Origin of the sequence: Rhizobacter sp. OV335 (assembly GCF_900142965.1) — a bacterium.
Taxonomy (GTDB): Bacteria; Pseudomonadota; Gammaproteobacteria; order Burkholderiales; family Burkholderiaceae_C; genus Rhizobacter.
Map to the genome: position 1 here is coordinate 1 of NZ_FRCQ01000026.1, position 56,726 is coordinate 56,726.

General features: G+C 70.3%; 48 protein-coding genes (1 of these 48 running past the window's edge). 14 read left to right on the plus strand and 34 right to left on the minus strand.

Annotated features, from left to right (window positions below; translation table 11 throughout):
• Positions 1–231 precede the first annotated feature (231 nt).
• From yjfF to araD1, 9 genes are all read right to left on the minus strand, one after another.
• Positions 232–1,251 (minus strand): galactofuranose ABC transporter, permease protein YjfF, encoded by a 1,020-nt coding sequence (gene yjfF, locus BUE42_RS23380; protein WP_073467700.1) that lies wholly within the window; start codon positions 1,249–1,251, stop codon positions 232–234.
• Complete coding sequence (locus tag BUE42_RS23385) at positions 1,248–2,288, minus strand: ABC transporter permease (RefSeq protein ID WP_073467701.1); 1,041 nt, start codon at positions 2,286–2,288, stop codon at positions 1,248–1,250. Before BUE42_RS23385 ends, yjfF begins: the two co-directional genes overlap by 4 nt.
• Positions 2,285–3,796, minus strand: coding sequence for a sugar ABC transporter ATP-binding protein (locus BUE42_RS23390; protein WP_073467702.1), 1,512 nt, complete (start codon positions 3,794–3,796; stop codon positions 2,285–2,287). Before BUE42_RS23390 ends, BUE42_RS23385 begins: the two co-directional genes overlap by 4 nt.
• Before the next feature lies 1 nt (position 3,797).
• Positions 3,798–4,994: a multiple monosaccharide ABC transporter permease gene (gene mmsB / locus BUE42_RS23395; RefSeq protein WP_073467703.1), complete on the minus strand. Its 1,197-nt coding sequence runs from the start codon at positions 4,992–4,994 to the stop codon at positions 3,798–3,800.
• The gene (gene mmsA / locus BUE42_RS23400; RefSeq protein ID WP_083614455.1) at positions 4,984–6,585 is read right to left on the minus strand and encodes a multiple monosaccharide ABC transporter ATP-binding protein; all 1,602 of its coding nucleotides are present in this window, start codon (positions 6,583–6,585) and stop codon (positions 4,984–4,986) included. The genes mmsB and mmsA overlap by 11 nt, the downstream gene beginning before the upstream one ends.
• Positions 6,586–6,665: 80 nt before the next feature.
• The gene (gene chvE, locus BUE42_RS23405; RefSeq protein ID WP_369822996.1) at positions 6,666–7,727 is read right to left on the minus strand and encodes a multiple monosaccharide ABC transporter substrate-binding protein; all 1,062 of its coding nucleotides are present in this window, start codon (positions 7,725–7,727) and stop codon (positions 6,666–6,668) included.
• A 126-nt stretch (positions 7,728–7,853) separates the two neighbouring features.
• Entirely contained in the window at positions 7,854–8,819 is a 966-nt protein-coding gene (locus BUE42_RS23410; RefSeq protein ID WP_143171708.1) for an ABC transporter substrate-binding protein, read from the minus strand.
• A gap of 105 nt (positions 8,820–8,924) precedes the next feature.
• On the minus strand, positions 8,925–10,361 hold the full coding sequence (locus tag BUE42_RS23415; RefSeq protein ID WP_073467706.1) for an aldehyde dehydrogenase family protein: 1,437 nt from the start codon (positions 10,359–10,361) through the stop codon (positions 8,925–8,927).
• A 13-nt stretch (positions 10,362–10,374) separates the two neighbouring features.
• Positions 10,375–11,376: an AraD1 family protein gene (araD1, locus tag BUE42_RS23420; RefSeq protein WP_073467707.1), complete on the minus strand. Its 1,002-nt coding sequence runs from the start codon at positions 11,374–11,376 to the stop codon at positions 10,375–10,377.
• A gap of 170 nt (positions 11,377–11,546) precedes the next feature.
• Here araD1 and BUE42_RS23425 point away from each other — a divergent pair, with 170 nt between their 5' ends.
• On the plus strand, positions 11,547–12,515 hold the full coding sequence (locus BUE42_RS23425) for a LysR family transcriptional regulator (RefSeq protein ID WP_073467708.1): 969 nt from the start codon (positions 11,547–11,549) through the stop codon (positions 12,513–12,515).
• Here the strand turns inward: BUE42_RS23425 and BUE42_RS23430 are convergent, their stop codons facing one another.
• Complete coding sequence (locus BUE42_RS23430) at positions 12,516–13,298, minus strand: SDR family NAD(P)-dependent oxidoreductase (RefSeq protein WP_073467709.1); 783 nt, start codon at positions 13,296–13,298, stop codon at positions 12,516–12,518. It abuts the gene before it with no gap.
• Positions 13,299–13,447: 149 nt separating this feature from the next.
• On the opposite strand from BUE42_RS23430, the gene BUE42_RS23435 reads away from it, so the two are divergent.
• Together BUE42_RS23435 and BUE42_RS23440 are read left to right on the plus strand one after the other, a co-directional pair.
• Positions 13,448–15,181: an IlvD/Edd family dehydratase gene (locus BUE42_RS23435; RefSeq protein ID WP_073467710.1), complete on the plus strand. Its 1,734-nt coding sequence runs from the start codon at positions 13,448–13,450 to the stop codon at positions 15,179–15,181.
• Between the two features lie 9 nt (positions 15,182–15,190).
• Positions 15,191–16,102, plus strand: a complete 912-nt coding sequence (locus tag BUE42_RS23440; RefSeq protein ID WP_369822994.1) for an SMP-30/gluconolactonase/LRE family protein — start codon at positions 15,191–15,193, stop codon at positions 16,100–16,102.
• 6 nt (positions 16,103–16,108) lie between these two features.
• On the opposite strand, the gene BUE42_RS23445 is transcribed toward BUE42_RS23440, so the two are convergent.
• Positions 16,109–16,375 (minus strand): hypothetical protein, encoded by a 267-nt coding sequence (locus BUE42_RS23445; RefSeq protein WP_073467712.1) that lies wholly within the window; start codon positions 16,373–16,375, stop codon positions 16,109–16,111.
• A gap of 150 nt (positions 16,376–16,525) precedes the next feature.
• Between BUE42_RS23445 and BUE42_RS23450 the strand changes: the two genes are divergently transcribed.
• The 3 genes from BUE42_RS23450 to BUE42_RS23460 all read left to right on the plus strand — a co-directional run bounded on the left by BUE42_RS23450 (position 16,526) and on the right by BUE42_RS23460 (position 18,345).
• On the plus strand, positions 16,526–17,080 hold the full coding sequence (locus BUE42_RS23450) for a GNAT family N-acetyltransferase (RefSeq protein ID WP_073467713.1): 555 nt from the start codon (positions 16,526–16,528) through the stop codon (positions 17,078–17,080).
• A gap of 107 nt (positions 17,081–17,187) precedes the next feature.
• Complete coding sequence (locus BUE42_RS23455) at positions 17,188–17,664, plus strand: SET domain-containing protein (RefSeq protein ID WP_083614458.1); 477 nt, start codon at positions 17,188–17,190, stop codon at positions 17,662–17,664.
• An 18-nt stretch (positions 17,665–17,682) separates the two neighbouring features.
• Positions 17,683–18,345: a DNA-3-methyladenine glycosylase I gene (locus BUE42_RS23460; RefSeq protein WP_073467714.1), complete on the plus strand. Its 663-nt coding sequence runs from the start codon at positions 17,683–17,685 to the stop codon at positions 18,343–18,345.
• Between the two features lie 3 nt (positions 18,346–18,348).
• Here the strand turns inward: BUE42_RS23460 and malZ are convergent, their stop codons facing one another.
• The 3 genes from malZ to BUE42_RS23475 all read right to left on the minus strand — a co-directional run bounded on the left by malZ (position 18,349) and on the right by BUE42_RS23475 (position 21,806).
• Positions 18,349–20,172, minus strand: coding sequence for a maltodextrin glucosidase (gene malZ, locus BUE42_RS23465; RefSeq protein WP_073467715.1), 1,824 nt, complete (start codon positions 20,170–20,172; stop codon positions 18,349–18,351).
• 88 nt (positions 20,173–20,260) lie between these two features.
• The gene (locus tag BUE42_RS23470; RefSeq protein ID WP_073467716.1) at positions 20,261–21,151 is read right to left on the minus strand and encodes a pirin family protein; all 891 of its coding nucleotides are present in this window, start codon (positions 21,149–21,151) and stop codon (positions 20,261–20,263) included.
• A 52-nt stretch (positions 21,152–21,203) separates the two neighbouring features.
• Entirely contained in the window at positions 21,204–21,806 is a 603-nt protein-coding gene (locus BUE42_RS23475; protein ID WP_073467717.1) for an FMN-dependent NADH-azoreductase, read from the minus strand.
• Positions 21,807–21,933: 127 nt separating this feature from the next.
• On the opposite strand from BUE42_RS23475, the gene BUE42_RS23480 reads away from it, so the two are divergent.
• Entirely contained in the window at positions 21,934–22,899 is a 966-nt protein-coding gene (locus BUE42_RS23480; RefSeq protein WP_073467718.1) for a LysR family transcriptional regulator, read from the plus strand.
• Between the two features lie 121 nt (positions 22,900–23,020).
• Positions 23,021–23,539 carry a LapA family protein gene (locus tag BUE42_RS23485; RefSeq protein WP_073467719.1) on the plus strand — a complete coding sequence of 173 codons (519 nt, stop codon included), beginning with the start codon at positions 23,021–23,023 and terminating at the stop codon, positions 23,537–23,539.
• Positions 23,540–23,555: 16 nt separating this feature from the next.
• Here BUE42_RS23485 and BUE42_RS23490 read toward each other — a convergent pair whose 3' ends face one another.
• From BUE42_RS23490 to BUE42_RS23535, 10 genes are all read right to left on the minus strand, one after another.
• A complete protein-coding gene (locus BUE42_RS23490; protein ID WP_073467720.1) occupies positions 23,556–24,257 on the minus strand; it encodes a Bax inhibitor-1/YccA family protein in 702 nt (233 codons plus the stop codon).
• Between the two features lie 11 nt (positions 24,258–24,268).
• Positions 24,269–25,030, minus strand: a complete 762-nt coding sequence (locus tag BUE42_RS23495) for a TerC family protein (protein ID WP_073467721.1) — start codon at positions 25,028–25,030, stop codon at positions 24,269–24,271.
• 122 nt (positions 25,031–25,152) lie between these two features.
• Positions 25,153–25,425: a hypothetical protein gene (locus tag BUE42_RS23500; protein ID WP_159445481.1), complete on the minus strand. Its 273-nt coding sequence runs from the start codon at positions 25,423–25,425 to the stop codon at positions 25,153–25,155.
• Between the two features lie 103 nt (positions 25,426–25,528).
• Complete coding sequence (locus tag BUE42_RS23505) at positions 25,529–28,624, minus strand: efflux RND transporter permease subunit (protein ID WP_235002557.1); 3,096 nt, start codon at positions 28,622–28,624, stop codon at positions 25,529–25,531.
• A 34-nt stretch (positions 28,625–28,658) separates the two neighbouring features.
• Entirely contained in the window at positions 28,659–29,846 is a 1,188-nt protein-coding gene (locus BUE42_RS23510; protein WP_235002559.1) for an efflux RND transporter periplasmic adaptor subunit, read from the minus strand.
• Complete coding sequence (locus tag BUE42_RS23515; protein ID WP_083614460.1) at positions 29,843–31,315, minus strand: efflux transporter outer membrane subunit; 1,473 nt, start codon at positions 31,313–31,315, stop codon at positions 29,843–29,845. Before BUE42_RS23515 ends, BUE42_RS23510 begins: the two co-directional genes overlap by 4 nt.
• Positions 31,312–32,019, minus strand: coding sequence for a CerR family C-terminal domain-containing protein (locus BUE42_RS23520; protein WP_073467723.1), 708 nt, complete (start codon positions 32,017–32,019; stop codon positions 31,312–31,314). The genes BUE42_RS23515 and BUE42_RS23520 overlap by 4 nt, the downstream gene beginning before the upstream one ends.
• A 58-nt stretch (positions 32,020–32,077) precedes the next feature.
• Positions 32,078–32,269 (minus strand): helix-turn-helix transcriptional regulator, encoded by a 192-nt coding sequence (locus BUE42_RS23525; RefSeq protein ID WP_073467724.1) that lies wholly within the window; start codon positions 32,267–32,269, stop codon positions 32,078–32,080.
• Positions 32,266–32,661, minus strand: coding sequence for a hypothetical protein (locus BUE42_RS23530; protein WP_200799017.1), 396 nt, complete (start codon positions 32,659–32,661; stop codon positions 32,266–32,268). The genes BUE42_RS23525 and BUE42_RS23530 overlap by 4 nt, the downstream gene beginning before the upstream one ends.
• A gap of 159 nt (positions 32,662–32,820) precedes the next feature.
• Positions 32,821–33,972, minus strand: a complete 1,152-nt coding sequence (locus tag BUE42_RS23535) for a hypothetical protein (RefSeq protein WP_143171709.1) — start codon at positions 33,970–33,972, stop codon at positions 32,821–32,823.
• Between the two features lie 174 nt (positions 33,973–34,146).
• On the opposite strand from BUE42_RS23535, the gene BUE42_RS23540 reads away from it, so the two are divergent.
• Positions 34,147–35,136, plus strand: a complete 990-nt coding sequence (locus tag BUE42_RS23540; RefSeq protein WP_073467726.1) for a helix-turn-helix transcriptional regulator — start codon at positions 34,147–34,149, stop codon at positions 35,134–35,136.
• 3 nt (positions 35,137–35,139) lie between these two features.
• On the opposite strand, the gene BUE42_RS23545 is transcribed toward BUE42_RS23540, so the two are convergent.
• A complete protein-coding gene (locus BUE42_RS23545) occupies positions 35,140–36,981 on the minus strand; it encodes a sensor domain-containing diguanylate cyclase (RefSeq protein ID WP_073467727.1) in 1,842 nt (613 codons plus the stop codon).
• Between the two features lie 176 nt (positions 36,982–37,157).
• Here BUE42_RS23545 and BUE42_RS23550 point away from each other — a divergent pair, with 176 nt between their 5' ends.
• From BUE42_RS23550 to BUE42_RS23565, 4 genes are all read left to right on the plus strand, one after another.
• Positions 37,158–37,439, plus strand: a complete 282-nt coding sequence (locus tag BUE42_RS23550; protein ID WP_073467728.1) for a DUF427 domain-containing protein — start codon at positions 37,158–37,160, stop codon at positions 37,437–37,439.
• Between the two features lie 105 nt (positions 37,440–37,544).
• Positions 37,545–38,432 carry an amino acid ABC transporter substrate-binding protein gene (locus BUE42_RS23555; RefSeq protein ID WP_073467729.1) on the plus strand — a complete coding sequence of 296 codons (888 nt, stop codon included), beginning with the start codon at positions 37,545–37,547 and terminating at the stop codon, positions 38,430–38,432.
• Positions 38,433–38,470: 38 nt separating this feature from the next.
• The gene (locus BUE42_RS23560) at positions 38,471–39,268 is read left to right on the plus strand and encodes a cysteate racemase (RefSeq protein ID WP_083614463.1); all 798 of its coding nucleotides are present in this window, start codon (positions 38,471–38,473) and stop codon (positions 39,266–39,268) included.
• Positions 39,265–40,533, plus strand: a complete 1,269-nt coding sequence (locus BUE42_RS23565) for a D-amino acid dehydrogenase (protein ID WP_083614482.1) — start codon at positions 39,265–39,267, stop codon at positions 40,531–40,533. The genes BUE42_RS23560 and BUE42_RS23565 overlap by 4 nt, the downstream gene beginning before the upstream one ends.
• On the opposite strand, the gene BUE42_RS23570 is transcribed toward BUE42_RS23565, so the two are convergent.
• The 9 genes from BUE42_RS23570 to BUE42_RS23610 all read right to left on the minus strand — a co-directional run bounded on the left by BUE42_RS23570 (position 40,517) and on the right by BUE42_RS23610 (position 55,324).
• On the minus strand, positions 40,517–41,407 hold the full coding sequence (locus BUE42_RS23570; RefSeq protein WP_073467731.1) for a LysR family transcriptional regulator: 891 nt from the start codon (positions 41,405–41,407) through the stop codon (positions 40,517–40,519). The two genes, BUE42_RS23565 and BUE42_RS23570, sit on opposite strands and share 17 nt — an antisense overlap.
• Positions 41,408–41,438: 31 nt before the next feature.
• Entirely contained in the window at positions 41,439–42,233 is a 795-nt protein-coding gene (locus BUE42_RS23575) for a YfaP family protein (RefSeq protein WP_073467732.1), read from the minus strand.
• Positions 42,230–43,012 (minus strand): YfaP family protein, encoded by a 783-nt coding sequence (locus BUE42_RS23580; protein WP_073467733.1) that lies wholly within the window; start codon positions 43,010–43,012, stop codon positions 42,230–42,232. The genes BUE42_RS23575 and BUE42_RS23580 overlap by 4 nt, the downstream gene beginning before the upstream one ends.
• Positions 43,009–44,667: a DUF2300 domain-containing protein gene (locus BUE42_RS23585; protein ID WP_073467734.1), complete on the minus strand. Its 1,659-nt coding sequence runs from the start codon at positions 44,665–44,667 to the stop codon at positions 43,009–43,011. Before BUE42_RS23585 ends, BUE42_RS23580 begins: the two co-directional genes overlap by 4 nt.
• A 7-nt stretch (positions 44,668–44,674) precedes the next feature.
• Complete coding sequence (locus BUE42_RS23590) at positions 44,675–49,285, minus strand: alpha-2-macroglobulin family protein (protein WP_073467735.1); 4,611 nt, start codon at positions 49,283–49,285, stop codon at positions 44,675–44,677.
• A complete protein-coding gene (locus tag BUE42_RS23595; RefSeq protein WP_073467736.1) occupies positions 49,282–49,920 on the minus strand; it encodes a DUF1175 family protein in 639 nt (212 codons plus the stop codon). The genes BUE42_RS23590 and BUE42_RS23595 overlap by 4 nt, the downstream gene beginning before the upstream one ends.
• Entirely contained in the window at positions 49,920–51,527 is a 1,608-nt protein-coding gene (locus tag BUE42_RS23600; RefSeq protein WP_159445482.1) for a DUF2138 family protein, read from the minus strand. Before BUE42_RS23600 ends, BUE42_RS23595 begins: the two co-directional genes overlap by 1 nt.
• Before the next feature lie 141 nt (positions 51,528–51,668).
• Positions 51,669–53,264: a phospholipase D-like domain-containing protein gene (locus tag BUE42_RS23605; RefSeq protein WP_073467738.1), complete on the minus strand. Its 1,596-nt coding sequence runs from the start codon at positions 53,262–53,264 to the stop codon at positions 51,669–51,671.
• Complete coding sequence (locus tag BUE42_RS23610; RefSeq protein ID WP_073467739.1) at positions 53,261–55,324, minus strand: NADPH-dependent 2,4-dienoyl-CoA reductase; 2,064 nt, start codon at positions 55,322–55,324, stop codon at positions 53,261–53,263. Before BUE42_RS23610 ends, BUE42_RS23605 begins: the two co-directional genes overlap by 4 nt.
• A gap of 109 nt (positions 55,325–55,433) precedes the next feature.
• Here BUE42_RS23610 and BUE42_RS23615 point away from each other — a divergent pair, with 109 nt between their 5' ends.
• Positions 55,434–56,726, plus strand: the 5' portion of a protein-coding gene (locus BUE42_RS23615; protein WP_159445483.1) for a FecR family protein. 405 nt of this gene lie beyond the right edge of the window; the window shows 1,293 of its 1,698 coding nt (coding positions 1–1,293); the start codon lies at positions 55,434–55,436; the stop codon falls past the right edge of the window.

Genomic DNA, 56,726 nt, shown 5'->3' on the forward strand with positions numbered 1-56,726 from the left:
CCCGTAGCACGCCCGCGACGAGTCTTTCGACGTCGCGCCCGGGCCCGTTCGGAAATAACCGCCCCAATCGACGGCTTGTGCAGAGGTGGCGCCCAGCACGCTGGCTGCGGCGGCAGCCAGGGCGAGCACGGTCTGGCGGTGGGGGAATGTCTTCACGGAAGTCTCCTTGGTTTTTGGATGCACAGGTAGAACACAGGACCTGGGGGAGCCCTGCAGAGGGAACGGGGTGCGTCAGCCGCGCTTGCGGCCCGATTCGAAAACGCGTTGCAGCAGGCAGAACACGAACAGCAGCCCGCCGATCACGATGCGGGTCCACCACGAACTCAGGCTGCCGTCGAACATGATCAGCGTCTGGATGATCCCGAGCATCAGCACGCCGAACAGCGTGCCCAGCACATAGCCGACGCCGCCGGTGAGCAAGGTGCCGCCGATCACGACCGCCGCGATCGCGTCCAGCTCCAGCCCGACCGCGTGCAGGCCGTAGCCCGACAGCATGTAGAAGGTGAACACCACGCCGGCCAGCGCCGAGCAGAAACCGCTGACGGTGTAGACGCCGACCAGCGTGCTGCGCACCGGCAGGCCCATCAGCACCGCCGAATGCTCGTTGCCGCCGATCGCGTACACCGTGCGGCCGAACTGCGTGTAGTGCGCGACGAACACCGCCAGCACCACGACGGCGAGCGCGATGATCGCGCTGACCGACAGCTCGGCGCCCTCCCACAGCGGCACGCGCAGCTGCGAGACCTCGGTGTAGAACGGGTTCGTGATGCTGACCGAATCGATGCTGATCAGGTAGCACAGCCCGCGCGCGAGGAACATGCCGGCCAGCGTCACGATGAAGGGCTGCAGCCGGAAGCGCTGGATCAGCACGCCCTGCAGCGCGCCGAAGCCGGTGCCCATCAGCAGCACCAGCGGGAGCACCACGGCCGGGCTCCAGCCGTGCTTCTCGACCAGCGAGGCCGACACCATCGTCGTCAGCGCGATCACCGAGCCCACCGACAGGTCGATGCCGCCCGACAGGATCACGAAGGTCATGCCGACCGCGACGATGCACAGGAAGGCGTTGTCGATCAGCAGGTTCAGGAACACCTGGGCCGAGAAGAAGCCGGTGTAGAGCACCGAGCCGAGGATCGCCATCACGAGGAACAGCGACACCGTCGCCGCCAGCGGGATGAACTTCGGGTCGAGGCGCAGGCGCTTCGCCAGTGCGGGGGCTGTGCTGGAGCCCATCGGTTGCACGTGCGTGTTCATGCCTTCGCTCCCGGCACGGGCCGCTGCACCAGCGCCCGCAGGCTCTGCCGGAATTCCGGCGACTGCAGCAGCATCACCGCGAACACCACGCCGGCCTTGACGACCAGGTTCACCTCGGGCGGCACGCCCAGCGAGTAGATCGCGTAGGTCAGCGTCTGGATGATCAGTGCGCCGATCACGCTGCCGGCCAGGCTGAAGCGGCCGCCGGTCAGCGCGGTGCCGCCCAGCGTCACCGCGAGGATCGCGTCCAGCTCCATCAGCTGGCCGGCGTTGTTGCCGTCGGCGCTCTTGACGTTCGAGCTGACGATCAACCCGGCCGCGCCGGCACACAGCCCGCAGAAGGCGTACACCCACACCGTGATGCGGCGCGCCCGCACGCCGGCCACGCGCGCGGCCGACGGGTTCACGCCGACCGCCTGGATGAACAGGCCGAGCGCGGTGCGCGTCGTCACCCACCACAGCAGCACGAACACCGCCGCCGCGATGAACAGCGAGAACGGCAACCCGAGCAGGTAGCCGCTGCCGAGGAAGAAGTACGGCCCGTAGTAGATCGTGATGATCTGCCCGCCGGTGATCAGCTGCGCGATGCCGCGGCCGGCCACCATCAGGATCAGCGTCGCGATGATCGGCTGCATGCCGACGCGCGCGACCAGCACGCCGTTCCACAGCCCGCACACCAGCGCGACGCCGAGCGCGCCGGCGATCGCCGCCCACATCGGGAAGCGGCTCGCATGCGTGGCCACGCCGTCGACGATGACCAGCGAGCCGCCGATCATCCAGGCCGCGATGGCCGCGGCGATGGCCACCACCGCGCCGACCGAGATGTCGATGCCGCGCGTCGCGATCACCAGCGTCATGCCGAGCGACACCAGCATCAGCGGCGCCGCGCGGTTCAGGATGTCGACCAGGCTGCCATACAGGTGGCCGTCGCGCCATTCGAGGTGCAGGAAGCTGCTGTTGAACGCGGCGTTCAGCGTCAGCAGCAGCAGCAGCGTGACCAGCGGCCACGCGAGGCGGTGTTTGAAGAGTGCGCTCATGCCTGCGCCGCGATCACGTGGTAGACCGCCTGCTCGCTGCTGCCGGCCGGCAGCTCGGCAACCTTGCGGCGATCGCGCAGCACCGCGATGCGGTGCGAGACGCGCACGACCTCGCTCATCTCCGACGAGATGAACAGCACCGACATGCCTTGCTGCGCGAGTCGCAGGATCTCGTCCATGATCTCCTGCTTGGCCGCGACGTCGATACCGCGCGTCGGTTCGTCGAGGATCAGCAGCCGCGGCTCGGTCGCGAGCCAGCGCGCGAGCATCGCCTTCTGCTGGTTGCCGCCCGACAACAGGCCGATCGGCGTCTCGATGCTCGCGGTCTTGATGCCCAGCGCCTTCACGAAGCGCTCGGCCATCTCGGCCTGCTGCTCGCGCGACAGCGTCTTCGCGAGGCCGTGGCGGGCCTGCAGCGCGAGCGCGATGTTCTCGCGCACCGACAGCTCGGCGACGATGCCGTCGGTCTTGCGGTCTTCGGGGCACAGGCCGATGCCGTGGCGCACCGCGTCGGCCGGGCTGTGCAGCTGCACCGGCTGGCCGTCGACCTGCAACGTGCCCTGGTCGTTCGCGGCCAGGCCGAACAGCAGCCGCGCGAGTTCGGTGCGGCCGGAGCCGAGCAGCCCGCCCAGGCCCAGCACCTCGCCGGGGTACAGGTCGAGGTCGACCGGCTGCAGTTGGCCCTGCTGGCCGAGGCCCTGGGCGCGCAGCAGCGGTTGGCCGTCGTGCGGGCGCGCGCTCGGCGCGGCACCCGACTGGCTGGCCAGCTCGCGGCCGATCATCGCGGTGATCAAGGCCGGCGCGTTCAGCTCGGCGGCCGGCTTCTCGCAGACGAACTCGCCGTTGCGCAGCACCGTGATGCGGTCGGAGATCGCGTAGACCTGCTCGAGGAAGTGGGTCACGAACAGGATCGCGAGGCCCTCGCCACGCAGCTGGCGCAGCACGCCGAACAAGCGCTTGACCTCGTCTTCATCCAGGCTGGAGGTCGGCTCGTCGAGGATCAGCACCTTCGCCTCGACGCTCAGCGCGCGGGCGATCGACACCATCTGCTGCACTGCCACCGAGTAGGTGGCCAGGCCGCGCGTCACGTCGATGTCGAGGTTCAGCCGCGTCAGCAGCTCGCGCGCCTGCACGTTCATGCGCGCCCAGTCGATGCGCCAGCCGCCGCGCGCGCCCTTGCGCGGGTAGCGGCCGGCGAAGATGTTCTCGGCCACCGACAGGTTGGTGCAGAGGTTCACCTCCTGGTAGACGGTGCTGATGCCCAGCTGCTGCGCCTGCTGCGGCGTGGTCGGGCGGATCGGCGCGCCGGCCAGCGTGAACTCGCCGGCATCGGCCGCATGCACGCCGGTCAGCACCTTGATCAGCGTCGACTTGCCGGCGCCGTTCTGGCCCATCAGCGCATGCACCTCGCCGGGGAACAGGCGCAGGCCGACGTTCGTCAGCGCGCGCACGCCGAGGAACTGCTTGCTGACGCCGCGAAGCTCCAGCACCGGCGACGTGGCGCTCATGTCAGGCCTTGTTCTTGTTGTAGACGTCGAGGAACACGGCGGCCAGCAACACGAGGCCCTTGATGACCTGCTGGTAGTCGATGCCGATGCCCATGATCGACATGCCGTTGTTCATCACGCCCATCACGAACGCGCCGATCACCGCGCCCATCACCTTGCCGACGCCGCCCGAGGCCGAGGCCCCGCCGATGAAGCAGGCCGCGATCACGTCCAGCTCGAAGCCGACGCCGGCCTTCGGCGTCGCGGTGTTCAGCCGCGCCGCGAACACCAGCCCGGCCAGCGCCGCCAGCACGCCCATGTTGACGAAGGTGTAGAACGACAGCCGCTCGGTCTTGATGCCCGACAGCTTGGCCGCCTTCTCGTTGCCGCCGAGCGCATAGATGCGCCGCCCGATCGTGCTGCGCCGCGTGACGAAGTCGTAGGCCACCATCAGCAGCACCATGATGATCAGCACGTTCGGCAGACCGCGGTACGACGCCAGCAGGTAGCTGAAGAACAGGATCACCGCGGCGAACGCCGCCGTTTTCGCGAGGAAGAACGGGTACGGCTCTTCTTCCATGCCGTGGCGGGTCTGCGCGATGCGCCCGCGCACCTTCAGCACCACCATCACCAGCACCGTGATCACGCCCAGCAGCAGCGAGGTCAGCCGCAACTCCGCACCGGCGAACAGGTCGGGGATGAAGCCCGAGCTCAGGCGCTGGAACTCGACCGGGAACGGCCCGACCGACTGGCCCTGCAGCAGCGCGAGCGCGAGGCCCTTGAACACCAGCATGCCGGCCAGCGTGACGATGAACGACGGGATCCGGAAGTACGCGACGAACCAGCCCTGCGCGGCGCCGATCATGCCGCCCACCAGCATGCAGCCGAGGATGGTCCAGACCCAGTGGATCTCGTGGTTCACCATCATCACCGCGGCCAGCGCGCCGATGAAGCCGGCCACCGAGCCGACCGACAGGTCGATGTGCCCGGCCACGATCACCAGCAGCATGCCCAGCGCCATGATGACGATGTAGCTGTTCTGCAGCACCAGGTTCGTCAGGTTCAGCGGCTTCAGCAGCGTGCCGTCGGTCAGGTACTGGAACAGCCCCATGATCGCGACCAGCGACAGCAGCATGCCGTACTCGCGCACGTTGTTCTTCAGGAAGCCGCGGTACTCCTTGGGCGGCACGGGGGCCGCCGCGGCGATGTCAGTTGCCATGTTTCGTCTCTCCGGCCAGGGGGCCGTGTTCAGTGTCCAGCTTCGGTGGCGCGTCCATGCCGTCGTGCGAGCCGGCCCGCATGATGGCGCGCATGATCCGTTCCTGCGACGCCTCGGCCGCCGGGAATTCGCCGACGAAGCGGCCTTCGTTCATCACGTAGATGCGGTCGCACATGCCCAGCAGCTCGGGCATCTCCGACGAGATCATCAGGATGCATTTGCCCTCGGCCGCCAGCGCGTCGATGATGGTGTAGATCTCGTACTTGGCGCCGACGTCGATGCCGCGCGTCGGCTCGTCGAGGATCAGCAGCTCCGGCTGCGAGAACAGCCACTTGCTCAGCACCACCTTCTGCTGGTTGCCACCCGACAGGTTGACCACCGGCTGGTACACGCTCGATGAGCGCGTGTTCAGCCGGCGCCGGAAATCGCTCGCCACGTTGAACTCGCGCCCGTCGTCGATCACGCCGAGGCGCGACACCGCCGGCAGGTTCGCGAGCGTGGTGTTCTTCTTGATGTCCTCGGCCAGCACCAGGCCGAGGCCCTTGCGGTCCTCGGTGACGTAGGCGATGCGGTGGGCAATCGCCTTCTGCACCGTCGACACGTCGATCACCTCGCCGTGCATGCGCACTTCGCCGCTGATGCGCTGGCCGTAGGAGCGGCCGAACACGCTCATCGCGAGCTCGGTGCGCCCGGCGCCCATCAGGCCGGCGATGCCGACGATCTCGCCGCGCTTGACATTCAGGTTCACGCCCTTCACGACCAGCCGGTCGGCATGCACCTGGTGGTGCACCTTCCAGTCGCGCACCTCGAACACGGTGTCGCCGATCTGCGGCGTGCGCTTCGGGTAGCGGTCGGCCATCTCGCGGCCGACCATGTTGCGGATGATCCGGTCTTCGCTGATCGCCTCGGCCCGGCAGTCCATCGTCTCGACAGTGCCGCCGTCGCGCAGCACGGTGATCGAATCGGCGACCTTCGAGACCTCGTTCAGCTTGTGCGAGATCAGGATCGCCGAGATGCCCTGTGCCTTCAGTTCGAGCAGCAGCTCGAGCAGCGCATTGCTGTCGCTCTCGTTCAGGCTCGCGGTCGGCTCGTCGAGGATCAAGAGCTTGACCTCTTTCGACAAGGCCTTCGCGATCTCGATCAGCTGCTGCTTGCCGACCCCCAGGTTGGTGATCAGCGTCGACGGCGATTCCTTCAGCCCGACCTTCTCCAGCAGCTCGTGCGTGCGCCGGTGCGACTCGAACCAGTCGATCACACCCAGCTTCGCGCGCTCGTTGCCGAGGAAGATGTTCTCGGCGATCGACAGCAGCGGCACCAGCGCGAGCTCCTGGTGGATGATGATGATGCCGAGCTTCTCGCTGTCGGAGATGCCGGCGAACTTGCGCAGCTTGCCCTGGTAGTGGATCTCGCCGGTGTAGGAGTCGTGCGGGTACACCCCGCTGAGCACCTTCATCAGCGTCGACTTGCCGGCGCCGTTCTCGCCGACCACCGCATGGATCTCGCCCTGGCGCACGACGAGGTTGACGTCGTTCAGGGCGGTCACGCCGTGGAATTTCTTGGTGATGCCGCGCATCTCCAGGATGGCTTCCATCCTTGGTCCTCTGGATCGTTCCGACTGCAAAAAAGGGTTCTGCGCATCAAGCGCAGAACCCACGCCGCGCCAAGTGACGGTTACTTCAGTTGCGCTTCGGTGTAGTAGCCGCTGCCGACCAGCACCTGTTTCCAGTTGCTCGCGTCGACGCTGACCGGCTTCAGCAGGTACGACGGCACCACCTTCACGCCGTTGTTGTAGGTCTTGGTGTCGTTGATCTCGGGCTTCTTGCCCGACAGCGCCGCGTCGACCATGCCGACCGTGACCTTGGCCAGTTCACGCGTGTCCTTGAAGATGGTCGAGGTCTGCTCGCCCTTCTGGATCGACTTGACCGACTGCACTTCGGCGTCCTGGCCGGTGATGACCGGCATCGGCGACTTCGGCGTGCCGTAGCCGACGCCCTTCAGCGACGAGATGATGCCGATCGACAGGCCGTCGTACGGCGACAGCACGGCGTCGACGTGGGCGCCCGAGTAGTAGGCGCTCAGCAGGTTGTCCATGCGGGCCTGGGCGACGGCGCCGTCCCAGCGCAGCGTGGCGACCTTGTCCATGCCGACCTGCTTGCTGCGCACCACGAGCTTGCCGCTCTTGATGTACGGATCGAGCACCGACATCGCGCCGTTGTAGAAGAAGAACGCGTTGTTGTCGTCGGCCGAGCCGCCGAACAGCTCGATGTTGAACGGACCCTTGCCGCTCTTCAGGCCCAGCTTCTGCTCGATGTAGCTGGCTTGCAGCACGCCGACCTGGAAGTTGTCGAAGGTGGCGTAGTAGTCGACGTTCTTCGAGCCGCGGATCAGGCGGTCGTAGGCGATGACCTTGACGCCCTTGTCGGCGGCCTTCTGCAGCACGTCGGTGAGGGTCGTGCCGTCGATCGCGGCGATCACCAGCACCTTGGCGCCCTTGGTGATCATGTTCTCGATCTGCGCCAGCTGGTTCGGGATGTCGTCCTCGGCGTACTGCAGGTCGGTCTTGTAGCCCTTTTCCTGGAGGTACTTGACCATGTTGGCGCCGTCGGCGATCCAGCGTGCGGACGATTTCGTCGGCATCGAGATCGCGATCGGACCCTTGTCCTGCGCGTGGACGGCCAAAGGCGCAATGGCCACGGCTGCAAAAGTGGCCAGCGTGGCCAGGATCGTACGGATGGTTTTCACTTCTCTGTCTCCATTCATGGGGGGTTCGTCATCGCCGCTCCACTGGGCGGCGGCCGGAGCGCGGCCTGCTCCGGCAGGCTTCGCGGTTCACTGCGAAGCCCAGTCTCACCCCATCGCTCAATACTTGCGATTGGGGAATTCCTTGGCAGCGACTTCCATCGGGAAGACGCCTTCCTGCGTCACGATGCGCTTCGGGATGGTCTTGCCGGCCACCAGGTCCTTGGCGGCCTGCATCAGCTGCGGGCCGAGCAGCGGGCTGCATTCGACCGTCACGTTCAGCTTGCCGGCGATCATGGCCTCGAAGGCGCCCTTCACGGCGTCGATCGAGATGATCACGATGTCCTTCGCGGGCTTCAGGCCGGCTTCCTCGATCGCCTGGATCGCGCCGATGGCCATGTCGTCGTTGTGCGCGTAAAGCACATTGATCTTCTTGCCCTCGGCCTTCAGGAAGGCTTCCATCACTTCCTTGCCCTTGGCACGGGTGAAGTCGCCGGTCTGCGAGCGGATGATCTTGAACTTCGGATCGGCCTTGATGATTTCCTCGAAGCCCTTCTTGCGGTCGATCGCCGGGGCGGAGCCGACGGTGCCCTGCAGTTCGACGATGTTCACGTCGCTCTGCACGCCCTTCATCTTCTCGACCAGCCAGCGGCCGGCGCGGCGGCCTTCCTCGACGAAGTCGGAGCCCATGAAGGCGACCCACAGGCTGTCGTCCTTCTCGTCGACCGCGCGGTCCGACAGGATCACCGGGATCTTGGCGGCCTTGGCCTCGCGCAGCACCGTGCCCCAGCCCGATTCGACCACCGGCGAGAACGCGATCACGTCGACCTTCTGCGCGATGAAGCTGCGGATGGCCTTGATCTGGTTCTCCTGCTTCTGCTGCGCGTCGGAGAACTTCAGGTCGATGCCGGCTTCCTTCGCGGACGACTTGATCGATTCGCTGTTGGCGGTGCGCCATTCGCTCTCGGCGCCGATCTGGCTGAAGCCGAGCACGATCTTCTTCTGCGCGAAGGCCTTGAACGGCAGGGCCGCGGCCAGGGATGCCGCAGCCATCGCTGCGAACAGGGTACGTCTTTGGAATTTCACGGTTGTCTCCTCTTGGTGGGTGGCATGAAAAACGCGCGGCTTTGTAGGTGCCGCATCAAAGCGCTAGGGCGGTGAAGCTCAGGCGTGGGTGGAACTCCTCTGTCTTCAAGCCAGCGTGTACGCCGTCTTGACCGTGGTGTAGAACTCTGCGGCGTAGCGGCCCTGCTCGCGCGGGCCATGGCTCGACCCCTTGCGGCCGCCGAACGGCACGTGGTAGTCGACGCCGGCGGTCGGCAGGTTGACCATCACCATGCCGACCTTGGCCTGCCGCTTGAACTGGGTCGACAGCTTCAGCGATTGGGTGACGACGCCGGCGCACAGGCCGAACGGCGTGTCGTTGGCGAGCGCGACGGCATGCTCGAAGCCGTCGGCCTTCAGCACGCAGGCGACCGGCCCGAAGATTTCCTCGCGCGCCACGCGGTGCTGCGGCTGCGCGAGCAGCAGCGCCGGCGCCATGAAGTGCCCGCGCGTCGCGCGCTGCAGCAGCTCGCCGCCGGTGACGAGTTCGGCGCCTTCGTTGCGCGCGATCTCCAGATAGCTGAGGTTGGTGTCGAGCTGGCTGCGGTCGACCACCGGGCCGATGTCGATGCCGCGCTCCAGCGCATGGCCGACCTTCAGCGCGAGCGTGCGCTGGCGCATCTTCGTGACGAAGCGGTCGTGCACCGTCGCGTCGACGATGATCCGGCTGGACGCGGTGCAGCGCTGGCCGGTCGAGAAGAAGGCGCCCTGCACCGCGCATTCGACAGCCTGGTCGAGGTCGGCGTCGGCCAACACCACCAGCGGGTTTTTCCCGCCCATCTCGAGCTGCACCTTGGCGCGTCGTGCGGTGGCGGCCTTCAGGATCTGCTCGCCGGTGCCCACCGAGCCGGTGAAGCTGATCGCGTCGACGAGCGGGCTGTCGACCATCGCCTGGCCCACTTGGCGGCCGCTGCCCATCACCAGGTTGAACACGCCCGCCGGCAGCCCGGCGCGGCTGATGATCTCGGCCAGCGCGGCGGCGCAGGCCGGCACCAGCTCGGCCGGCTTGAAGACGACGCTGTTGCCGTAGGCCAGCGCCGGCGCGATCTTCCATGCGGGAATCGCGAGCGGGAAATTCCACGGCGCGATGATGCCGACCACGCCGACCGGTTCGCGCGTGATGTCGACCTCGACGCCCGGCCGCACCGACGGCAGGTGCTCGCCGGCCGCGCGCAGCGCCTCGCCGGCGAAGAACTTGAAGATGTTGCCGGCGCGCGCGGCCTCGCCGATCGCCTCGGGCAGGGTCTTGCCTTCCTCGCGCGCCAGCAGCTGGCCGAGTTCGTCCTTGCGGGCGAGGATCTCGCTGCCGATCTGGTCGAGCGCATCGGCACGGCGCTGCGGCGTGCTCAGGCCCCAGGCCGGCGCGGCATCGGCCGCGGCGCGGATCGCGACCTCGGCCTGGTTGCCGTCGGCGCGGGCGTACTCGGCCACCACCTCGTCCAGGTCGGACGGGTTGCTGCTCATGCCGGTCGTGACACCGGTCTCCCAGCGGCCGTTGATGTAGTTCTTGTAGCTTTGCGCCATGGCTCGCACCGGGTTAGAGGGCGCGCACGCCGCCGATCGCGAAGCCGCGGTCGACCAGTGCGAGCGGGTTCACGAGCGGCGCGCCGAGCGCCGGCAGGTCGATCTCGAAGCGGTCGCCCGGCTCGACGCGGAGGTTGTCGCTGAAGCTGAGCGTCGCGGTGCCGAAGAAGTGCAGGTGCACGTCGCCCGGCTGGCGGTGCGCCGCGTACTTGAAGTGGTGGTATTCGAGGTTGGCCAGCGAATGGCACATGTTGGCCTCGCCGGTCAGGAAGGGCTTCTCCCAGCGGATCTCGTTGCCGCGCCGGATGCGGCTCGTGCCTTCGAGGTGCGCCGGCAACGCGCCGCTGCGCAGCTCGGGACCGATCGCGCACACGCGCAGCTTCGAATGGGCCAGGTAGAGGTAGTTCTGGCGCTCGGTGACGTGGTCGGAGAATTCGTTGCCGATCGCGTAGCCCAGGCGGTACGGCTGGCCATCGGGGCCGATCACGTACAGGCCGACCAGCTCGGGCTCCTCGCCGCCGTCGAGGGCGAAATCGGGCATCGCGAGCGGCGCGCCGGGCGCCGCGACGATGCTGCCGTTGCCCTTGTAGAACCACTCGGGCTGCACGCCCGGCTGGCCGTCGGCCGGGCGGCCGCCGTCCATGCCCCACTTGAAGATGCGCATCGAATCCGACAGCGATTCCTCGCCGGCCGACAGCTTCTGGTGCATCGCGTCGCGCGCCGACGCGCTGCCGGTGTGCGTCAGGCCGGTGCCGGTGACGAGGCAGTGCGCGACATCGGGGTGCGCCAGCGGTGTCAGCACGCGCTGCTCGCGCAGCAGGGCGTCATAGGGCAGCGCCTCGCCGCTGAGGGCCGGCTGCGCCAGCACGTCGACCGACACCCGGCGCGCGATCGCCGCCAGCGCCAGTTCATAGCTGCTGACGAAACCGCCGACCGCGCGGACCGAACGGCCGTCGTCCGCGACGCAACCCACATGCTGCGTGCCGTTGTCGGCGAGGAACTGGATCAGTCTCATGGGGCAGTCGGTTCCCGGTCTGGCGAGCGAGGCTCGGGTGAAGGTGCCGCATCCTAATGAGGTGAGCTATAACTTTCTAATAGTTATTTGCCGAAAACACATATACGATCCGGCATCGATAAAAACCCTAGTGGCGTCCTCGAAGGCGCCCATTGAGACAGCGCCCTCGCATGACGAACTACACCCACTGGTTCATCCGCGCCCGCCTGAAGACGAGGCAGCTGTTGCTGCTGGTGGCGCTCGACGAAGAGGGCAACATCCACCGCGCGGCCCAGGTGCTCAACATGACGCAGCCGGCCGCGTCGAAGCTGCTGAAGGACCTGGAGGACGTGCTCGAGGTGCCGCTGTTCGAGCGGCTGCCGCGCGGCATGCGGCCCACCTGGTACGGCGAGACGATGATCCGCCACGCGCGGGTTGCGCTCAGCAGCCTGAACCAGGCGCACGACGAGCTGGAGGCGATCAAGGCCGGGCGTTTCGGGCAGGTCAGCGTCGGCGCGATCACCGCGCCCGGGCTGGTGCTGCTGCCGCCGGCGGTGGCGCTGGTGAAGCAGTCGCACCCCAGCCTGCGCATCGGCGTGCAGATCGAGACCAGCGACGTGCTGCTCGAGCGGCTGGCGCAGGGCAAGCTCGACATGCTGGTGGCGCGGCTGTTCGCACAGCACGACAAGACCGATTTGCGCTACGAGACGCTGACCGAGGAGCCGGTGTGCGCGATCACGCGGCCGGGGCACCCGCTGCTGTCGGTGGCGCACCTGGGGCTGCGCGACGTGGTGAGCGCCGGCTGGATCGTGTCGCCCAGCGGCAGCGTGCTGCGGCACCGCTTCGACCTGATGTTCCAGGAAGACGGGCTGGAGGCACCGATGAACGTGATCGAGACCTCGGCGCTGCTGTTCATGACGAAGATGCTGCAACAGAGCGACATGATCGCGGTGGTGGCGACCGACGTGGCGCGCTACTACGCGGCGCACGGCATCGTGTCGATGCTGCCGATCGCGCTGCCCTGCCAGATGGATGCGTTCGGCATCATCACCCGCACCGACCGGCTGCTGTCGCCGGCGGCGAAGGTGATGCTGAAGGCGTTGAAGACGACGGCGGTCACCGTCTACGGCGCCAAGTTCGACCTCGGCGCCGAGGCGTGATCAGGACCAGCCGGCGTCGACCTTGAACTCCTGCGCGGTGCACATCGCGCTGTCGTCCGCTGCCAGGAACAGCACCATCCGCGCCACGTCCCCGGGCTGCAGCTTGTCCGGCAGGCACTGGTTGCGCTTCAGCACCTGCTCGCTCTCGGCGGTGAACCACAGCTTCACCTGCCGCTCCGTCATCACCCAGCCCGGCGACACCGTGTTGACGCGGATCCGGTGCTCGCCCAGCGGCTTGGCCAGCCCGCGCGTCAGCCCGTTCACCGCCGACTTCGCGATCGCGTAGCAGGGGTAGGCGCCGTCCTTGGTCTGCCAGCCGGTCGAGCCGAAATTGATCACCGAGCCGAAGCCCAGCCGCTTCATCCCCGGCACCACCGCCTGGATCGCGAAGAACGCCGGCCGCTCGTTGATCGACATGCGCTGGTCGTAGTACTCCGGCGTCACCGACTCCAGCGTGTGGCGGTCGTCGCTGGCCACGTTGTTGACCAGCACCGCGAAGTCGCCGAGCGCCGCTTCGGCCTCGGCGATCGTCTTCTGCAGCGCCGGCACGTCGCGCACGTCGCAGGGCCGGAACCACGGCGCCGGATGCCCGGCCGCCTCGACCTGCTGCACCAGCTCGCGGCTGGCCGCCTCGGCGACATCGACGAACGCCACCTGCGCGCCCTGCTCAGCGAATGCGCTGACGATGGCCGCACCGATGCCGGTGCCTCCGCCGGTGATGAAAACGCGGCGTCCGCGCAGGCTGGGGAAGGTCGCCAGAGTGCTTGTCGTGGCACTTGCCATGGGGGTTTGTCCTTGATCTATTGCAATTCGGGTATGTGAGAAGCGAATTTAATTATTTTTCTATTATCAATGTGCCTTGATACGATCCGCCGCGTCAAGAGCCTCGTACGACAACCGACGAGACCCGCCCTCCGGAGACAACAGACCCCATGGATTCGAAGAAACCGCCCGCTCCGCCGAAGCGGCGCAGCCAAGCCTGGTTCGGCAAGCAGGACCGCGACGGCTTCGTGCACCGCAGCTGGCTGAAGAACCAGGGCTACCCGCACGACCTGCTCGACGGCCGCCCGATCATCGGCATCTGCAACACCTGGAGCGAGCTGACGCCCTGCAACGGGCACTTCCGCGAGCTGGCCGAATTCGTCAAGCGCGGCGTCTACGAGGCCGGCGGCTTCCCGCTCGAGTTCCCGGTGATGTCGCTCGGCGAAACGCAGCTGCGCCCGACCGCGATGCTGTTCCGCAACCTCGCGAGCATGGACGTCGAGGAATCGATCCGCGGCAACCCGATCGACGGCGTCGTGCTGCTGATGGGCTGCGACAAGACCACGCCGTCGCTGATGATGGGCGCGGCCAGCTGCGACCTGCCGACCATCGGCCTGTCGGGCGGGCCGATGCTGAACGGCAAGTTCCGCGGCAAGGACATCGGCTCGGGCACCGGCGTGTGGCAGATGAGCGAGATGGTGCGCGCCGGCGAGATGACGATGGACGAGTTCACCGCCGCCGAATCGTGCATGCACCGCTCCAAGGGCAGCTGCATGACGATGGGCACCGCGTCGACGATGGCCAGCATGGTCGAGGCGCTCGGCATGTCGCTGCCGGAGAACGCGGCGATCCCCGCGGCCGACACGCGGCGCAACCGGCTCGCGCAGCTGACCGGCCGGCGTATCGTCGAGATGGTCAAGGAAGACCTGCGCATGTCGAAGATCCTGACGCGCGAGGCCTTCGAGAACGCGGTGCGCACCAACGCCGCGATCGGCGGCTCGACCAACGCGGTGATCCACCTGATGGCGATCGCCGGGCGCATCGGCGTCAAGCTCGACCTGGACGACTGGGACAAGCTCGGTGCCGACGTGCCCTGCCTGGTGAACCTGCAGCCCTCGGGCAAGTTCCTGATGGAGGACTTCTACTATGCCGGCGGCCTGCCGGCGGTGCTGACGCAGATCACCGACAAGCTGCACACCGGCGCGCTGACCGCCAACGGCAAGACGCTGGGCGAGAACATCGCCAACATCCCCTGCTACAACCGCGAGGTCATCATGACGCCCGCCGAGCCGTTCATGGCGTCGGCCGGCATCGCGGTGGTGAAGGGCAACCTGGCGCCGAACGGCGCGGTGATCAAGCCGTCGGCCGCGTCGGCGCATCTGCTGAAGCACCGCGGCCGCGCGGTGGTGTTCGAGACCATCGAGGACTTCCACGCGCGCATCGACGATCCCGAGCTGGACATCGACGAGAACTGCGTGATGGTGCTGAAGAACTGCGGCCCGAAGGGCTACCCCGGCATGGCCGAGGTCGGCAACATGCCGCTGCCGCCGAAGGTGCTGCAGAAGGGCATCACCGACATGGTCCGCATCTCGGATGCGCGCATGAGCGGCACCGCGTACGGCACCGTTGTGCTGCACACCTCGCCGGAAGCGGCGGCCGGCGGCCCGCTGGCGCTGGTGCGCGACGGCGACATGATCGAACTCGACGTGCACGAGCGCCGGCTGCACCTGGAGGTGTCGGACGAAGAGCTGGCCGCGCGCCGCGCAAAATGGCAGCCGCCCGAACCGCCGAAGCGCGGCTGGTACAAGCTGTACGTCGAGCACGTGCAGCAGGCCCACCTGGGCGCCGACCTCGACTTCCTGGTCGGCGGCAGCGGTGCCGAAGTGCCCCGCGATTCCCACTAGTCGATGACCTTGCCCTCGCCTGCCCTCGTGCCGAAGCTGTTGTCCGAACCCCGCGTGCTATGGCCCGCGGGCGCCACGCTCGGCGAGGGCACGCTGTGGTCGGCGCGGCGCCAGGCGCTGTACTGGGTCGACATCCTCGGCAGGACGCTGTACCGCTACCACCCGGCCACCGAGTCCCGCGAGCAGTGGTCGTTCGACGAGGAGATCTCGGCGCTGGCCGAGCGCGCCGAAGCACCCGGCCTGCTGGTGACGCTGCGCAGCGGCTTCGCGCTGTTCGACACCGACACCGGGCGGGTCCAGAAGCTGCTCGATCCCGAGGCACACCTGCCGGGCAACCGCTTCAACGACGGCAAGTGCGACCTGCAGGGCCGCTTCTGGGGCGGCACGATGGACTTCGGCTGCAAGGAGCCGACCGGCTCGCTGTACCGCTTCGACGCGAAGCGGCACTGCGAGAAGGTGTTCGATGCGCACTTCGCGGTGACCAACGGGCCGACCTGGTCGCTCGACGGGCGCACGATGTATTTCAACGAGACGGCCGAGCAGCGCATCCATGCGTTCGACTTCGACACCGCCACCGGGACGATCTCGAACCAGCGGCTGTGGCTGCGCTTCGCGAAGGGCGACGGCCACCCCGACGGCATGACGACCGACGCCGACGGGCGCTTGTGGATCGCGCACTGGGGCGCGGCCTGCGTGACCTGCCACGATCCGGTCAGCGCGAAGGAACTGCTGCGCATCGCGCTGCCGACCAGCCACATCACCAACGTGGCGTTCGGCGGGCCGCAGCTGCGCACGCTGTTCATCACCAGCGCGCGCTTCGAGTTGAGTGACGAGCAGCTGGCGGCGCAGCCGTTGGCGGGCGCGCTGTTCTCGGTGGAGGTTGACGTTTCCGGACGCCCTGCGACAGCCTGGGAAGGCTGAGCCGTCCTACTTCCCGAAGAAGTGCTGGAAGATTTCCGGCTCGTCGACTTCGCGCATCGACAGGCCGTCGAGCGCTTCGCGGAACGGCTTCGGCGGCGCGATGGTGTCCATCAGGCTGGCCGGCATCGTGTTCTTCCACGCCGCGCCGCCCTCGTGATCTTCACCGGTGCGACGGACGGCCAGCTTCGGCATCTCTTCCCATTCGATGGCGTCGTTGGACGGCAGCGGACGGAACTGGATGGTCAGGGCTTGCGGGGCGGTCGAGCGGTTCATGGTGTCGGGGCGGTGTCGGACAAGTGGTGCAGCGATGGGATGAAGCGTAGCCGCCGCACCCCGTCCGCAAGCCCGCGATAAGCGGCAGCAACGCCCTTCACTTCCAGAGTCGAGAGGCTTTCGGCAGTCGGCTGGGACAGAATCGCGCGCATGCCACTGACCGCCCCTGCCCCGATCGAAACACCGCGCCTGGTGGTGCGGCAGATCACCGAAGCCGACCTGCCCGGCCTGATGGCCGTCAACGGCGACGACACGGTGACGCAGTTCCTGCCGTACGCGACCTGGCGCTCGATCGACGACGCCACCGCCTGGTACCAACGCATCGCCGGCATCCAGGCGACCGGCAACGCGGTGCAGTTCGTGATCCTGTCGCGCGACGACGCGACGGTGATCGGCGCCGGCCTGCTGTTCAACTTCAACGAGGGCAGCGCCCGCGCCGAACTCGGCTACGTGCTGGGCCGCGCGCACTGGGGCCGTGGCTTGGCGCGCGAGGCGGTCGGCGCGCTGGTCGGCGTCGCGTTCGGATCGATGGGCGTGCGCCGCCTGGAAGCCGAGGTCAATCCGCTGAACCGGGCGTCGGTGCGCTTGCTGCAATCGCTCGGCTTCACGCGCGAGGGGCTGCTGCGCCAGCGCTGGGTCGGCAAGGGCGCGACCTACGACGTCGAACTGCACGGGCTGCTGCGCGACGAGTTCCGTTCGCCCTGAGCCTGTCGAAGGGCCTGCTCGCATCGCACAAGGCTTCGACAGGCTCAGCCCGACCCTTCGACAAGCTCAGGGCGAACGGAGATTGGATTGCTTGCGACAATCCCACCATGCCCCAGCTGCGCACACTCGCCGCCCCTGAACCCGCAAACGTGCTGCCCCGCCCTCGCGGCATCCCGGCCGACCCCCAGAAGTTCGCGCTGACCGTGGGCCCGAGCGCCATCGACGGCCAGGGCGTGTTCGCGGCCGAGGCCATCCCCGCGCGCCGCAAGATCGGCGAGCTGCGCGGCGAGCCGATCAGCGTGGCCGAGGCCCGTCGGCGCGCGCGTGGCGTGGCCCGCATCATGATTGTCGAGGTGTCCGAGCGGCGCGCGATCGATGCCTCGGCGTCGACCGACGCGCTGCGCTTCGCGAACCACTCCTGCCGGCCGAACATGGTGCTGAAGCTGCAACAGGGCCGGGTCGCGTTCCATGCCTTGCGCGACATCGACCCCGGCGAGGAACTGACCGTCGGCTACGGCCGCTCGCACCACCTGGGCCGGCTCGCGTGCCGCTGCGGCGCGCCGGGCTGTGCCGGAACCCTCTGACCCCCAGCCCCGATTCCCATGACGACCCCAGCACACCACCAGGCGGCCGAACGCCGCGGCCTGTTCATCGCCGATGACGGCGTGCCCCGCTGCCACTGGTGCCGCGCGACGCCCGGCTACCAGCACTACCACGACCATGAATGGGGCTTCCCGGTCACCGACGATCGGCGACTGTTCGAGAAGATCTGCCTCGAGGGTTTCCAGGCCGGGCTGAGCTGGCTGACGATCCTGAACAAGCGCGAGTCTTTTCGCGCCGGTTTTGCGAACTTCGAGGCCGAGCAGGTGGCGCGTTTCACCGCGAAAGACGTCGAGCGGCTGCTGGGCGACGCCGGCATCGTGCGCCACCGCGGCAAGATCGAATCGACGATCAACAATGCGCAGCGGGTGCTGGAGATGCGCGCCGAGTTCGGCTCGCTTGCCGCGTATGCCTGGGGCCACGAGCCGGCGGCGCACTCGCGGCCGAAGAAGCTGACGCACGAGGCACTGATCGCGATGACGACCTCGGCGGAGGCGATCGCGATGTCGAAGGATCTGAAGAAGCGCGGCTGGAGCTTCGTCGGGCCGACCACCGTCTATGCGTTCATGCAGGCGATGGGGCTGGTCAATGACCACCGCGAAGGCTGCGCGTCGCGCGATGCGGCGTTGAAGGCGCGGGCAGAGATGACGCCGCCGGCGCGCTGAGCATCAGGCGGCGACGCTCCACAGCCAGGCCGCATCGCGCGCCGACAGCGTCAGGCGGATCGCACGGCCGTCGGACGTCCAGGTGTGGCCGCTCGGCGAGACCCAGCGGGCGATGTCGAACGGCAGCGCGTCGATCGGCACCAGCACCTCGGCCGCATCGCCACGATTCGCCACCAGCAGCGTGACGGCCGTGGCGTTGACCCGCGCGAACGCGATCCAGTCGTCGCCGTGCGCCAGCGTGATGCACGCGCCCTCGCGCAGCTCGGCACGATCGCGGCGCCACGCGGCGAACTGCTTCACCCGCTCGAGGATCCCGCCGCGCCAGCTTGCGCCGCTCCAGTCGACGCAGCGCCGGTTGTCCGGATCGTTGCCACCCTCCAGCCCGACCTCGTCGCCGTAGTAGATGCAGGGCACGCCGGGGTAGCCGAACTGCAGCGCGAGCGCGACGCCGTGCACGGCCTCGTCGCTGCCGAGCACCGTGAACAGGCGCTGCGTGTCGTGGCTGTCGAGCGCGTTCCATTGCGCCAAGGCCACCTCGTGCGGCACGACCGCGCGCGACTCGCCGAGCCACGCCGCGAGGTCGGCCGTCGCGATCGGTGCCGCGCGCCCGCCGAAATCGACACCGGCCAGCCACTGCCACAGCGGCAGCGTGAAGCCCCAGTAGTTCATCGCGGCATCTTCCTGGTCGCCCTGCAGCCAGCTGCTCGCCTCGCTGAAGTGCTCGCCGACCAGGATGGCCTCGGGGTTCTCGTCGCGCACTGCCTCGCGCATCGCGCGCAGCATCGCGGCGTTGTTGCCGGCGCCGGGACCCTCGCCCAGCATGTGCACCGCGTCGAGCCGCCAGCCGTCGGCCGACACCGGCGGCTGCAACCAGCGGCGCAGCACCGAGTGCCGGCCGCGGATGAAGGCATCCAGCACCTCGGGGTGCGCATAGTCGAGCACCGGCAGCGATTGATGGCCCTTCCAGTAGACCGGGTGGCCGTGCGCGTCGCGGGCGTACCAGCCATGCCAGCGCGAATCGGGTGATTGCCACGCGCCGGGTTGCTCGTGCTGCGCGAAGCGGTTGAACCACGGATGGTTCGCGCCGGTGTGGTTCAGCACCGCATCGAGCACCAGGCGCATGCCGCTCGCGTGCAACTGCTGCGACAACGCGACCAGCGCCGCGTCGCCGCCCAGGCCCGCGTCGACATGGTCGTAGTCCTCGGTGTCGTAGCGGTGGTTGCTGCCGGAGCTGAACACCGGCGTCAGGTAGACGGTGGTGACGCCGAGCGCCTGCAGGTGGCCGAGGCGCTCGCCGATGCCGGCCAGGTCGCCGCCGTAGAACGCGCTCCAGGCCGGCTTCACGTCGAGCGGCGCGCCCCACTCGAGCGCATGCACCGGCGCCTTGTCGTAGCCGAAGGCATGCGGCGGGCGCTCGCGCGGCGCGTCGGGGCCGCGCGCGAAGCGGTCGGGGAAGATCTGGTAGATCAGCTGCTGCTGGGCCCAGGCCGGCACCAGCGGCTCGCGGGCGATGCGGAAGTGATGGGCCTCGTTCGGCACGCGCCGCTGCATGCCGGTGGCCGCAAGCCAGTGCGGCGCACCGCCACGCAACACGCGAAAGCAGTAGCGCGTCGTCGGCCCGGTCGGGCACCACGGGATCGTCGCCTCGAAGCAAGCGAAGCGGCCCATGTCGGCCGTGCGCGCCAGCGGCAGCCAAGTCTCTTCGTTGTCGAGCAGGAAGCGCGCATGGACCTCGTCGAGGTCCGGCGTGTCGCTGAGCAGCGTGAGCCGCAGGCCGGCGCCGGTGCGCTCGGCCCACGGGGCGAGGGGCAGGTGTTGAAGGAACATCGGGCAATGCTCATGCAAGAACGACGCACGAGCGTATCAAGCCCAGCGGCCCCCTTGAGGGGGAGGCGCGCAGCGCCTCGGGGGTGGGTCATCCGCCGAACTTGCCAGAACGGTAGTCTTCGACGGCCTGGAAGATCTGCTCGTGCGTGTTCATCACGAACGGACCGTACTGCGCGATCGGCTCGTTCAGCGGCCGGCCGGCGATGATCAGCACCTTCGCGGGCGCATCACCCGCCTGCAGCACGATGCCATCACGCTCGGCACCGTTCTTCAGGATCGCCATGCGCTGCGAGCCCACCGTCGCGCCGCCCACCTCGACCTCGCCGCGGTACACGTAGACGAACGCGTTGTGCGTCGCCGGCAGCACCTGGTCGAAGCGCGCGCCGGGCGCCAGGTGCACGTCCAGGTACAGCGGCTGCGTCACCTCGCGCTGCATCGCGCCGGCCACGCCGTGCGACTCGCCCGCGATCACGCGCACCGTGCTGCCGTCGTCGGTCGTGAACTCGGGGATCTCGTCCGACTGGATGTCGCGGTACCACGGGTCGGCCAGCTTGCGCTCGGCCGGCAGGTTCAGCCACAGCTGGAAGCCTTCCATGCGCCCTGCCTGCTGCTCGGGCAGCTCCGAATGCACGATGCCGCGCCCGGCCGTCATCCATTGCACGCCGCCGTTCTGCAGCAGGCCCTCGTGGCCGGCATTGTCGCGGTGGCGCATGCGGCCGGCGATCATGTAGGTGACGGTCTCGAAGCCGCGGTGCGGGTGGTCCGGGAAGCCGCCGACGTAGTCATCGGCGTTGTCGGTGCCGAAGGCATCGAGCATCAGGAACGGATCCAGCCGGCGCTGCAGCGGCTGCGTCAGCACCCGCGTCAGCTTGACGCCGGCCCCGTCCGATGTGGCCTGGCCCGTCACCAGGCGCTCCAGCTCGCGCGGGCGCGTGACAGCCTCGGTCACGGGGTGGAAGACGGTGGTGGCGGAAGACATGTCGAACTCCTTGGTGGATGGTGGAAGGAACAGAAAGAGAACTCGGAACGGATCAGGCGTGCACGGCTTCGTCGATCTGCGCACGGGCGAAGGCCAGGCCCTTCTCGGCCGCGTCCGGGCCCATGTTCAGGCCTTCGGCGTAGAAGAACTCGACGTCGGTCATGCCCAGGAAGCCCAGCACGGTCTTCAGGTACGGCACCTGCGTGTCGGCCGGCGTGTTGCGGTACTGGCCGCCGCGGGTCAGCGCGACGTAGACCTTCTTGCCGGTCAGCAGGCCTTGCGGGCCCTTGTCGGTGTACGCGAAGGTCACCTTCACCTTCGCGATCGCGTCGATCCAGTTCTTCAGCTGCGCCGGCACGCCGAAGTTGTACATCGGCACGCCCAGCACGACGGCATCGGCGGCCTGGATCTCGGCGATCAGCGCGTCGTCCAGCGCGGCGCGCTCGGCTTGTGCCGGCGTGCGGGCGTCGGCCGGCGTGAACAGCGCGTGCAGCGCAGCCTCGTCGAGCACCGGCTGCGGCGTGACGGCCAGGTCGCGCAGCGTCACGCTGGCGCCGGGGTTCACGGCCAGCAGGCGCGCGGTCAGTTCGTTGGCCAGCACGGTCGATTGCGAACCCTGGGTGCGGGCGCTGGAGTTGATCTGGAGGATGTTCATGGTGGGCTCCGAAAGCGGTTGAATCTCAGTGGGGGAAGCGATGGATGAACTCTAGGCGTCCCACAATCCAACCGGAAGCCATCGGATTGGGTAACATTGTTCCACTGATGAGACAGTGGAGCCCCCGATGAGCCTCGAAGCCAATGACCTGATGCTGTTCGCCCGTGTCGCCGAGGAAGGCAGTTTCAGCCGCGCGGCCGAGCGCACCGGGCTGCCGAAATCGACCGTGTCGCGGCGGGTGGCCGCGCTGGAGGCGCAGCTCGGCGAGCGGCTGCTGCTGCGCACGACGCGCAAGCTGACCGTCACCGATTTCGGCCACAGCGTGCTGGAGCATGCGAACCAGGTGCTGGCCGAGGTGGAGGCGACCGCGTCGCTGGCCCAGCACCGGCAGGTGGAGCCGAGTGGGCGGCTGCGCATCTCGATGCCGGCGGATTTCGCGAACATCGTGCTCGGCGACCTGATGACCGAGTTCCTGACCCGCTACCCGGCGATCTCGCTGGAGCTCGACCTGTCGCCGCGCCGCGTCGACCTGATCGGCGAGAACTTCGACCTGGCGATCCGCATGGGCGACCTGCCCGACGATGCGAGCCTGGCGGCACGACGGATCGCGGTGTTCCAGGTCGGGCTGTACGCGTCGCCTGCCTACTTGGCACGGCGCGGCGAGCCGAGCGAGCCCGAGGCGCTGATGGAGCACGACGCGCTGCACCTTCTGACGCGCAGCGGCGAGCCGGCGCTGTGGACGCTGCAGCGCGGCGCCGCGCAATGGCAGGGCACGCCGCCCGCCCGCGCGACCGCGAACTCACCCGAGATGCTGATCCGCATGGCGCGCGCCGGCGCCGGCGTGACGGTGGTATCGAGCCACTTCGCGATACCGTACGTGCGCAGCGGCGAGTTGGTGCCGGTGCTGCCGGAGTGGTCGCTGCCCGACGTGACCGCCTGGGCGGTGTTCCCCGGCCGGCGGCTGATGCCGGCGCGCACGCGGGTGCTGCTGGACGCGATGGCGCACACCTTCTCCGGCCCGGAATGCCGACGCGCGGACGACGAGGTGCGGCAGGAGGTGGCGCGCGGCCGGCGGGCGGCGACCGCCGCCTGAGCCGGGCGCGACCCAACGGACGCGCGCTGGTCCGAGCGAGGCTCGCGCGCTTGTCCTACACCTCGCAGGGCCCCCGCGGTCATACGCTCGCAGCCTGATCGTTCACTTCGAGGAGACCGCCATGGTCCGCGTGCTCGTGCTGTTTGTGGCCCTGCTGGTGATGGCCGTCTTCACGCTGCTGAACTGGCCGGCCTTCGTCGCGCCGACGCCGCTGTCGCTCGGCTTCACGACCGTGCAGGCGCCGTTGCCGATGCTGCTGCTCGGCGCCTTCGTCTTCATCAGCGTGTGGTTCGTCGTGTGGGCGCTGCAGCTGCAGGGCAAGGCGATGCTGGAAGCGCGCCGGTTGTCGAAGGACCTGCAGGCGCAGCGCGAGCTGGCCGACAAGGCGGAGGCGTCGCGCTTCACCGAGCTGCAGACGTTCCTGGCCACGGAGCTGGCGCGGATCAATCAATCCGGGCTGGATGCGCGAGCGGCGGTGAACGCGCGCTTCGACCAGCTGCGGCGCGAGCAGCAGGTGGCGCTGGAGGAAGCGACGAACGGGATCTCGGCGCACCTCGGAGAGCTGGAGGATCGGCTGGAGCGCTCGCACGGGCTGGCGGCCGAGATCGACCGGCCGCCCGTGCGCGAACACCTGCGCTGACGTCTGCCTGGACGACTTACTCGTCCCGGCTGCCGCCGAAGATCCCCAGCAGCGCGAGCAGCGACTGGAACACGTTGTAGACGCTCAGGTAGACGCCCAGCGTCGCGGTGATGTAGTTGGTCTCATGCCCGTCCTGCACGCGCTTCAGGTCATACAGGATGAAGGCCGAGAAGATGCCGATCGCCAGCACCGACAGCGTGATCATCAGCGCGCTCGACTGGATGAAGAAGTTCGCGATGCCAGCCACCAGCAGCAGGATCGCGCCGATGAACAGGAACTTGCCCATCGACGACAGGTCGCGCTTGATCACCGACGACAGCGTCGCCATGCCGAGGAAGACCACCCCGGTGCCGGCGAAGGCCGTCATGATCAGGCTCGCGCCGTTCGACAGGCCGAGCACCGCGCCGACCAGGCGCGACAGCATCAGCCCCATGAAGAACGTGAACGCCAGCAGCACCGGCACGCCGGCCGCCGAGTTCTTGGTCTTCTCGATCGCGAACATCAGGCCGAACGAGCCGACCAGGAAGACCACCAGGCCGACGCCCGGCGACATCGCGCGCACGAGGCCGGTCGACACGCCGATCCAGGCGCCGAGCACCGTCGGCACCATCGACAGCGCGAGCAGCCAGTAGGTGTTGCGCAGCACCTTGTTGCGCTGTTCGACCGAGGTGGACTCACCGGCGTAGCCGGTGGACGAAACTTGAGACAGCGGATTCATGACGGATTCCTTCAGTTCGAAGTTGCAGGAGTGTTCGCGCGGCGCTTGGCGCGCGCGCGGATGTTGAGCACCTCGACCGCGAGCGAGAACGCCATCGCGGCATAGATGTAGCCCTTGGGCACGTGCGCGTCGAAGGCCTCGGCCGTCAGCGCCATGCCGACCATCACGAGGAAGGACAGCGCCAGCACCTTGACCGACGGATGCCGGTCGACGAAGTCGCCGATCGGCTTGGCCGCCACCAGCATCACGCCGACCGAGGCCACCACCGCCGCGACCATCACGCCGATCCGGTCGACCATGCCGACCGCGGTGATCACCGAGTCGAGCGAGAACACGATGTCGATCACCGCGATCTGGCCGATCACGCCCCAGAACATCCGCTGGCCGGCCGCCTTCAGCGCAGCCTCGTCGGTGACCGGCGCCGGGCCGTGCTGCTCGCGCGCCTCGACCTCGACGAAGATCTCGTGCGAGGCCTTCCACAGCAGGAACAGCCCGCCGAACAGCAGCACCAGGTCGCGCCCGCTGATGCCCTGGCCGAGCACCGTGAACAGGTCGGCGGTCAGGCCCATCACCCAGCTCAGCGAGAACAGCAGCAAGAGCCGCGAGACCATCGCGAAGCCGAGGCCGAGGCGCCGCGCCTTGTCGCGCAGCTCCGCCGGCAGCCGCCCGACGAGGATGGAGATGAAGATGATGTTGTCGACGCCGAGGACGATTTCCAGGGCGGTGAGCATCGCGAAGGCGATCCAGAGGTTGGGGTCGAGGAGGGATTCCATGGCGTGGCAGTGGTGGTCCGTGGGGCCGCCAGGATGGCATGGCCGCGGGCGCACGGGGACGAAACAGGGACGAGCGGAGGTCTGACGGAAACGCCGGCCGCGGACGCACCGCGGCGGGGTTCTCAGGCGAGCAGCGCGGCGGCCTTCGGCGGGCGCCGCAGGCCGTCCAGCCAGGGCGCCGGGCGAGCGGCGTCGGTGGCGAGGGGCGGACGGGCCAGCGAGAAGCCGGGGTCCGGCACCGGCAGTGCGCCGGTCAGCAGGTCCTGCACGTCGGCGACGGTTTCGCCGGCCGACTGGATGCGGTCGTCGACGTCGCGCTCCTGGGCGCTGCCGTCGTCGACGATGGCCACCACGGCCTGCACCGACGGCATCTCGCTCGCCTGAGGACGGGCCATCAGGCCGGCTGCCAGCAGGAAGAGCGTGAGGACGAGGACGAGACCGCGGTACACCATAGCGGCCGCAGTGTACCGGGCCGGCATGTCGTGCCGGCCCGAGGGGCTACTTCGCCACCACCGCCGCCGGTGCGCCATCCGTCGGATGGTGCCGGCGCACCTTGCGCGACACCCACTGCACCACGTCGTCGACGAAGGTGAACAGCACCGGGATCACCAGCAGGCTCAGGAAGGTCGACGTGATCAGCCCGCCGATCACGACGATGGCCATCGGCGCGCGGAAGCTCGAATCGACGCCGATGCCGAGCGCGATCGGCAGCATGCCCGCGCCCATCGCGATGGTCGTCATCACGATCGGCCGGGCCCGCTTGTGGCAGGCGTCGAGCACCGCATCCCAGCGCGACAGCCCGTGCTCGCGGCGCGCCATGATCGCGTACTCGACCAGCAGGATCGAGTTCTTGGTCGCGATGCCCATCAGCATGATCAGCCCGATCATCGACGGCATCGACAGCGCGGTGTGGGTGACGAACAGCGCGAGGAAGGCCCCCGGCACCGACAGCACCAGCGCCGCGAGGATGGTCACCGGCTGCACGAAATCATGGAACAGCAGCACCAGCACGATGTAGATGCACATCACGCCGGTCAGCATCGCGAGGCCGAAGCCCGAGAACAGCTCCTGCATCGCCTCGGCATCGCCGACACCGGCCAGCGACACGCCGGCCGGCAGGCTGCGCAGGCTGGGCAGCTGCTCGGCCGTGCTCTGCACATGCTCCAGCGACTGGCCGTTCAGCTCGATCTCGAAGTTGATGTTGCGCTTGCGGTCGAAGCGCGCGATCTGCGCCGGCCCGCTGTCGATCGACAGCGTCGCGACGTTGGCCAGCATCACCGGCCCCTTCGCGCCCGGCACCGCGAGCCGCGACAGCAGCTCCAGGTCGGTGCGCGCATCGGCCGCCAGCTTGACGACGATCGGCACCTGGCGCTGCGACAGGTTCAGCTTCGGCAGGCTCTGGTCGTAGTCGCCGGCGGTGGCGATGCGCAGCGTGTCGGCGATCGCGGCCGACGTGACGCCGAGGTCGGCCGCGCGCGCGAAATCGGGCCGCACGATCAGCTCCGGCCGCACCAGGCTCGAGGTCGACGTGACCGCGCCGATGCCCGAGATCGTGCGCAGCTCGCGCTCGACCTGCTTCGAATGCTCGAGCAGCACGTCGCCGTCTTCACCGGCCAGCACCACCACGTACTTCTCGCCCGATCCGCCGAAGCCGACCGCGACCCGCGCGCCCGGCAGGCCGGCCAGCGCGTCGCGCAGCTGCTGCTCGATCACCTGCTTCTTCGGCCGGTGGCCGCGCTCGGTCAGGTTGATGCTGAGCGAGGCCTTGCGCACCTCGGCCGCGCCGGCGCCGGCGAACGGGTCGGCCCCGGTGTTGCCACCGCCGACCGCGGTGTAGACCAGTTTCACGTACTGATTCTTCTGCACGATGTCGCGCGCCTGCTCGGCCACCGCCAGCGTCTGCGCGAAGGTCGCGCCCGGCGGCAGCGAGATCGAGACCTGCGATTTCGACAGGTCGTCCGGCGGAATGAAGCCCTTCTCGAGGATGCCGGCGAGGACGATCGAGCCGGCGAAGAACGCGATGACCGCGACCGTCGTGATCACCCGGTGGTGCAGCGCGGCCGTGACCCAGCGCATGTAGATCTCGAGCCAGCGGCCTTCCTTGTGCTCGCCGGTCGGCGGCTTCAGCAGGTAGGCGGCCATCATCGGGGTCAGCAGCCGCGCGACCACCAGCGACATGAACACCGCGATCGCCGCCGTCCAGCCGAACTGCACGAAGAAGCGGCCGACCACGCCGCTCATGAAGGCGGTCGGCAGGAACACCGCGATCAGCGTGAAGGTGGTCGCGATCACCGCGAGGCCGATCTCGTCGGCCGCCTCCATCGCCGCCTGCAGCGGCGTCTTGCCCATGCGCAGGTGCCGCATGATGTTCTCGATCTCGACGATCGCGTCGTCGACCAGGATGCCGACCACCAGCGACAGCGACAGCAGCGTCACGCCGTTCAGCGTGAAGCCGGCCAGCGACATGAACGCGAAGGCCGGGATCACCGACAGCGGCAGCGCGAGCGCCGACACCAGCGTCGCGCGCCAGTTGCGCAGGAACAGCCACACCACCAGCACCGCCAGCGCGGCGCCTTCGTACAGCATCGCCATCGAGCTGTCGAAGTCCTCCTGCACGTTGTCGACGAAGTTGAAGGCCTCGTCGAACTTCACCTCCGGGTGCGCCGCCTTCATCGCCTCGATCTCGGCGCGCACGCCGGCCGCCACCTCGGTCTCGCCGGCCCCGCGGGTGCGGGTGATCTCGAAGCCGACCACCGGCTTGCCGTTCAGCAGCGCCGTCGAGCGCTGCTCGGCCACCGTGTCGCTGACGCGCGCCACCTGCTCCAGCCGCAGCCGCCGGCCGTCGGCCAGCGAGATCTCCATCTTCGCGAGCTCTTCGGCCGAGCGCACGGTCGCGATGGTGCGCACCGATTGCTCGGCGCCGCCGACGTCGGTGCGGCCGCCCGAGGCCTCCTGCTGGATCTTGCTGAGCTGGTGCGAGATGTCGGCCGCGGTGGCGTTCAGCGCCAGCAGCCTGGCCGGGTCGAGCTCGACGCGCACCTCGCGCGTGACGCCGCCCACTCGCGCGACCGCGCCGACACCGCGCACGCTGAGCATCTGCTTGCCCACCGTGTTGTCGACGAACCATGACAGCGACTCTTCATCGAGCCGGTCGGACGCGACGGTGTAGGTCAGGATCGGCGAGCCCGACAGCTCCATCTTCGTGACCACCGGGTCGCGCAGGTCGGCCGGCAGGTCGGCGCGCACGCGCGAGACGGCGGCGCGCATGTCGTCGACCGCCTCCTGCACCGGCTTCTCGAGGCGGAACTCGCCGGTGATGGTGACCAGGCCGTCGGTCACCGAGGTGTAGACGTGCTTCAGGCCCTGCAGCGTCGCGACCGAGTTCTCGATCTTGCGCGCGACGTCGGTCTCGAGCTGCGACGGCGACGCGCCCGGCAGCGCGGCCGAGATCGTGACGGTCGGCAGCTCGATGTCGGGGAAGTTCTGCACCTTCATGCTCTTGAAGCTGTACAGCCCGAGCAGGGTCAGCAGGATGAAGAGCAGCACCGCGGGGATCGGGTTGCGGATCGACCAGGCGGAGACGTTGATGTTCATGGGGCGTCGTCCTTGAAGGGAAGCCGGCGCGCGCTCAGCGCGAGGCCGTCGCGGCAGCGGAGGCGGCCGCCGGCACCGGTAGCGCGTCGACCACGCGCACCGTGTCGCCATCGCCCAGGAAGCCGCCGCCGGTGGCGACGACGCGGTCGGCCGGCTGCACGCCGCCGAGGATCTGGATGCGATCGCCGACGCGCTGGCCGACCTTCACCTTGACCAGCGTGACCTTGTTGTCGGCCCCGACCCGCAGCACGTAGCTGAAGCCCTCGCGCAGCAGCACCGCGCTCTGCGGCAGCGTCATGCCCTGCTGCGAGCCGATCTCGAACTCGCCGCGGGCGAACATGCCGGCCTTCGCGGCGCTGGCACCGCCCGGCAGGTCGACGTAGACCAGGCCGTTGCGCGTCTGCGCATCGACGGTGGGCGCAATGATGCGCAGCTTGCCGGTGACCGGCTCGCCGCTCGCGGGCAGCACGCGCACCGCCATGCCGGGCTTCAGCGGCCCGATCTCCGACGACGGCACCTCGGCACGCCATTCGAGCCGGCCGCCGCGGATCAGGCGGAACAGTTCCTGGCCGGCCGGCAGCACCGCGCCGACGGTGGCACTGCGCGACGAGATCACGCCGTTGTCGGGCGCCAGCACCTGGGTCTGCTGCAGCCGCAGCTGCTGCACCTTGGCGGCGGCGCGCTGGGCTTCGAGCCGCGCCTGCGCGGTGCGCTCGGCCGTCAGGTACTGGTTGGTCTGCTGTGCGCTGAGCGCGCCGGTGGGCTGCAAGTCGCGGGCACGCTGTGCGTTGGCGGCGGCCTCGGCGGCATTCGCCTCGGCCTCGGCGACCGCGGCGCGGGTCTGCGCGAGGTCGGCATGGATGGTGTCGGACGCGAAGCTCGCGAGCACCTGGCCGCGCTTGACCACGTCGCCGACGTTCACCTTCACGTCGGCCAGGCGCAGGCCGTTGGCCTCGGTGCCGACGATCGCTTCCTGCCACGCGGCGATGCTGCCGTTGGCGGCCAGCAGCGTCGGCAGGCTGGCCGGCTGCAGCTGCGTCACGGTGACGGTCAGCGCGGGCTTGGCGGCGGCAGGCTTCTTCTCGTCGGCGGCGCGGACGGTGCTCGTCACCGAGACGGCCAGCAGCGCGGCGAGCACGCCGGCAGCGGCGAGGGACAGCAGCAGGGGCTTCAGTCGTTGGGTCATGGTCGGGCTGATCGGGTGGATCGTCGGGGTGTTCAAGGAGTGGCCTTCGTGGGGCCGGCGGGATCGTCGGCGCGGGTGGCAGCCTGGGTGGCATCAGCCACCGGTGTGCCGGTGCGCCAGCCGCCGCCGAGCGCGCGGTACAGCGTGATCCAGGCGGCGACGCGCTCGCGCTGCAGGTCGATCAGCGTGCCGTGCGCGAGCACCGCGCTGCGGCGTGCGTCTTCCAGCTCGAACAGGCTGGCCAGGCCGCCCTTGAAGCGGGCTTCGGTGGCGCGGAACGACTGCTCGAAGCCTTCGTCGGCGATGCGGGCGTTCTCGGTGCGCGCCGCGCTGCTGTCGAGCTGCACCAGCGCCTGCTCGACCTCCTGCACCGCGGTGCGCAGCTTCGCGCGGTAGAGCGACGCGGCCTCGTCGTAGCGGGCGCGGGCCGCATCGACATTGGCGCGGCGCAGGCCGGCGTCGAAGATCGGCAGCGTGACCGCCAGCGGCCCGACCGACCACACCGTGCCGCTCTGGGTGGCGTCGCCCAGGTCGACGCGGGCGCGCGAGATCGAGCCGGCCAGCGTGACGCGCGGCAGCCGCTTCGCGCGCGCCTGCGACACCTCGGCGCTCGCCGCGCCGAGCTCACGCGCCGCGTTGAAGACATCGGGCCGCTGGTTCAGCACCTCGGCCGGCACGCTGTCGATCGCCAGCTCGGCCGGCTGCGGGAGGCGCGCGGTGCCGGCCGCCAGTTTCGTGCGCAGCGCCAGCTCGTCGATCGCCGTCAGCGCGACCAGGCCCTTGACCGCGATGTCGCATTGCGCGCGCTGCGCGGTCAGCAGGCTCGCGCCCTGGGCGGCACTGGCGCGCGCCAGCGCCGCGTCGGCCGGCGGCTGGAAGCCGGCCTGCGCGCTCAGCCCGGTGAGACGGGCGGTCTCGGCGCGCGAGGCCGCATCGGCCTCGGTCTGCACCAGCTGCGCCTCGCAGGCGCGCAGGCCCAGGTAGGCGTTCGCGGTTTCGGCGGCGACCGACACGCGGGCGTCGTGCCACGACGCTTCGGCCCCTTCGAGGCGGTACTGCGCCGCATCGCGGCCGGCCCGGCCGGCGCCGAACACGTCGATCTCCCACGCCGTCTGCAACCCGGCCGAAGTGGTGGTGGCCAGCGGCGTGACGAAATCGGTGCGGCCGCGCGTCGCGCTGGCGGTGGCATCGAGCGTGGGCAGCAGCGCCGCGCCGGCGCCGGTGCGCGTGGCCTGCGACTGCGCCAGGCGCGAGCGGGCCGTCGCGAGCGTCGGGCTGACGGATTGCGAAGCGTCGATCAGCTGCGAGAGCACCGGGTCGTCGAACTGCTGCCACCAGCCGGTCAGGTCGGCGAGGCGGCCGTTGTGCGGCAGCGGGGCGTACCACTGCGCCGGCAGCAGCGCCGGATCGGCGGCCGGCTCGGGCGGCGCGCTCGCGCAGCCGGCCAGGCCCGCCACGGCGGCCAGCGTGGCCGCCAGCAGGGCGGCGCGGGTCGGTGTCGTCATCGCTTGTCCTCTCTTTTGTCTGTTTTTTTCAGCGCCGCGCGGCGCACGCCTTCGGCGTCGACCATCGCCAGCGCATACAGGACCAGGCGCTCGGACCACAGGTCGAGCGCCCGCGGGTGGCTGTTCAGGCGCGGCGCCAGCGCGTCGGTGACGTCCTGCGCGATCTGCAGGTGCACACCCAGCGCCGCGATGCAGATCGCCAGCCGGTGCAGCTCGTCGTCGGCGCGGCGCAGCCCCAGGTGGCGCGCCAGCAGCGCGACCAGCGCCTCGTGGCGCGGCTTGATGCCGTTGACGATCTCGTCCTGCCAGACGCCGGTCGGCTCCAGCATCTCGCGCACGTGCAGGCGCATGCACTGCTGCGTCATGTCGCCATGCTTCAGTGGCTCGAGGAAGCCGGCGTACAGGCCGTGCAGCGCGTCGGGCAGCGTCATCGCCGGGTCGGCGTAGCGGGCGATGTCGTCGGCCGGCGTGCTCAGCGGGCCGGCGAACACCGCGCGGTACAGCCCCGCCTTGTCGCCGAAGTAGTAGCTGATGGCGGCGATGTTCACCTGCGCGGCCTCGGCGATCTCGCGGGTGGAGGTCTTGTTGTAGCCGTGCTGCGCGAACAGGCGCAGCCCGGCCAGCAGCAGGCGCATGCGCGACTGCTCGCCGTCGCTGCGCGGTGCGCGCGGGGCCTGGAGCGTTTCAGGGAGGGTGGCCGACATGGGCCGGGACTCTATCAAATAAATCAAACGATTGATTTAGTTTTTAGGGGGTGACGACTCAGGGCGCCTCGAAGATGTCCTCGATCGGCAGGCCGAAGGTGCGGGCGATCTGGAAGGCCAGCGGCAGGCTCGGGTCGTAGCGCTCGTTCTCGATCGCGTTGACCGTCTGGCGCGACACCTGCAGGCGCTCGGCCAGCTCGGTCTGCGACCAGCCGCGCTCCGCCCGCAGCGTCTTCAGGCGGTTCTTCAACGGTAGCGCCGGGCGGCAATCAGGCCGCCGACGACCCACAGCACCGCCATCAACGGCCACACGGTGAACATCGACAACGGGCGCCAGCCGACCCCTTCGAGGAAGCCGTAGCTGAAGGTCAGCAAGGCCGTGCCGGCAAATGCGAAGCCGAGCGCTTCGAGCTGCACCCGCATCTGCAGCTCGTCGAGCCGGCGAAACTGACGCAGGATCGCCCAGCAGGCGGCGATGCACGGAAGCGTCGGCAGCAGCGCCACCAGCGTCGCGGACGGGCCTTCGAAGTAGCCCGTCTTCAGCAGGAAGATCGAGCTGCACAGCACCAGCCCATAGGCCAGCATCGCGGCACCGAGCTCGAACAGATAGCGGCGGGGGATGGGCGAGAAGCATTTCATCATCGGTAGGCCATGTAAAGGTTGCTTTCCATTCCATCTTAGGCACGAAGCCCGCCGATGTAAAGCACCTTTTACAGTCCTCCGTCCTCCCTGCGCTTCCCGCCCACCCCCTGCGGCTCCTCTCCTCCTCCCCGAGAACCGTGTCGCAGATCCTTGCTCAACTCACTGCAGCGGCAGGCTCGCCTGGCGCGGCTCGCCGGCCGGTGGGAACGCATCGGGCCGCAGCCGGCGCGGCACGCCGCCGGCCGTGCGGCGCATCAGCACCGCGTGCGGCACGTAGCCGCGCGAATCGATGTCCCAGCCGTCGGTCGCCTGTTCGTCGCTGACGCATTCGATGCGCACCGTGCCGAGCTGCCGGGCGCTCGCGCGCTGCACCAGTGCCTCGCACTGCGCCGCCGTCAGCTGGCGCGCGAAGAGCGTCCAGCGCTGCTGCACCAGCGGCTGGCGCCAGGCGTCTTCGATGGCCCAGCGCAGCGCCTGCGGCGTGCTGTTGCGGCCGGCCTCGAGCACGCGCGGCAGCAGCGCATGGAAGAAGGTCTGGAACGCACGCCGCAGCAGCTTGCCGGGCAGCAGGTCTTCGAGCCGCGTCATGCGGTGGCTCCAGCCCGGCGCGGTGAGCTGCTGGCTGATGAAGGCCTGCAGCGCCTGCACCGGGTTGAACAGCCGCAGCCGGTTCGGTGGCAGCACCAGCAGCGGCAGCGCGCTCGCTTCTTCATGCGTCAGCGGCTCGACGAAGCTGCACAGCACCGCGACGCGCGACCACTGCTCGGCCGTCAGCCCGTTCAGCCCGCCGAGCGGGCCGCCTTCGATCAGCTTGACGAACTGCAGCGCGTCGCGGTACCCGTGCGCCGCCTTCGCGTGGTTGGCCTTGGCGCTCATCACCGCCAGGTTGCCGGCGGCATAGCCGGCATCGCTGCGCACGCGGTCGATCGACGCGATCGTTGAATCCATGCCTTCGGTCGTGTCGGACGACAGCGCCAGCCGCGTGATCGGGCAGTGGCTCACGTCGATCTGCTGCAGGTAGTGCGGCGTCACCTGCACCAACTCGACGCTGCGGCCGCGCAGCCAGGCATGCAGCCGCAGCTGCAGCCACTTGCGCACGGGCGGCGTCGGCTGCAGCGTGCGCGAGCCGAAGGCCGCCTGGCCGGACAGCCAGCCGTTGCGCAGCGGCGAGGGCTCGTTGGCGTACGGCGCCGGCGGCGTGACGGCGTAGTGCCCGTAATCCCAGCCCAGCTCGAAGCCGATGTGCTCGTGCGCGGTCAGGCTGTTCGGCACGGCGGGGGTCGGCAGGGACGTCGGCAAAGAGAGGGTCATCGTTCGGCTCCGTGGGTTCCGCTGCGCGATGCAGCGATGGAGCGAAGTTTTGCGGCCGGGTAGCTCACCACATGAGCCACCAGTGCACGTGGCCCCGAAAAGACATCCGGGTATGCTCGCGTGGCTGGCTCATCTGGTGAGCCACCCGACTGATACCGCCCATCGATACCTCCCATGGACCGCACCGAACGCTTCTACAAGATCGAACTGCTGCTGCGCAGCCGCGGCTGCGTCGGCTTCGACGCGCTGCTCGCCGAGCTCGACATCTCGCCGGCCACGCTGAAGCGCGACCTGCAGTACCTGCGCGACCGGCTCAGCGCGCCGATCGTCTACGACCGTTTCGAGAACGGCTACCGCTTCGAGCACGGCGACACGCAGGCGCTGCCGGGCGCGCGCCACGAACTGCCCGGCGTGTGGTTCAGCGAGAAGGAAATCCACGCGCTGCTGACGATGCACCAGCTGATGGCGGGGCTGGACGACGACGGCGTGCTGTCGCGCCACCTGCAGCCGATGGTCGACAAGCTGCAGGGCATGCTGGGCGCCGACGAGAGCGAGGCGCGGGAGCTGATGCGGCGCGTCAGGATGATCGTCACCGCGCGCCGCCGCACGCCGAGCCGGCACTTCGAACTGCTCGGCAGCGCGCTGGTGCAGCGCAAGCGCATCTGGCTGCGCTACTTCAAGCGCACCGACCGCAGCACCAGCGAGCGCGAGGTGTCGCCGCAGCGGCTGGTGAACTACCGCAACACCTGGTACCTGGACGCCTGGTGCCATGCGAGCGACGGCCTGCGCCGCTTCGCGCTCGATGCGGTGCAGGAGGCGCGGCCGCTCGACACGCGCGCGCGCCATGTCGCGGTGAAAGACCTCGAGGCCGCGCTCGACGCCGGCTACGGCATCTACAGCGGCACCGGCAGCGCGCTGAAGTGGGCGACGCTGGTGTTCGAGCCCGATGCGGCGCAATGGGTGGCGAACGAAGAGTGGCATCCGCAGCAGAAGGCGCGCTGGCTGGACGACGGCCGCTACGAACTGCAGGTGCCGTACAGCGACCCGACCGAGCTGACGATGGACATCCTGCGCCACGGCGACAGCGTCGTCGTCGCCGGCGACAAGGCGCTCGCGGCGGCCATCGCGGCGCGGCTCGCGAAGGCCGCGGCGCGGTACTCGTAGCGGCTACAGCAACGACAGCTGAAAGGTATTGCGCCCGGCCGTCTTCGCCGCATAGAGCGCGCCATCCGCCCGTGCCAGCAGCGCCGCCGGGTCGAGGTTGCCATGCCGATGGAACGCAACGCCGATGCTCGTCGTCACGACCAGCACCTGCCCGTCGACCTCGAACGGCCGGTTCATCTGCGCGACGATCTTCTGCGCCACCGCGGTCGGCTCGACGTCGGTGCCCAGCCCCTCGAGCACGATCACGAACTCGTCACCGCCCATCCGCGCCACGGTGTCGGTCGAGCGCACGCTGCCGCGCAGCCGGTCGGCGAACTCCTTCAGCACGCGGTCGCCGGTGCCGTGGCCGAAGCGGTCGTTGATGTCCTTGAAGCGGTCGACGTCGAGGAACATCAGCGCCAGCAGGTCGCCGCTGCGCTCGGCGCGCGCCAGCGCCTCGTGCAGGCGCTCGTTCAGCGCGTGGCGGTTCGGCAGGCCGGTCAGCGCGTCGACCCGGGCCAGCGCCGCCAGTTGCCGCTCCACCGCCTTCTGCGCCGACACGTCGCTGCTGAGCGCGTACAGCCCGCGGATGCGCCCGTCGCGCGCCGGGTCGGGGATGTAGACGTTGTGCAGGCAGCGGATCTCGCCGCGCACCGGTGTCTCGACGTCGAACTCGACGCGCTCGCCCGCCAGTGCCCGCTCCACCGCCGCGCGCCGCGCCTCGTACATCGCCGGCCCCAGCACCTCGACCATGTGCCGGCCGACCTGGGCCGCCGGGTCGAGGCCGAGCCAGCTGTGGAAGGTCGCGTTGCAGAACTGGAAGCACTGCGCGGTGTCGATGTAGGCGACCAGCGCCGGCAGGTTGTCGGTGACCTCGCGCAACCGCCGGTCGGCGATGTGGCGTTGCCGCTCGCTGCGCCGCAGCCGTTGCACCAGCGCGCTGAGCGCGCCGAAGATGGCCAGCAGCACCGCGGTCGCGACGCCGGCGACCGCCAGCTCGTCCCGGCGGCGCGCCTCGTGCTCGGCCAGCACCTCCGATTCGGCCAGCCCGGTGAACACGACGAAGGGCCGGTCGGCGAGCTGCTTGTAGGCCAGCAGGCGCGGCACGCCGTCGAGCCGGCTGGTCGCGCTGTAGGTGCCCTCGGAGGCACGCGCCAGCTCGTGGATCAGGAAGTTGTTGCCGGCCGTCTCGCCGAACCACAGGCGGTCGCCGGAGCGCCGCGCCCGCACCGTCCAGTCGAGCCCGACGAAGCTGATGACGCCCTCGCGGCCGAGCTGCTGCTCGTCGTAGAAGCGGGTGAAATAAGACGGGTCGGTCAGCACCACGACGACACCGGCGAACGCGCCCTGCGGCGTCTGCAGCCGCCGGCTGAGCTGCACGGTCCAGGCCTGGCTGACCCGGCTGACCAGCGGCTTGCTGATGTAGAGCCCCGGCGTCTTCCCGTCGACGTGCACCTTGAAGTGCTCGCGGTCGGCCACGTTGAGCCCCAGGCCCTGCCCGGTCGACGCGATCACGTTGCCGTCGGCATCGGCCACGTACAGCGCCACCAGCCCCGGCTGGGTGACGAGCCCGCGGCGCAGCAGGCCCGGCAGGTCCACATCGCGCCCGCGCTGCTCGACGCCGTAGGCCACGAAGTTGCTGATCTGGTCGAGCTGCGACAGCGCGCGCTCGGTGTACTCCTCGAACGCGCGGTTCAGGCTGCGCGCCTTCGCGTAGGCATCGGCGACCACCCGGGCGCGCTCGGCCGCCAGGCTGTGCAGCACGAAGGCCCACATGAAAGCGATCACCATCACACCGATGGCCGGAAGCGCCCAGCCGATCCAGGCCAGGCTGCGACGGCGAAAACGGGCCTGCGCTGAAAGCATGTGTCCAACGACCTCGTGTGGGGCAGTGATGCCTCCCCGGGCGAGCCGATCGAGCGACCGTGACGACGATAAGCCCAAACGGCCTTGCCGCAACAGCGGGCTTTTCCTTCAAACACGGGGGTGCCGGCACCCCCGCCGCTACCATCGCACGCGTCAGCGACACGAAAGGAACGCGCATGAAAGCAGTCTGGAACGGCGTGACCCTCGCCGAGAGCGACGACACGGTGGTCGTCGAGGGCAACCACTACTTCCCCGAGAGCAGCCTGAAGCGCGAGTACGTCAGCTTCAGCAACCACCGCACCAGCTGCCCGTGGAAGGGGCAGGCGCACTACTACAGCCTGCTGGTGAACGGCGAGGCCAACCCGGACGCCGTCTGGTACTACCCGGAGCCGAGCGAGGCGGCCGCGCAGATCAAGGGCCGGGTCGCGTTCTGGAAGGGCGTGCAGGTCGAGCGCTGATCCTCCATAAGGCTGGCTGATGGGGCCCGGGGAAGATCCGATGCCTCACCCGGCACGAAGCTCGCTAGCATCCTCGCACCGCAACCGCTGTTCGAGGACCCACCCATGTCGCTGCGTTCCCTTCGTGCACTGTCCCTCCTCGCCTGTGCGCTCCCGCTGCTCGCGGCCGCCCAGACCACGCTCGAGAAGGTCAAGCAGAGCGGCGTGATCGGCGTCGCCTACCGCGAGTCGTCGATCCCGTTCTCGTACCTCGACGACAAGGCGCAGCCGGTCGGCTTCGGCGTCGACATCTGCAACAAGGTGGTCGAGGCGGTGAAGAAATCCACCGGCCGCGCCGACCTGAAGGTGCAACTGCAGGCCGTGACCTCGGCCAACCGGATCCCGCTGCTGCAGAACGGCACCATCGACATCGAGTGCGGTTCCACCACCAACAACAGCGAGCGCGGCAAGCAGGTCGCGTTCGCGACCAACTACTTCTACACCGGCACGCGCTTCCTGGTGAAGGCCGGCACGCCGGTGAAGTCGCTCGCCGACCTGGCCGGCAAGCCGGTCGTGTCGACCACCGGCACCACCAACTACAAGATCCTGCGCAACCTGAACGAAGAGAAGAAGCTCGGCATCGACCTGCTGGGCGCGAAGGACCATGCCGAATCGGCGTTGATGGTGCAGACCGGTCGCGCGGTCGCGTTCGGCATGGACGACATCCTGCTGTACGGCCTGAAGGCGAGCGCCGCCAACCCGGCCGAGCTGGCGGTGGTGGGCGAGGCGATCCAGGTCGAGCCGTACGCCATCATGGTGCGGCGCGAGGACCCGGCCTTCAAGAAGCTGGTCGACGACACGATCGCCGGGCTGATCCAGAGCGGCGAGTTCGAGGCGCTCTACAAGAAGTGGTTCCAGTCGCCGATCCCGCCGAAGGGCATCAACCTGCAGGCACCGATGAGCCAGGAGCTGCGCGACAACCTGAAAGCGCTGAGCGACAAGCCGGCGACCTGAGCGGCCCCGCCCTCCTCCTTCGTCGACAAGACACAGCCATGAACGAGGCAGCGTGCGGTGCACGCGGCGCGGGCGCGATCGTGCCTCCGCCGGATCCGGTGCCGGGCCTGGTCGGCGTACTCGGCGGCATGGGCCCGCTCGCGACGCTCGACTTCCTGCACAAGGTGCTGGCCGCGACACCGGCGCGCCGCGACCAGGACCACGTGCCGATGATCGTCAGCAGCATCCCGCAGGTGCCCGATCGCACCGCCGCCTTCCGCGGCGAAGGCGAATCGCCGCTGCCGGCGCTACTCGCCTGCGGCGAGCGGCTCGCCGCAGCGGGCGTCGGGCTCGTGGTGCTGCCGTGCAACACCGCGCACCTGTGGTTCGATGCACTGCAGTCGGCGCTCGGCCTGCCGATGCTGCACCTGGCCGACGCCGCGCTGGCCGAACTGGCACGGCGCGCGCCGGGTGCCCGCGTCGGGCTGCTGGCGACCGATGCAACACTGGCCTCGGGCCTTTATCTGAACCGCCCATCGGTGCATCCGTTGCAGCATCGGCCACATTGGGTGCTGCCGACCGCGCCCGAGATGGTCGACTGGGTGATGCCGGGCATCGCCGCGGTCAAGGCCGGTGCGCCGGAGCTCGGCCGCGACCTGCTGCTGAAGGCTGCGCAGGCGCTGCAGCGGCGCGGCGCCGAGGCGCTGCTGCTCGGCTGCACCGAGCTGCCGCTGGTGCTCGACGAAGCGGGGCTCGGCCTGCCGGTGATCGACGCGACCGATGCGCTGGCGCGCGCCGTCGTCGCGTGGTCGCAGGCGCAGCGCGCGGCCGCGCCCACCGACGTGGTGGCCGCATGAAGCACATCTGCATCATCGGCGCCGGCGTGATCGGCAGCGCCACCGCGATGGCCCTGGCGCGCGAGGGCTTCCAGGTCACGCTGGTCGATGCCGCCGACCGCCCCGGCCAGGGTGCGAGCCGCGCCAACGGGGCGCAGCTCAGCTACAGCTACGTGGAACCGCTCGCGACACCGGCCGCGCTGCGCGCGCTGCCGGGCTGGCTGCTGTCGCGCGACAGCCCGCTGTCGTGGCAACCGCGCTGGCAGTTGTCGCACTGGCGCTGGCTGGCCGCGTTCATCCGCGCCTGCACGCAGGCCCGCGTGCAGCAGACCACCGAGGCGCTGCTGCGCCTGTCGTTCCTGAGCCGCGACGTGCTGGCGCGCTGGCAACGGGAAGCGCCGACGGAGCGGCCGCTCGGCGTGCAGGTCCGCCAGGCGGGCAAGCTGGTGATCCACCGCGACGCCGGCAAACGCGACGCGGCGCAGCGGCAGGTCGCCTGGCAGGCCCGGTTCGGCTGCCGGCAGCGCGTGCTGGACGCCGACGCGTGCCGGCGGCAGGAGCCGGCGCTCGCGCATGACCGCGCGCCGATCGCGTTCGGCGTCTGGACGCCCGACGAGGCCGTCACCGATGCGCAGCAGCTGAGCCATGCGCTGGCCGAGGCCAGCGGCGCGCGCTGGCGCATGGACACCCGCGTCGTCGGCTTCGTGCAGCGCGACGGCCGCGTACATGCGCTGCGCTGCACCGATGCCGGCGGCGCAGAGCGCGAGATCGAGGCCGACGCCTTCGTCGTGTCGGCCGGCCCCGGCGCGGCCGCGCTGCTGAAGCCGCTCGGCGTGCCGCTGCCGATCGAGCCGATCAAGGGCTACAGCATCAGCCTGCAGATCGCGAACGCCGCGCGGGCGCCGCAGGTCAGCGTGACCGATGCGGCGCGCAAGCTGGTCTACGCGCGGCTCGGGGAGCGCGTGCGCATCGCAGGCTTCGCCGAGTTGCGCGGCGCCGACCTGCGCATCGACCCGCGCCGCATCGAGGCCATGCTGCAGGCCGCGACCGACACTTTCCCCGGCGCGTTCCAGACCGGCGACCCCGAGCCCTGGGCCGGCCTGCGCCCGGCGACACCGGGCTCGCGCCCGCTGATCGGCGCGACGCGCATCGGCGGGCTGTGGCTGAACACCGGCCATGGCGCGCTCGGCCTGACGCTCGCGTGCGGCAGCGCCTGGCTGCTGTCGCAGCTGATGCAGGACCGCACGCCGTCGATCGACGCGGCGCCGTTCAGGCTGCAGGACTGACGACGCGGCGGAACGCGTCGATCAGGTCATCGGCCGGCTGCGGCGAACGCTCGCCCTGCGGCAGCAGCGCGCTGATGCTGACCGGCACCTCGGGCACCAGCGTGCGCACCTGCAGCGTGTCGTCGGCGGCCGCGGCGGTGAACGAATCGATCAGCGCCGGGCCGAAGCCCTGCGCCGCGAGCGTCATCGCGATGTGGTGCGTCTGCACGGTGATGCCGCCAGCGGGCGCGAGGCCTTCGCGGGCGCACTGCTCGGCCAGCATCGCGCCGATCGGGTCGCGCTCATCGATGCGGATGAAGCTGCTGCGCAGCACCTCGGCCAGTTCGATGGTGCTGCGCCGGTCGCCGCTGCGCGCCGGCGTGGCCAGAGACACGCACACCATGCGGCCCTGCGCCACCGGCACCTGCTGCACCGCCGGGTGTGGGCTGTGGCCGAACACGATGCCGACATCGCCCTCCTGCAGCGCGATGGCCTGCGCGATCTCCTGCGAATGCAGCGTGCGGATCGCGACCGGCACCGCCGGGTAGCGCTGGCGGAACAGCGCCAGCGCCTGTGGCAACGCATGCACCGCGAGCGACGGCACCACGAGGATGCGCAAGGCCGCCTGCTGGCCACCGCGCAGCGCGCCAGCCAGGCGGCGCACCGATTCGAGCTGCGAGACCAGCCGCTGCACCTCGGGATACAGCGCCTGCGCTTCGCGCGTCGGCACGAGCCGGTTGCGCTGGCGGGTGAAGAGCGCGTAGCCGAGTTGCAGCTCGGCATGCTGCAGCGTCTGCGTGACGGCGGGCTGCGTGACGTGCAACAGGCGCGCGGCGCCGCTGACGGTGCCGGTCAGCATGATGGCGTTGAAGACTTCGACGTGCTTGATGCGCATGGCGCCGGCAGTATCCCCTGCCCGCGGCGCGTCAGCCGCGCCGCACCGACCGCACCAGCATCAGGTCGCCGATCTTGCGCATCGGCACCGTGAAGGTCTCGCGCCGCTCGGCGCCGGTGTTCTCGTCGAACACCAGCGTCACGCGGGCGGTGATCACCGGCTGCTGGCGCGTCGACTCGTCGAAGTGGTAGCCGCCCGGCCCGAAGTTGCCCCAGTAGTTGACGTACACGTGGTACACGCCCGGCATCGGCGCGGTGGTCGAGAACATCTCCGGTCCCGCGCCGTCGACGCTGTCGACGTCGAGCCCGCCGCCGTCGGTGAGCACCGGGTTCGCGAAGAACGCGTGCTGTCCGTCGGGCGTGATCACGTGCAGGTCGAGTTCGGCCTGCGGGTCGTCCCAGGCCAGGATGATGCGCACCTTGGCGAGCGTCTTCAGCCGGTTCGCCTCGTAGAACTGCACGCGCTTGCGGCTGCGGCCGTCGGCATCGCGGATCTCGATGCCGTTCGAGCCGGGACCGAAGGCGTAGGGCCGCGCGAAGCGGCCGTCGTCGCCGGTGTACAGCGGCATCGCATTGCCGTTGACCACCATCGTCGGCGTGCGGCGCGCACTGCCGAGCTGCTTCAGCCGGCCCTCGATCAGCGTGCGCTGGCGCTGGCCGCCGCGCTCGATCAGGTTGCTCGGGTAGGCGTAGCTGACACGGCCGGGGTCGTCGGAGATGCCGCTGTAGGTCCAGCCGCCGGGCGGGTGCGTCATCGTCACGTCCGGGTCGGCCTGCGCCGCGCCGTACGCGCAGGCGGCCACCGCGGCGACAAGCCAGCGCTTCATGGCACCAGGAACGACCGCACCAGCGTCAGCTCGCCCGGCTTGCGCATCGGCACGCGGAACACCTGCTGCTTCTCGCGCGGCGTGCCCTCGTCCTCGACGATCGCGACCTGCGCGGTGGTGATCACGTCGCGCCGCTCGCCGGCGCCGTAGTAGTTGACGAACACGTGGTACGCGCCGCGCACCGGGCTGGGCGTCGCGAAGATCTCGGGGCCGAAGCCGGTCGTCACGTCGACGTCGAGCGCGCCGCCGTTGCCGGCCACCCGCGCGCCGTAGAACACATGCTCGCCGTCGGGCGAGACGACGTGCAGGTCGAGGTCGGTGTTGTCGCTGTCCCAGCTGAGCACCACGCGCAGCCGCGTCGGCACGCGGCCGGCCTGCGCCTCGTAAAACTGCGTGCGCTTGCCCGGGCCGCCGCCGGGCGCCCGCACCTCAACGCCGTGGCTGCCGCTGCCGAACGACCAGGGCCGCGCGAAGCCGCCGTCTTCGTCGGTCGACAAGGGCATCGCGACACCGTCCACCACCAGCCGCGCCGGCTGGCGCGCGCCGTCGGCACCGGCCTTCGCGCTGGCACCGATGTGGCCGCGGATCAGCGCGCTGGCCGAGCGGCCGTTGACGTTGACGCTGGCGGCCGGGTAGTGCACCTCCTGCACGAAATCGCGCTGGCGCGGCGGCGCGCTGCGCCAGCCGGAGGTCGGTGTGTCGATCGCGGCCTGCGCCGCGGCGCCGGTGGCCGAGGCGGCCAGCAGCACGGGAAAGAGCAGGGGGATGAGCATCTTCATGAGTCGGCCAATCGCTGTGCCAGTTGTTCGATGTAGGCCTCGTCCTGTCCGCGCGGGTGGTCGCGGAAGGCGAGGTGCAGGTATTCGTGGATCAGGGTCACGCGGCCTTCGCGGCTCAGCCATTCGCGCACGCGGATCTCGAGCCGCCGCTGGTCGGAATGCGGCGTGCCCATCGCGAGCTGGCACACGCGCAGCTCCGCGCCGAGCGGCTGGTAGCCGGCCTCGCGCCGCAGCAGCTCGCGCCAGCGCTGCTGGCGCTGCAGCAGCCAGGCATGCGCCTGCGGCAGCGCCTCGCAGTCGGCGCCGGCCTGTGCGCCGGCGAGCGTCATGCCGGGCCAGGTGGCGCGCAGGATGGTCTCGAAACCGTCGCCGCGCCGGCTCGCCGCCACCGCGGCCTGCCACGACAGCACGCCCGGCGACGCCTGGTCGAGGTGGTAGCGCACTTCGGCACCGCGGATCACCAGGCCATCGGTGAAGGCGGCCGCGGCGCGGGCCGCCTCGCTCGGCGGATTCGGGCTGACGCGCTGCGTGCGGCTGTCGTCGGCGATCTGCCGGCAGGCCTCGGCCTGCGGCGCGTTCTGCAGCACGTAGCTGCGGGCGGCGATGGCCAGCGCGCGAGCGGCTTCGAGTTCGGTCGCGCGGCCTTCGCGGTCGACGACGCGGGCCACATAGTCTTCGAGCGGCAGGCGGGCGGTGATCACCGGGCCCTCGGTCTCGACACGCAGCTGCAAGGCCGGCAGCGCGTCGATCGGCAGCTGCGTGCCGTTGCGGAACACGACGCGGTGGCGGCCGTTCAACGCGCCAACCGGTGCCGCGCTGCCATCGGCGCGCAGCACCGCCTGGATCGGGTAGCGCTGGAAGAAGCGCACGTCGATGCACGGCTGGGCGGCCAGCGCGTCGGCATCGTCACGCACTGCTGCGAGCCCGTGCGCCGACCATTGCCGCGCGATCCACGGCGCCTGCGTCCGCAGCGCGGTGCGGCTGGTGCCGGCCGCGCTGAACCAGAACGGCGTGCCGTCGGCCAGCCAGCCGGCGGTGCCACCGGCGCGTTCGCCATCGATGCGCCACGACCAGGTCTTGAAGCGCGGCCCGCTGCCGAGCGCGGCCAGCACCGCGGCATCGCGCGTGGCCAGCGGCAGCAGCGCCTGCCGCGCCGCCAGCCGCGACGGCGCCGGCACCTGGCGCAGCGCCTGCAGCAGCTCGGGCACCGCCAGCTCGGTGCCGGGCTGCATCGCATCGAGCCGCTGCAGCCAGGCCGGTGCGCCGTGGTCGCGCCAGAAGCGCGCCCAGTCGTCGGCCGACAGCGCCAGCCGCTTCGGCTCGAAGTACGGGCCGCAGGAGCGCGCCAGCGCCTCGTCGCGCCCGATGGCGGCCCCCGGGTCGCAGCAGTAATCGTCGTCGGGCAGGCGCTGCACCGCCTCGCAGCGGTAGGCCGGCTCCTGCACGCCGCGCGCCTCCAGGAAGCCGTGCACGAACAGCTTCCAGGTGCTGCCGAGCGGCGTGCGCGGCAGCGACGCGAGCGGTTGCGCGCCCTCGCCGCTGCGCTGCAGCGCGATCACCTCGTCGCCTTGCAGCCACGCCAGGCGCGTCGCCGGCGCGGCCTGCACGGTGCAGGCCGCGAACAGCGCGATGGCGGTGGCGAAGCGGATCGGCATGCCGGCCTCAGCGGACCTCGACCGTCGACCAGGCACCGCTGCCGTCAACGCCCTTGGCCTCCGGCTGGTACATGCGGTGCACGCGCGCCGGCGGCAGCTTGAACTGGCCGCGCTGCGCGAAGCGCACCAGGTGGCGCAGCGTGACCGTGCCGCCGGCCTCCAGCTTCTCGACCGGCACCGCATAGCCCTGCGCCGTCGGCTCGTGCTGCGCACGTTCCAGCGGCTGGCCGCTCAGGTCCAGGCCCCAGGTGCTGGACTCGACCGCGGCGCCGGGCGGCAGCGCCACCTCGAGCAGCGCCCAGCGCATCGCCTTCGGCGCACCGAGCGTGACCTGGTCCAGGTACAGCGTGTTGGTGTCCAGCGGCGTGCCGGGCTCGACCCGTTCCAGCGTGACGTTCATGCGCGCGTTGTCAGGGGAGGCCTGTTGTCCCGCCGGTTGCGACGCCGCTGCCGGCTTCGGCGCCGTCACCACGCGCCACAGCGTGCGCTTGATGCTCACCGGCAACACCGGCGCCTGCGCTTCGCTGCTCTCGTAGCTGACGTAGGCCCAGGCCGCCTTGCCACCGGCCGGCAAGGCCAGCGTGGCCGGCAGCGCCGCGCCCGCGGGCAAGGTCCACACCACGTCGCCGCTGCTGCCGACGCTGCGCTGCCACGGTGCGGCCAGCGCCACATCGGAGACGGCGGCGTCAGGCTTGCGGCCGAGCGCGCGCTGCAGCCACAACAGCGTCTGCGAGCGGTCGAAGGTCGGCATGCCGGCGCCCACCTGGCCGAGCAGCTCGCCGGCCTTCTCGGTGCCGCTGCGGCGCGTCGCCATCAGCAGCGATTGCACGAACGGCGAGGTCGATCCGCCGAGGCGCGCGGCGGCCGCATCGGCGGCCGCGCGCTGGTCGGCCGCGACCGAACCCTTGGCACGCTGCGCGGTGTCGACCGCGAGCACCAGCGCGATGTCGCGCGAGCCGGCGGCAGGATCTTCCGTCATCACCCAGCTGCCGCGCTGCGCTTCGCCCGGTGCGGCACCCGCCTCCTGTGCGGCCAGCTGCTCGACCAGGCTGGCGTTCATCGCGCCCACCGACAAGCCCATCTCCTGCATCCACGACAGCGCGAGTGCGCGCTGGAGCGGCGGCAGCGCGCTGCCCTCCTTCGCATACACGTCGAGCAGCCGCTCCCAGTGCTCGTCGGGCAGGCTGGTGCGCAGCGCCTGCGTCGCGCGCCAGTCGGCGTAGTAGGCGTACGCGGTCAGGAACGCGTCGTCGCTCATGCCGCGCCCCCACCAGCCGAAGCGCGCCTGCGGGCCGGCCATCTGCGCGAGCGACAGCCGCGCCGTCGACAACCTCTGCGTCAGCTGCGGCGCCAACGGCTGCTGGGCCGGCGACAGCGACTGCAGCGCGATCGACAGCGGCAGCATGCGGCTCGCCGTCTGCTCGACGCAGCCGTACGGGAAGTCGATCAACTCCTCCATCCAGCGGTTGAAGGCACCGGCGGCAGGGTCTTGCGCGAAGGCCACGCGCACGCGGGTCGCATCCGCCGGCAGCTTCAAGGCCGCACTGCCCGCCGCCATGTCCAGCACCTGCTCGCGCGGCGCGCGCCAGGCCACCGGCAGGCGCTGCAGCGTGGTGTCGAGCTGGTCGACGACGCGGCCGTCCTGGCGCAGCACCAGGCTGACGCCGGCGGCACCGACGCGGTCGGCCGCGATCGGCAGCGCGATGAAGTTGATGCCCGGCTGCACGCTCAGCGTGTCCTTGCGCTCGACGCCCGCGCCGCGCGCTTCCCATTCGATGCGCGCCGGCTGGCCGGTCTGGTTGAACAGCGCGATCGATGCCTGCGCGCGGTCGCCCTCGCGCTGCCAGTCGGGGCTGGTCCACTTGGCATAGAACGGCTTGTCCGAGCGCACCCAGCCGACCTGCTGGCCGACCGCGCCGCCGGCCTGCATCGCCCGTGCGGTGATGCGCCAGCGCGTCAGCGAATCGGGCATGCGGAACGTGAAGCGCGCATGGCCCTGCACATCGGTCGACAGCCGCGGCTCCCAGGCCGCCGTGTCGACGTTGTCGCGGCGCGGCCGCTCCAGCACCTTCACCGCGCGCTGGTTCACCTGGCGCGACGACGGCAGCACGCCGAGCTTGCTGGTGGCAAGGTCGTAGCCGATGAACGACAGGCTGGCGCTGGTACGCACGTTGTTGCGGCGCGGGTGGTAGAAGAACTCCTCGATGCCGGGCGCGATCTCCGGCTGCAGCACGTAGATCATCTCGTCGACCACGCCGACCGCGACCTCGGCCGCCACCGGCTTGCCGCCGAGCCGCGTGTCGACGTCGACCGTGACCAGCTCGCCCGGTGCATAGACCGGCTTGTCGGTGCGCAGCCCGAGTGCGATGCGCGGCTGCTCGACCAGCAGGCCCTGGTTCTGGAACACGTAGTCGCCGTTCTTCACGTAGGCGACCGACACCGTCATGTTCGGGCTCATCTCCTCGCGCACCGGCAGCGTCAGCTTCCATTGCGTCGGGCCGAGGCGCTCGCTCTTGACCCAGTCGGCCGATTCGCCGAGCACGGCGGTCGCTTCGACGCGGTCGCGCTCCAGCGTCAGCAGCGCGTTGTCGATCGGCTCCGGGAAGCTGAGCAACAGCTCGGCGGTGTCGCCGGCGCGGTAGGCGGCGCGGTTGAACACCATCGTGATGCTGCCGGCGGGCGCCTTCAGGCCGTCGCCACTGACCCAGTGGCTGGCGGCGCCGACGAGGCGGCCCTTGTCATCGCGCAGCGACACGGTGTAGGCCCCGGGCTGCGGGAAGCGCAGGTTCAGCACGTCGCCGGCCGGCATGGCGCCCGATTCCTTCGCGCGGTTCTCGAGCCGCAGCCATTCCCAGCGCGCCGGGCGCGCCGCGTCGGCCGTCGATTGCGCACCGGCACTCACCGTGAACGCGACCGGCTCGTCGGGCTTCGAGAACTGGCGGTCCGGCGTCAGCTTGTACGACCCGCTGCCGCGCTCGATCAGGATCTCTTTCGACGTGCGCACGCGCCAGGCCGCGCCATCGGTCGCGAGCGCCGTCAGGATGTAGCGGCTCGGCTGGTCGGTCGGCGGCAGCGAGAAGCTCGCGACGCCGCTGCCATCGGTCTGCAGCTCGTCCTGCGTCAGCTTCAGCGGGAACTGGCCGCCGTAGTCGAGTTCGCCTTCGACCATCGTCAACTTCTGCGCGCGCGCCGTCAGGCTGACGCGGGCATGCGCGACCGGCTTGCCGTCCGGGTAGTTCAGCTGCAGCTTGCCGCTGACGCGTTCGCCGGTCGCGAAGCCGGGCTTGTCGGCCAGCAGCGTGATCTCGAAATGCGGCTTCTGGTAGTCGGCGACGCGGAAGGCCGCGGTGTAGACGTCGTCGCCCATCGCGAGGCGCAGCTCGTAGCCGCCGGCCGCCGCGTTGTCGGGCAGCGCGAAGCGGGTGTCGGCCCCCTGCGTGCCGCTGAAGCGCAGCGACTGCGTCGCGATCACCTGGCCGGCCGGGTCGAGCGCCTGCAGCGTCAGCGGCCCGTCCTTCAGGCTCACCGATTCGCGGGCGCTGCGGAACTCGCGGCCGCTCACCTTCACCTGCACCCAGTCGCCGGGGCGGTACAGCGGGCGGTCGGTCACGGCGTAGACCTTGGCCGCGTAGATCTCACTGTCGTAGTAGAAGTTTTCGGAAACGAAGACGCCGCCCGCCGGGTCCTCGCCGAACAGGTAGGTCTGCTCGGGCGCCTTGCGGTCGAGCCGCACCAGGCCCTGTGCGTCGGCCGCGCCGCTCTTCAGCACGCCGATGCCGTCGGTCCAGACGACGCGGGTCTTCGGCACCGCGGCGCCGTTGCCGCGCTGCGCTGCCCACACCAGCATCTGCTCGCCGGAGACCTTGGTCAGCGCGACGGTGTCGCTGACGAACAGCAGCGTCGTCGCGCGGTGCTGGCCGGCGATCGCCTCGACCAGGTACAGCCCCGGCGCGCGCTTGCCGATCGGCACCCAGACGTTGCCCTGCGACGGGTTGATGAACTCGCTGCTGCTGCCGGCGAGCTTCAGGTCCTTCGGCGGCTCGATCGGCTTGGCGGCCTGCACCGGGTAGCGGAAGCGCTCGATCACCGCGAGGCCGGCGATCGGCTTGAACTGCGGCGGCTCCTCGAAGGTGGACGGCTGCCTCAGCGCCTTCGGCGTCTTCAGCTCCGGCGCCTGCGCGGTGACGGCCAGGCGCGCGTCGTTCGAGAACAGCTTCTGCCACGCGAGGCGCGACTTGACGGCCCAGTTGTCCCACAGGTGGGTCAGCGTGTTCGACAGCCCCGGCTCGGCCGGCCGCGCATCGACCTGCACGCGGTGCAGGTTCTTCTGGCGCTGCAGGAAATCGAGCGGCTGCGGGATGCGGTAGACCAGCACGTCGACGCCGCCGGCCTGCTCCAGCATCTGCGGCGAGTTGACCTCGAGCCGCACCTTCGCGATGTCGGCGCTGCCGAAGGTCGCATCGGACAGCAGGAAGAAGGGCTCGCCGGAGAACGGCGCCCAGGCATTGGGCAGCGGGACCGGCCCCGCGGGCGCAGGTGCGGCCGACCCGGCGGGCGGCAGCGCCAGCAGCGCGGCGAGAGCGAGGACAGGCCAGGAAATCTTGGTCAGGTTCTTCATGCGAGGAACGCCAGTCGATGGACGCCCGAGAAGTTGGGGTTGTCGTCGGAAGGCCGCCAGCGCGTGTCCTTCCATCCGAGGAGCTGGTCGGCGCGCACCGCGCGCAGGCCGTTGTCGTTGGGCTCGATGCGCCCGGTGTGGTACGCGATGTAGCGGCCCATCCAGACCATCAGGTGCTGCTCGTCGCCGAAGTCGTAGAACAGCAGGTCGCCGGCCACCGCCTGCGTCAGCTGGCGTGCGACCGGGCGGGTGTTCTCCTGCACCAGCTCGAGCGCACCGACGAACGCATCGCGCGTGCCGTCGGCGCGCCGCCAGGCATGGCGCAGCTGCTGGGTGCTGCCGGTGTCGAGGTCGGGCGGCAGCCGCATGCCGAGCAGGCCGTTGGCGCGCCGCCAGGCCAGGTCGTGCTCGCGCAGCGATTCGGCCACCGCGAAGCGCACCAGGCCGGCGCAGTCGCGGTGCGTCCAGCGCGGCGTCGGGCCGCGCTCGATCTGCGCATGGATCAGCAGCGTCATCCAGTCGCGGAAACGCTGCGACTGCGCGCGGTCGAGTTGCGCGGGTGCCGCGCGGCTGCCGGTGGCGAGCAGCGCGCCGGCCAGCAGCAGCGCGCGCCGCGTGAAGGGGGCGTGCGACATCAGCGCGTCTTCAAGGCCGACAACGACTGCCACTCGACCGCGACCCAGCCTTCGGCGTCCGGCGTGCCGGCCGCCACTGCGCGGGCCGTCGGCAGCTTGCCGAGCGCGTCGAGGCGTGGCACCAATTGGCGCTCGGCCGCGCGGCGGAACAGCTCCTGCTCCGGCGGCAGCACCTCGAAGGCCTCGCGCCGGGCCAGGTCGGCCACCTGGCGCGGCGCGATCACGGCCAGCGTCGCCGGCCCGACCGGCAGGCTGTCGGCCACGCTCGGGAAGCGGCGCGCCTGCGCATCCAGCGCCTGGTCGACCAGCGCATCGTCGGGCGAGAAGGTGAGCCAGCGGCCCTGGCGCGCGAGCGTCGGCCGGTAGGTGGTGGCGGCCGCGTCGCCATGCGGGCCCCACGGCGCGCTGACCTCGCGCTGCCAGCGCTGGGCACCGGTGCGGGCAGCCGGTGACAGCGCGGCCGCCTTGGCTGGCAGCAGCCAGCCGGTCAGCGCGTCGAGCGTGGCCGACGGGTCGGCGGCGCCCTCGCGCAACTGCGCGACGACGAGCGGCGTGTGGAACTGCGAGCGCGGGTACCAGCAGATCGCCGCCGGCCCGTCCAGCTGGTCGGCCAGCGCCGGCCAGCCGGTCGCGCCGGCCACCGCCCGGGCGCGCGTCCAGTCGGCCGGCAGCAGCGTGCAGGCGGCCGGGTTGGCGGGCACGGCCGACCACAGCGCACGGTCGGCCGGGGCGGCCGGCAGCGCCGCGAGGCCATCGACGCGCAGCTTGGTGGCCAGCACCGCACCACCGGGTGCCACGTCGAAGCGCAAGGCCCGCAGGCCGGGGAAGAAGTGCTGGTAGCCGAACGACATCAACCGCGCGTCGGCGACGATCGTGTGGGCGTTGCCGGGCTCGCCGAGACCGAAGCCGCGGCGGTACACCGCCTGCGTTTTCGCATCGGCCGACAGCAGCGCGGCGACGATGTCGCGCGAATGGGCGTCGGCCTGGCGCTCGCCATCGAACAGCAGGCCCGGATCGCTCAGCACGACCACGCGGTTGCCCTGCGCGACCAGCGCCAGCGTGCGCCGCGACGACAGCGTCAGCGCGTAGACCGGCAGCGTGTCGCCGTTGACGCGGACCTGCGCGATCACGCTGAACTGGCGGTCGTTGGTGGCGAGCGCGGCGGCGCCCTGCAGCGTGCGGGCCAGCACGCCGCGCGTCATCGCCATCACCCAGTGGCGCGGCGCGCCCTTGGCATCGGTCCAGAACGCCATCTCGGCCGGCTCGTCGAGCGCCAGCTCGATCAGCTTGTCGCCGAGCGTGGTGTCGTGCTCGAACGCGATGCGCTTCAGCGCGCCCTGCAGGCCGAGGCGGCTTTCATGCTCTTCGTAATAGAAAGCGAAGTCTTCGGTCAGCACGTCGCGCAGCACCGGCGCCTTGATCAGGTCGCGCGGCAGGCGCGACAGTGCCGGCGTCGACACATAGGCCTGCGGGTGCTCCAGGTCCACCTCCAGCGCATTGATGCTGCCGCCGTAGCGCGACCAGCCGATCGTCGCGGCCACGATCCCACCGGCCACCAGCACCACCGCGACGGCGATGCCGGCCCATTGCTTTCGATTCAATCCCACGGGTTCCCCCTCCCCCATCCGCGCCATGCTGTCGACGGCGCACGGGCGGCATCATCTCAGTGCCGCAAGCGGGATTGGTGATGGGGTCGTGAAATCAGCGTGAAATGCGGCCGCGGATTCCCTTGTTCACAACACGCGTGTTCACAACATCTCCTCCGGCGCGAACGGCGACAGCAGCTTCACCGTGAGCTTGAGCCACAGGCTCGCCTCGGGTTCGCTGGTCAGCACCTGCGGCGCGCCGCCGCCGGGCGGCGACAGCGTCCACAGCAGCCGGCCGTCGGGGTCGAGCGACAGCCGCCAGCTGTTGGCGCTGGCGACCTCGTCGTGGAGCTGCAGCAGCTGGCGCGCGATCTCGGGGCTGTGCATGACCACGCCCATCTCGGTGTTCAGCCGGGCCGAGCGCGGGTCCATGTTCATCGAGCCGATCAGCACGTCGCGCTGGTCGATCACCAGCACCTTCGCATGCAGCGAGGCCTGCGACGAGCCGAACGAGCCGACCTTGCTGCGCGGCAGGTCCAGGTGCACGCGCAGTTCGCGCAGCTCGACGCCGGCCTTCAGCATCTGCTCGCGGTAGCGCGCGTAGCCGATGTGCACCGCCGGCGCGTCGGTGGTGGCCAGCGAATTGGTCAGCACGCGCAGGTGCACGCCGCGGCGCTTCAGGTCCTCGATCAGCGCCATGCCGCGCGCGCCCGGCACGAAGTACGGCGAAATCAGCACGATCTCGCTGCGCGCGCCGCGCAGCAGGCCCTCGACGTCGTCGCTGATCACCTCCCGCGGCGGCGCGGGCGTCTCTTCGGTGGCGGGCGCGCTGGCCTTGGTCGGCTTGTCGGCCAGCACGCGCGACGGCGCCCACACCAGCTTCAGCTGGTTGCGCGCCAGCTCGCTGCCGAGCGGCGATTTCGCGGCCGCGGCGACGATGGCCGGTGCCGAGGCCGCCGCCTCGCCGGCCAGCGCGCTCGCGGGATGGTCGGGCGCCGAGGCCTCGCTGGCCGGGGCCGGTGCGGCCGCCGGCTGGCCGGTCACCACGCCGATCGGGTAGGCCAGCGGGTCGTTCCAGAAGCCGTCGAACACCGCCGACAGCGCGCGCACGGCCGGCCCGGCCACCAGCACGTCGATGTCGAGGAAGTTGCTCTGCGCGCTCTGCACGAAGTAGGCGTCGCCGAGGTTGCGCCCGCCGGTCGCAGCCAGCGCGTTGTCGGCGACGAACATCTTGTTGTGCATCCGGTGGTTGATGCGGCCGGCGTCGGTCAGCGAGGCCATCACGCGGCTCAGCGTCGCGATGCGGCCGGACGGGAACGGGTTGTACAGCCGCACCTCGATGCGCGGGTGCTGCGTCAGGCGCATCAGCGCGTCGTCCTGGCCGGCGGTGTTCAGGTCGTCGATCAGCAGCCGCACGCGCACGCCGCGGTCAGCCGCCGCACGCACGCGCTGCATCAGCGCACGCGACGATTCATCGCTGTGGATCAGGTAGTACTGCAGGTCGAGCGTCTTCTGCGCGCGATCGGCCAGCGCGCTCAGCGCGGCGAACGCATCCTCGCCCGAGGCCAGCACCCGGAAGCCCGAAATGCCGGGCGCCGGCGCATTGGCCGCGACGAACTTGCCGAGTGCGGTGTTCTCCGGATCGGCCAGCGCCTGCACCGGCGGGCGCGGCTGCGGCGGCGGCAGGCTGGCGCAGCCCCCCAGGCCGGTGAGGCAGAACAGCAGGGTGACGAAGGCGGTGCGCAACAGACGGCTCATTCAAGCGCCAGGGCAATCCGTGTGCCTTGATCGATGGCGCGCTTCGCGTCGAGCTCGCTCGCTTCGTCGGCGCCGCCGATCAAGTCAGCGTCCACACCCGAGGCGCGCAAGGGTTCCAGCAGTTCGCGCAGCGGCACCTGGCCGGCGCACAGCACGACGGTGTCGCACTCGATCAGTTGGCCATCGCGCCGCTGTTCTCCATACGTGACGAACAAGCCCTGCGGCGTGATGCGCTCGTAGTTGACGCCGCCGATCATCTCGACCTGCTTCATCTGCAGCGCCGCGCGGTGGATCCAGCCGGTCGTCTTGCCCAGCCCCTTGCCGAGCTTGCCGGGCTTGCGCTGCAGCAGCACCACCTGGCGCGCGGGCGGCGCCGGCCGCGCCGGCACGACGCCGCCGCGCACCTCGGACGGATCGGCCACGCCCCATTCGGCGCGCCACTCGGCGAGGTTCATCGTCGGCGAGTGCCCCGGCGGCGTGACGAGGAACTCCGCGACGTCGAAGCCGATGCCGCCGGCGCCGATCACCGCCACCTTGTCGCCGACCGGCTTGCGCTGCAGCAGCACGTCGAGGTAGCTCAGCACGTGCGGCAGCTCCTGGCCGGGGATCTTCGGGTCGCGCGGCGTCACGCCGGTGGCGAGCAGCACGCGGTCGTAGTCGCCCGCCACCAGCAAGCCGGCGGTGGCCCGGGTGTTCAGGTGCAGCGCGACGCCGGCCGCCTGCAGCCGCTGGCCGAAGTAGCGCAGCGTCTCGGAGAATTCCTCCTTGCCCGGCACGCGCCGCGCGAGGTTGAACTGCCCGCCGATCTCGGCCGCCGAATCGAACAGGTCGACCGCATGGCCGCGCTCGGCCAGCGTGCAGGCCGCCGCCAGCCCGGCCGGCCCGGCGCCCACCACCGCGACGCGGCGCCGCTGCCGCGCCGGCCGCTGCACCAGCACCGTCTCGCGCGCGGCCCGCGGGTTGACCAGGCAGGTCGCGAGCTGCGCCTTGAACGCATGGTCGAGGCAGGCCTGGTTGCAGGCGATGCAGGTGTTGATCGACTCCGGCCTTCTCGCTGCGGCCTTGTTGACGAACTCCGGATCGGCGAGCAGCGGGCGCGCCAGGCTCACCAGGTCGGCACAGCCGTCGGCCAGCAGCTGCTCGGCGACCTCGGGTGTGTTGATGCGGTTGCTGGTGACCAGCGGGATCGTGAGGCCAGCGGCGCGCAGCTCGCGGCGCATGGTCTGCGTGACCGATGCGAACGCGCCGCGCGGCACGCTGGTGGCGATCGTCGGCACCCGCGCCTCGTGCCAGCCGATGCCGGTGTTCAGGATCGTCGCGCCGGCCTGCGTGACCGCCTTCGCGAGCGCGACCACCTCGGGCCAGCTGCTGCCGTCGGGGATCAGGTCGATCATCGACAGCCGGTAGATCAGGATGAAATCCGGCCCGACCGCCTCGCGCACGCGGCGCACGATCTCGACCGGCAGCCGCATGCGGTTCTCGTACGAGCCGCCCCAGTCGTCGGTCCGGTGGTTGGTGTGCGTCACCAGGAACTGGTTGATCAGGTAGCCCTCGCTGCCCATGATCTCGACGCCGTCGTAGCCGGCCTCGCGCGCCAGCAGCGCGCAGCGCACGAAGGCACGGATCTGCCGCTCGATGCCGCGCGCCGACAGCTCGCGCGGCGTGAACGGCGAGATCGGCGAGGGGATGCGCGACGGCGCGACGCAGAACGGGTGGTAGCCGTAGCGCCCGGTGTGCAGGATCTGCAGCGCGATGCGGCCGCCTTCGGCATGCACCGCGCCGGTCACCTCGCGGTGGCGGCGTGCCGCACCGCTGCTGGCCAGCATGCCGGCGAACGGCTTGGTCCAGCCAGCGATGTTGGGCGCGAAGCCGCCGGTCACCATCAGCCCGACGCCACCGCGCGCCCGCTCGGCGAAGAACGCGGCCATCGCCGGGAAGTGCTTGCGGCCGTCTTCGAGGCCGGTGTGCATGCTGCCCATCAGCACGCGGTTGGGCAGCGTCATGAAGCCGAGGTCGAGCGGGGCGAGAAGGTGCGGGTAAGGGGCAGGAGTGGGGGTCATCGAGTGGGCACGGAGCTGTCGGCCCATGCTATCTTTCCGCGCTCTGGGCCGGGTCAGGGCTTGGCCGCATAGACGCGCCCGGCTTCATCGGTTCCGAGGGAGGCACACGATGTCCCGTTCGCCGGCTGGGAGTGCGATGCGCAACGCCCGCGGCGTTGCAGCGGCCATTGCTTGCCTGATGCTCCTCTGCACCGGCACCGGCCACGCGGCCGAGGCCTCTGCGGCTGCTGAATCAGCCTCCGCGCCGACCGCTGCGCCGGCGACCGACTGGGTCTACCGCGTCGTCCCCGGCGACACCCTCTACAGCATCGCCAACAGCTACCTCGCGCCCGGTGCCGGCTGGCAGCGGCTGCAGCGCCTGAACCAGGTCGCCGACCCGAAGCGGCTCGAGCCGGGCCGCCAGCTGCGCCTGCCGGTGGCCTGGCTGCGCGCCGAGGCGACGGTCGCGAGCGTCGCCTTCCTGTCGGGCAGTGCGCAGCGCGAGCGCGCCGGCGAGCGCATCGCGCTGGTGGTCGGCGACACGTTGCAGCCCGGTGACCTGCTGCGCACCGAGCCCGACGCGAGCCTCACGCTGCGCCTCGCGGATTCGACGCGCGTGCTGGTCTCCGGCGGCTCGCAGCTGCGCATGGATTCGCTGCTGATGTTCGGCCACAGCGGCGTCACGCGCTCGCAGCTGACGCTCGACGCGGGCGAGGCGGAATCGCGCGTCAATCCGCAGCGCACCCGCGGCTCGGCCTACGACATCCGCACGCCGGTGCTGACGCTGGGCGTGCGCGGCACCGAGTTCCGCGTGCGCGTGGCGGCCGGCAGCACCGCGGCCGAAGTCACCGAGGGGCGCGTCGCGGCCAGCAGCGGCCGCAAGCCGGTCGCGACCATCGCCGACGGCTTCGGCATGGTCGCCGGTGCGACCGGCGCCACGCCGGTGAAGCCCTTGCCGGCGGCGCCGGGCCTGTCGACGCTGCCGACCCGCTACGAGCGCGTGCCGCTGCGCTTCTCGTGGCCGACCCTCGCCGGTGCGGTCGGCTACCGCGCCCAGGTGTTCGCCGACCAGAGCTTGAACCAGCGTCTGCTCGACGGCAGCTTCACCGAGCCCGCCGCGCAATGGGCCGACCTGCCCGACGGCCGCTACCTGCTGCAGGTGCGCGCGCGCGACGCGCAGGGCCTGGAGGGCCGCAGCTCGCAGCTCGCGTTCACGCTGAAGGCGCGGCCGGAGCCGCCCTTCACCACCGAACCGCGCGACGAAGGGCATGCCTACGGCGAGCGCGTCGAGTTCAGCTGGACGAAGGCCGCCGCCGCGCAGCGCTACCACCTGCAGGTGGCCGACGATGCGCGCTTCGAGACGGTGCGTGTCGACCGCGGCGACGTGAGCGGCGAGCGGCTCGGCCTCGCGTTGCCGCCCGGC

Excerpts from the sequence above, each read along its gene's own strand:
- yjfF (WP_073467700.1), bottom strand. The coding sequence starts at position 1,251 with ATGAACACGCACGTGCAACCGATGGGCTCCAGCACAGCCCCCGCACTG.
- BUE42_RS23385 (WP_073467701.1), bottom strand. The coding sequence starts at position 2,288 with ATGAGCGCACTCTTCAAACACCGCCTCGCGTGGCCGCTGGTCACGCTG.
- BUE42_RS23390 (WP_073467702.1), bottom strand. The coding sequence starts at position 3,796 with ATGAGCGCCACGTCGCCGGTGCTGGAGCTTCGCGGCGTCAGCAAGCAG.
- mmsB (WP_073467703.1), bottom strand. The coding sequence starts at position 4,994 with ATGGCAACTGACATCGCCGCGGCGGCCCCCGTGCCGCCCAAGGAGTAC.
- mmsA (WP_083614455.1), bottom strand. The coding sequence starts at position 6,585 with ATGGAAGCCATCCTGGAGATGCGCGGCATCACCAAGAAATTCCACGGC.
- BUE42_RS23415 (WP_073467706.1), bottom strand. The coding sequence starts at position 10,361 with ATGGCGCAAAGCTACAAGAACTACATCAACGGCCGCTGGGAGACCGGT.
- araD1 (WP_073467707.1), bottom strand. The coding sequence starts at position 11,376 with ATGAGACTGATCCAGTTCCTCGCCGACAACGGCACGCAGCATGTGGGT.
- BUE42_RS23425 (WP_073467708.1), top strand. The coding sequence starts at position 11,547 with ATGACGAACTACACCCACTGGTTCATCCGCGCCCGCCTGAAGACGAGG.
- BUE42_RS23430 (WP_073467709.1), bottom strand. The coding sequence starts at position 13,298 with ATGGCAAGTGCCACGACAAGCACTCTGGCGACCTTCCCCAGCCTGCGC.
- BUE42_RS23435 (WP_073467710.1), top strand. The coding sequence starts at position 13,448 with ATGGATTCGAAGAAACCGCCCGCTCCGCCGAAGCGGCGCAGCCAAGCC.
- BUE42_RS23445 (WP_073467712.1), bottom strand. The coding sequence starts at position 16,375 with ATGAACCGCTCGACCGCCCCGCAAGCCCTGACCATCCAGTTCCGTCCG.
- BUE42_RS23450 (WP_073467713.1), top strand. The coding sequence starts at position 16,526 with ATGCCACTGACCGCCCCTGCCCCGATCGAAACACCGCGCCTGGTGGTG.
- BUE42_RS23455 (WP_083614458.1), top strand. The coding sequence starts at position 17,188 with ATGCCCCAGCTGCGCACACTCGCCGCCCCTGAACCCGCAAACGTGCTG.
- BUE42_RS23460 (WP_073467714.1), top strand. The coding sequence starts at position 17,683 with ATGACGACCCCAGCACACCACCAGGCGGCCGAACGCCGCGGCCTGTTC.
- malZ (WP_073467715.1), bottom strand. The coding sequence starts at position 20,172 with ATGTTCCTTCAACACCTGCCCCTCGCCCCGTGGGCCGAGCGCACCGGC.
- BUE42_RS23470 (WP_073467716.1), bottom strand. The coding sequence starts at position 21,151 with ATGTCTTCCGCCACCACCGTCTTCCACCCCGTGACCGAGGCTGTCACG.
- BUE42_RS23475 (WP_073467717.1), bottom strand. The coding sequence starts at position 21,806 with ATGAACATCCTCCAGATCAACTCCAGCGCCCGCACCCAGGGTTCGCAA.
- BUE42_RS23480 (WP_073467718.1), top strand. The coding sequence starts at position 21,934 with ATGAGCCTCGAAGCCAATGACCTGATGCTGTTCGCCCGTGTCGCCGAG.
- BUE42_RS23485 (WP_073467719.1), top strand. The coding sequence starts at position 23,021 with ATGGTCCGCGTGCTCGTGCTGTTTGTGGCCCTGCTGGTGATGGCCGTC.
- BUE42_RS23490 (WP_073467720.1), bottom strand. The coding sequence starts at position 24,257 with ATGAATCCGCTGTCTCAAGTTTCGTCCACCGGCTACGCCGGTGAGTCC.
- BUE42_RS23495 (WP_073467721.1), bottom strand. The coding sequence starts at position 25,030 with ATGGAATCCCTCCTCGACCCCAACCTCTGGATCGCCTTCGCGATGCTC.
- BUE42_RS23500 (WP_159445481.1), bottom strand. The coding sequence starts at position 25,425 with ATGGCCCGTCCTCAGGCGAGCGAGATGCCGTCGGTGCAGGCCGTGGTG.
- BUE42_RS23505 (WP_235002557.1), bottom strand. The coding sequence starts at position 28,624 with ATGAACATCAACGTCTCCGCCTGGTCGATCCGCAACCCGATCCCCGCG.
- BUE42_RS23515 (WP_083614460.1), bottom strand. The coding sequence starts at position 31,315 with ATGACGACACCGACCCGCGCCGCCCTGCTGGCGGCCACGCTGGCCGCC.
- BUE42_RS23520 (WP_073467723.1), bottom strand. The coding sequence starts at position 32,019 with ATGTCGGCCACCCTCCCTGAAACGCTCCAGGCCCCGCGCGCACCGCGC.
- BUE42_RS23530 (WP_200799017.1), bottom strand. The coding sequence starts at position 32,661 with ATGATGAAATGCTTCTCGCCCATCCCCCGCCGCTATCTGTTCGAGCTC.
- BUE42_RS23535 (WP_143171709.1), bottom strand. The coding sequence starts at position 33,972 with ATGACCCTCTCTTTGCCGACGTCCCTGCCGACCCCCGCCGTGCCGAAC.
- BUE42_RS23540 (WP_073467726.1), top strand. The coding sequence starts at position 34,147 with ATGGACCGCACCGAACGCTTCTACAAGATCGAACTGCTGCTGCGCAGC.
- BUE42_RS23545 (WP_073467727.1), bottom strand. The coding sequence starts at position 36,981 with ATGCTTTCAGCGCAGGCCCGTTTTCGCCGTCGCAGCCTGGCCTGGATC.
- BUE42_RS23550 (WP_073467728.1), top strand. The coding sequence starts at position 37,158 with ATGAAAGCAGTCTGGAACGGCGTGACCCTCGCCGAGAGCGACGACACG.
- BUE42_RS23555 (WP_073467729.1), top strand. The coding sequence starts at position 37,545 with ATGTCGCTGCGTTCCCTTCGTGCACTGTCCCTCCTCGCCTGTGCGCTC.
- BUE42_RS23560 (WP_083614463.1), top strand. The coding sequence starts at position 38,471 with ATGAACGAGGCAGCGTGCGGTGCACGCGGCGCGGGCGCGATCGTGCCT.
- BUE42_RS23565 (WP_083614482.1), top strand. The coding sequence starts at position 39,265 with ATGAAGCACATCTGCATCATCGGCGCCGGCGTGATCGGCAGCGCCACC.
- BUE42_RS23570 (WP_073467731.1), bottom strand. The coding sequence starts at position 41,407 with ATGCGCATCAAGCACGTCGAAGTCTTCAACGCCATCATGCTGACCGGC.
- BUE42_RS23575 (WP_073467732.1), bottom strand. The coding sequence starts at position 42,233 with ATGAAGCGCTGGCTTGTCGCCGCGGTGGCCGCCTGCGCGTACGGCGCG.
- BUE42_RS23580 (WP_073467733.1), bottom strand. The coding sequence starts at position 43,012 with ATGAAGATGCTCATCCCCCTGCTCTTTCCCGTGCTGCTGGCCGCCTCG.
- BUE42_RS23585 (WP_073467734.1), bottom strand. The coding sequence starts at position 44,667 with ATGCCGATCCGCTTCGCCACCGCCATCGCGCTGTTCGCGGCCTGCACC.
- BUE42_RS23590 (WP_073467735.1), bottom strand. The coding sequence starts at position 49,285 with ATGAAGAACCTGACCAAGATTTCCTGGCCTGTCCTCGCTCTCGCCGCG.
- BUE42_RS23595 (WP_073467736.1), bottom strand. The coding sequence starts at position 49,920 with ATGTCGCACGCCCCCTTCACGCGGCGCGCGCTGCTGCTGGCCGGCGCG.
- BUE42_RS23605 (WP_073467738.1), bottom strand. The coding sequence starts at position 53,264 with ATGAGCCGTCTGTTGCGCACCGCCTTCGTCACCCTGCTGTTCTGCCTC.
- BUE42_RS23610 (WP_073467739.1), bottom strand. The coding sequence starts at position 55,324 with ATGACCCCCACTCCTGCCCCTTACCCGCACCTTCTCGCCCCGCTCGAC.